We start from the raw sequence: 57,671 nt of genomic DNA, 5'->3' as shown, positions 1-57,671 counted from the left end.
TAGGTGTTCTGTTTGTGTCCTTTTCATTCTCCACCCTGTTTAATGACCCCCGCGGATTCACCGTTTCTTTCATTAAACAGGTACTATGTTTTCTGTTTCATCGAATGGAAAGATACGCCTAGTTCCTATTTTCCATAACCGGTTCAGCCCTTCCTTATCCTCTTAAGCGAATAAGTACTATGGCTTCTGCTGACGCCTGTCGTTCAACTTATCCTCACGGATAGGCTTACCGCATGAGTACGGCATATCGACAGGTTCTCCCCGGGTAAGAGTACAGACTTTCCTTCCATGTCTCCGCCTCATTTACTATGTGACACCTTTGGCAGTATGGACTTTGTCTTGTATTGCAGACTCACCCAATGTCATCTAGCCTCATATGAGATTCGTGTTCCTCAGAGCGGAAGTTTGCCGCCGACTTCCTTCAGATAGGAGGGTCACCCCGCATATCCTTGTCTTAAGCTACGGCTACTACTGCCTTCGCCGTTCGGGACTCGCACCCTAGAGCCTGCACCCATGCCGGGCACACAATAAAAAACTCCTGCATTGAACAGGAGTTTTCAATTTATTTATTCAGTTACTGGTACTACTGCACCCTTGTACTCTTCAAGAATAAAGTCTTGAATTTCCTTAGAACGAAGTACTTCTACAAGAGTCTTGATTGCTTCGCTGTCCTTATCTTCACTGCGAACAGTTATGATATTTGCATATGGTGATTCTTCACCTTCAATTGCAATAGAATCATTAATTGGATCCAAACCTGCGTCAATAGCATAGTTGGAGTTAATCACTACCGCATCACCTTCACCGTTGTTATAGATTTGCGGAAGTAATGATGGTTCATAATCTGTGTCCAACTTTATGTTTTTGCTGTTTTCTACGATATCTTCAATTTGTGCATTTGTTTTATCGATGCCTTCTTTTAACTTAATGACACCTTCTTTTTCTAATAAAGAAAGAATACGTCCATGCTCAGCAACAGAGTTACTCATAATAATTGTTGCACCATCAGGAAGTTCATCTAAGCTTTTATATTCTTGAGAATAAATACCCATAGGTTCAATGTGAATAGCGCCAGCATTCACGAAGTCATATCCATTTTCTTCGATTTGCAAATCCAAGTAAGGGATATGCTGGAAGTAGTTTGCGTCAATCTCTCCAGATTCTAATGTTTTGTTAGGCATAATGTAATCTTGGAATGGTGTAATATCAAGTTCAATTCCTTTTTCTTCTAATAACGGTTTAGCTTCTTCTAGGATCTCCGCATGAGGTACATTAGAAGCACCTACTTTAAGTGTTGTAGTTTCAGCTTCGTCTCCGCCACCTGCGTTTTCGCCTTCACTGCCTTCATCCGAAGTACCACAAGCAGAAATTACAAATGCTACTGTTAATGCTGCTAAAAATGTTAACCATTTTTTCATCTTTTTTCTCTCCTATCGTTTGTCTAATTTAGATGTTATAAAATCACCAATAAATTGGATAATAAACACAATAATTAAAATGATAATCGTTGCAACTAATGTAACATCAGGACGAGTACGCTGAAAGCCTTCCAAATACGCAAGATTACCTAGACCGCCCGCACCGATTACACCCGCCATCGCCGTGTAACCTACTAAAGCAATTGCGGTTACGGTAATACCTGAAACAAGTGCTGGCATTGATTCTGGAAGCAAAACCTTCCAAATAATCGTACTCGTTTTTGCCCCCATTGACTTAGCCGCTTCAATTACACCTTTATCTATTTCCCTCAAGCCTATTTCAACCATTCTGGCATAGAATGGTGCTGCTCCAATAATAAGCGCCGGCAACGCTGCATTTTGACCAATCATTGTACCTACTAAAAACGTAGTAAATGGAATTAGCAGTACAATTAAGATAATGAACGGAATAGACCTAAAGATATTCACGAACGCACTAATGACTTTATTCACAGGAGCATTCGCCCATATATTCCCTTTAGATGTTAAGAAGAGAAGCAAGCCTAGAATAGCTCCTAAAATAAACGTCGCCACAACTGAAATAGCTGTCATATATAATGTTTCAGTCGTAGCTTCCCACATTGATTCCCAATTGACATTTGGCAGTATAGAACTAAGCATTAGAAATCACCTCCACTCCAACATTTTGGGAATGGATATAGTCGATTGCCTTAGCAATTTCCGCCTGTTCCCCATCAAGATGAATAAATAATGTTCCATAAGAACCATTTTGGGTTTGGGATATTTTCCCCTGCAAAATATTAACTGTAACAGAATAATTGCGAATTAAATTCGTTATAAGCGGCTGTTCTGCTGCTTCTCCGACAAAGCCAAGCTGAATTACCTGCCCTTGTGGATATAAGTCGAGCAAATGCTGAACAGTCTCCTTTGTTTCTTCCGGTTCTGTCACTTGCTGAACAAATCGTTTTGTAATAGAAGCCTGTGGATTTTTAAACACTTCCAAAACTGGTCCTTCTTCAACAATCTGTCCATTCTCCATCACGGCTACACGATGGCATATTTTCCGGATCACATGCATTTCATGTGTGATCAGCACAATGGTTAAGCCAAGTCGTTCATTAATATCGACAAGCAGTTCAAGAATTGAGTCTGTTGTCTGTGGATCTAAAGCTGAGGTAGCTTCATCGCATAGAAGCACTTTTGGATTATTTGCCAATGCTCTGGCGATCCCCACTCTTTGTTTTTGTCCTCCGCTCAGCTGAGATGGATAAGCATCCTCTCTTCCTTCTAAACCAACAAGCCGGATGAGCTCATCAACTCTTTTCAACCTTTCCTGCTTTGAAACTCCCGCAATTTCAAGCGGAAATGCAATATTTTCTCTTACGGTTCTTGACCAAAGCAGATTAAAATGCTGAAATATCATGCTAATCTCTTGTCTTGCCTTTCTTAAGTTATTCCCTTTTATGCGGGAAACCTCATTGCCAGCAACAACCACACTGCCCTCAGTCGGAATTTCAAGACCGTTTAGCATTCGTATTAATGTACTTTTACCTGCACCGCTGTAGCCAATCACTCCAAAAATTTCGCCCTCTTTGATTTCAAGGTTCACTTGGTCAACCGCGTTGACCTTCCCTTTTTTCGTTGCAAATATTTTCTTTGCATTTTTTATAGAAATCATATGTTGTTTCACCCTCTCATTCCTGACATTGCCTATACAATAGTTTTTGATTGGACGATGCCTTTCATTCTCCTCAATTTCAGAAAACACATTAAAATATCTTTTAACCAGTCTAATTTTCCAATTCTTGAAAACTAGCAAAAAATAAAAATGCCTTTCTGTTATGAGCAGAAAGGCATTAAAAAAAGTCCTTTCTCTCATCTATCAAAGCCATAAGCTTTGAGTGAATTGGCACCATTTCATTTTCATGACGGTTGCCGGGCTTCATAGGGCACTTCCCTCCACCTCTCTTGATAAGAGCTAAACATCTATATTCAATTCGTTTACATTCGTTTATAAATTACGAATGCTATCGTATCACGGTCATGATAAGGGTGTCAACTAAAAAAGTGAATTCCAAAATATTCTATATCTACACTGATAAGACTTTGTTTAAGCTTTAGCGGCAAGTGTTGTGATTCCTGTTGCCGCCTCAATTGCCTGCTCTAGATCCTCAATTAAATCTTCTGCATTTTCAATTCCGACAGATATACGGATTAAATCTTCAGCCACTCCCGCAATTTTTAAAGCCTCTTCATCCAGCTGCTGATGGGTTGTGCTTGCAGGGTGTATAATTAGACTCTTCGCATCGCCTACATTGGCAACGTGTGCCCAAAGATTAAGGTTATTGATTAAAGCAGCACCAGCTTCTCTTCCGCCTTTAATGCCAAAAACAACAACAGACCCTGCACCTTTTGGCAGATATTTATCTGCTAAAGCTTTGTCTGGATGTTCTTCATCTCCAGGGTATAACAGCCAACTTATAGCAGGATGGCTTTTGAGATAGCTGATAATTTTCTTTGTATTTGCCACATGTTCCTTCATTCGCACGTGTAAAGTTTCAATTCCTAAAGTGAATTGGAATGCATTTTGCGGACTTAAAGCTGGACCCAGATCACGCAAAAGCTGAACACGTGCCTTTGTGATATATGCAGCCTCACCAAGCGCCTCACTGTAAACTAAGTTATGATAGCTTGGATCGGGTTCAGTAAAGCCTGGGAATTTCGGTGAATTCCAGTCAAACTTGCCGCCATCTACTATAATCCCTCCCATCGTTGTTCCATTGCCGAGAAGCCATTTGGTGGCAGAGTGGATCACAATATCTGCACCGTATTCAATTGGCCTGCACAGATAAGGAGTAGGGAAAGTATTATCAATAATTAACGGTATGCCATTTTCATGAGCAATAGTCGCTACTGCTTCAATATCCAGCACTTTTAAGCTGGGGTTACCAATTGTTTCTGCAAATACCGCTTTCGTTTTATTCGTAATTGCCTCTCTAAAAGCTTCCGGATCTTGCGGATCAACAAACTTTACATTTATCCCATACTTAGGCAATGTGACTGCGAACAAATTATAGGTGCCTCCGTATAAGTTAGATGCGGCGACAATTTCGTCTCCGGCACCAGCAATATTTAGTATTGATAAAGTAATTGCAGCCTGACCACTTGAAACAGCCAGTGCGCCGATGCCACCTTCAAGCAGTGCCACTCTTTCTTCGAACACACTTACAGTCGGATTATGTATCCGTGTATAAATATAACCTGGTTCCTTTAGTCCAAAAAGGTTTGCAGCATGTTCAGTATTTTTGAATTGATAAGCATTATTTTGATAAATTGGAACTGCCCGAGCACCGGTTACTGGATCCGGTTCTAATCCTCCGTGAATACCCAATGTTTCGAAACGATAATTTTTTTTCCTTTCAGTCATGTCGATCTCTCCTTTTAATTGGTTTTCGTTTGAGTATCATCATGCTGCATTCGCTCCATACGATAATTCGTAACAGCGAAAGACCCTCTTCAAGAAGAAGAGGGTCTGGAATTCACAACTCTTCTTATCTTTCAGAGCATCTGCTCTGCTGGATTTAGCACCGTGTAATTAACCGGTTGCCGGGTTTCGTAGGGCCAGTCCCTCCACCTCTCTTGATAAGAATATTAAATTTTCATATTTGTTTGAAATTTTAACATATAGGATATACCCAGTCAACAAGAAACCATTAATTTTTTCCAAGATATAAAATTGTTTCTAATAAAAGAATACTGCGAAAAGGGCCTTTTATTTGGATTGGCTGTTCTTTCATCAGTTGGCGCAGCTTTATTTTTTGCTGAAAAAGATGAGTCAGAGTTGTTTTAGGGCCATAAATCTCCATCTCACATTCCATTTGAGAAGTAACATCAGCCCTCCCGTCTTCAATCCGTAAATATAGGTGTTCAGCCTCGCTATGAAAATGCACCGTCAGCCTGCGATTCTGCAATACTTGAAAGACATGCTGTTTTTGCCCTAATTCTTGAATAAAGGATTTAGCCAGCTGTTCCATTGGAGTACACCTCAAAATTCTTAGTCTATATAAGCTTTATTCCGTGGAACTGCATCTTTATCCTGCATATTTTATTCAACAAATTAACCAAAAAAAAGACAATGACCGCTGCTATTACGGTATTGTCTGGGATTATTTCCTGAGAAATATGTCAGTTGAGAGCAGGCTACGCTGTCATTTGTGCGATTTTTTTAGGATTAAAGCGTTTAAAGACAATGAGGAAATAAAGTGAACCTATTAAATACAGGATCGCCGTAATCGTGAAAACAGTAGCGTATCCCCAATAAGAACCATACATCATCACAATACCCGTTGAAACAGGTCCCATAACTGCCCAGCCTAAATTAAAGACCATCTGGTTCACAGAGCTGGCAAATCCTTTCATAGAATCGTCAACTTTTGACATCATCAGTGACATTTGTATAGGATTTCCCGCATTCATTAAAGCCTGCCGGAAAAGAAAGCCGATTGCTGCAAGCCAAAGCTGTTCTGTATAAGCGGTTAAGAGTAAAAATGGCAGTGATGATAGCTGTAAAATAACGACCGCTTTCACTTCACCAAATCTTTGTACTACTTTAGGTCCGATAATCATGGCTACTGCAGTCATTGCCTGCCCAAGTGAGATAATCATCCCGACTGCTGAGTTTGAAGCGGCAAAACGATCTGAAAAATATAGATTTAAGTAAGGTATAACTAATCCTGCGCCGACACCAATAATTAATTGTGCGACTGCAAATAGAACGACAATCTTTAAACTATCTTTTCTTGCCGACAAGGCAGCCTTTACGGAATCAGACTTAGATTTATCAATAGAATTCGTTACCTTGCGGCTTTCTTGGAACTTTATAATCGGGAAGATTCCAATTAGGAAGATAATACCTCCCAGCATCAGTGTAACTCTTATGCCGTTCAGTTGTGACATAAACAATGAGAAGAAATCAGTTAATAATCCGCCGCTGAGGTTGCCAATGACATTTGCCCCAGTCATAATGGCAAAGTGAATGCTGAATAAGTGCACCCTTTGTTCTGCTCGAGAGTTTTCAGCGAGCCAAGGAATACTTGAGACTTGTAAAAAAGCAGATGTTAGCCCAGTTGCAAAAGCAGCCGATAATAACATTGCCGGCCCTTCAGCCAGGCTGCGGATCATCAAGACGGCTCCGGTTGCGATTGCACCATAAAGCATAATGTTTTTTCTGCCAAACCGATCGCTTAATAAGCCTGCTGGAATAAGGATGATTGCCGTTGCCAGAGATGTCAATGAAATCACTTGCCCATTCATCCCATCCGAATAGCCTAATTCACGAATATAAAAGTTGTAAATAACCATAAAAATACCTAAACCAATTTGTGTAAAAATATTGGCTAGAAAGGCACGCCGGATATTTTGATTATATCCTTTAATTTGGTGAACCCACTCTTTATAGAACATGCTCTTATCGCCTCAAGACTTCTTTAGAAATTTTGTTAATATTTCGCATCCCTAAATATAATATTCTTAATAAAGGCAATTGTAAATATATTTCGATGACAAAACGATACATTTACTAAAAAACAACATTCGCTTCAAACTGTTTTTATGATTGTGAAGATATTCTGCCTAACTGGCAGCATTCTTTTTGCATTGCTAAAATGCACTCTTAACAGCATGCCTAATTAAACCAACAACCTTATACTAAGAAACATTGAAAACAAAGAAAAGGCTAGGAATTAGCTCCCAGCCTTTCTCTTATACACCAGACATTTTTTCCAATAAATAAGGAACTGAATGAAAGGCATATATTTTTTCAGTAACTTCACCATTATGAACGATCAACAGACATGGAACACTTTCGACATTCCACTTCTCTGCAAGTGTCGGCATATAGTTTAGATCTGCCTTCCTTATTGCGGATTCTGTTAATAACTCATTTACCACAGTAAGCATCTTGCCGGCCATTTGACATGTGCCGCACATAGGTGTGTACAAATAAATAAATCCTGAAAAATCATTCTTCAACGCACTTTCAATTTCTTGCTGTGACCATTCAAGCATAATACTCAACCTCTATCTAAATACTCTGTGTAAACATCAATATTAGCACCTAAAAGAACTGTCGCCAAGTGATGCACTGGTGCTGTGGCAACCTCTCTGTACATTTTATCAATATACAGATGAGCCGCCTCTGGCATCTCCCGCTTAAACTGTTTTCTAAGTTTTTCACCCGCGTCATCGGCATCTACCAATATATATACATCCTTATCAAATAACTCATCAATCAATTCATCCAGCTTTGTGACGCTTATGGTGCCATTGGTGCAGATAATCTCAACGGGTTCTCGAATAATGTCCTTCACTTTCCTTTTGTCAGAAGTGCCTTCCACAATAATAACCTTTTCAGAATTGTAATCAAACATATTCATCACCTTGGAGTAGTAGGATTATATTGCCGCCCTAATTTGTATATTTTATGTACTATATTCACTATTCTATACAAATGTGTAATTTTCCTTTTAGAAGGTACGGAGAAACTTTGGTTGTGTTCAAAGGTTTCCTATTAGAACCATATAATAAAAGCCAGCCCTTTAAAAAGGCTGGCTTCACATATATTAGTCTTCTTTTACCATTTCATCATATTGCTCAGAATCCATAAGGCTGTCAACTTCACTAGCATCTGACAACTCTACTACTACCATCCAAGCATTTTCATATGGAGATTCGTTTACGAATTCTGGATTGTCGCTTAATTCTTCGTTAACTTCGACAACTTTACCGCTTACTGGTGCATATAGTTCTGAAACTGTTTTTACAGATTCCACACTGCCGAAAGGTTCGTTGACTTTTAATTCATCGCCAACTTCTGGAAGCTCAACAAATACGATGTCACCAAGCTCAGATTGTGCAAAGTCTGTTATTCCAATACGGACTTTCTCTCCCTCTGTTTTAACCCATTCATGCTCTTTTGAATATCGTAATTCTTTTGGTGCACTCATTTACTATCCCTCCATTTATATGTGTATCTATGATCTAAAGAAAAGTGCAAGCGCCTCGCTCAGCCCCGACAAGCTTAAGGCGAGATGACATAAAGGTCGTTCTTTGACCTTTAGGGCAGATCGACTTAAGACCTCGAGGGGCTAGGCGCTGGAACTAGACACTTAGAAAAGTGTAAGCGCCTTGCTCAGCCCCGACAAGCTTAAGGCGAGCCAGACAGAAGGTCGTTCTTTGACCTTTTGGCTGGATTGACTTAAGACCTAGAGGGGCTAGGCGCTGGAACTAGACACTCAGGAAAGTGTAAGCGCCTTGCTCAGCCCCGACAAGCTTAAGGCGAGATGACATAAAGGTCGTTCTTTGACCTTTAGGGCAGATCGACTTAAGACCTCGAGGGGCTAGGCGCTGAAACTAGACACTCAGAAAAGTGTAAGCGCCTTGCTCAGCTGCTAGACACTATTCAAAATTGATCTCGTTCTGAAATTAAGCCAGTATAAGCTTTTATAGCTCTCTCGTTACGTAAATCTTCGGTTAAGCGAGCCACGTTTTTGCATACTCATCTTCTTTAAAACCAACCGTCACCTTTGAACCGTCGGTTAGAATTGGCCTTTTTATGAGCATTCCGTCTGAAGCCAAGATATCTAAAAGCTCATCCTCAGATGCGGTTTTTACTTTATCCTTTAAGCCAAGTTCACGGTATTTCATTCCGCTTGTATTAAAGAATTTTTTTAGCTCTAATCCGCTTTTTTTATAAAGCTCTGCAAGCTCATCGCGAGAAGGCGGATTGTCGGCAATATGTATTGCTTCGTAAGAAATTTGATGCTTATCAAGCCATTTTTTCGCATTACGGCATGTACCGCATTTAGGGTACCAATAAAATGTATGCGCCATAGTTTTCACCATCCAATCTTAACATATCCTTGCTAGTGTTAAAACTATTATCTTCAAAAGAATAGTATCATATATGGCCTATTTTTCATAACAAATTTGGTATCTGACTAAGTAACAGCCGGTGTATTCCTACAGCAGAATTTAATTGATTATATACCTACAAACTGGGAAATACAGCGGAATAGATTGGTTGTATGTGAGTGTTCTACAAAAAGTACTTCATATAAAAAGCTCCCTCCGTATTGAAGGGAGCAATCTTCTTAAAGTACGTAGCGTTCAGCATCGATGATTTTTTCAGATGCTTCGCGTTTCTTAGCGATCACGTTAATAGGCGTATGACGAGTAAATTTTCGCAATGCTGACAGCATCATGCGCAGGCCATCACCTGTTTCAACTGCTACAAGTGTCTCTTTTGCAATTTGCTCTATTTCATTAAACGCTTCCTGACAGAAAATTTGCGTATAAAGGAGTTTTTGGTTGTTTTTCTCTGCCCCTGTTGCCGCAATGGCTTTTTCGGTGCGCAGAACAGCTGATTCCATTGCATAAGCATTCGATACGATATCAGCAACATTTACTAGAATCTCTTGCTCTTTTTCTAATGCTTTGCCATATTTCTGTGCTGCTAAGCCAGCTGCCAAAAGGCCAATTTTCTTTGCATTTTTCACGAGATATTTTTCCTGTGCAAGAGGTTCGTCACCTGGTTCTTCTGGCATCAGCATCATTAATTCTTCTTGAAGCGCCTGTGCTTTCTCGAATAATGGCAACTCGCCTTTGAAGGCTTTACGCAAATAAGTGCCAGGAACTAACAAGCGGTTAATCTCATTTGTTCCTTCGAAGATGCGGTTGATTCTTGAATCACGATAAATTCTTTCAATTTCATATTCTGCCATAAATCCATAGCCGCCATGAAGCTGAACACCTTCATCAGCTACATAATCGAGTACTTCAGTTGCGAAAAACTTATTTAAAGAGCATTCAATTGCATATTCAGCAATCGATTTCGCCACTTCTTTGCCATCCTTTACTTCTTCTTCTGACAATCTGCTCATGCGGTCTTCAAACAAACCTACTGTTCGATAAACAGAGCTTTCTGCTGCATACAATTTGGAAGCCATTGTGCCAAGCTTCTCTTTTGTTAAGTTAAATTGGGAAATAGGCGTTTTAAACTGCTGGCGCTGGTTTGTATATTCTACCGTAACCTCAAATGCCCGCTTAGATGCTCCAACTGCTCCTACACCTAATTTATAACGGCCAATATTTAAAATATTGAATGCAATAATATGACCTTTTCCATATTCACCGAGCAGGTTTTCTTTCGGTACAAGCGCATCCTCCAGGATTAATGTTCGTGTCGATGAGCTCTTAATCCCCATTTTCTTTTCCTCTGGTCCAACAGATACACCTTCATATTCTCTCTCGACTATAAAGGCAGAAAAGTGCTCTCCATCAATTTTGGCATATACAACAAACACATCTGCAAAACCAGCGTTTGTGATCCACTGTTTTTCACCATTTAACACATAATGAGTGCCTGCTTCGTTCAGTTTAGCCGTTGTTCTTGCTCCCAATGCGTCTGATCCAGAGCCTGGCTCCGTTAAAGCATAGGCAGCAAGCTTTTCTCCAGTTGCGAGTGGAGGAAGATATTTTTGTTTTTGCTCTTCATTTCCAAATAGCACGATTGGCAATGAGCCAATTCCAACATGTGCTCCGTGAGAAATGGAGAATCCTCCGGCACGGGACATCTTTTCAGCAATTAAAGCAGAGCTGATTTTATCAAGGCCTAGGCCGCCGTATTCTTCAGGCACATCAGCTCCTAGCAGGCCAAGTTCTCCCGCTTGTTTTAATAGTTTGACAGAGCGATCGAATTCATGATTTTCAAGATGCTCGACCTCTGGAAGCACCTCATTGATCACGTACTCCTCTGTGGTTTTGGCAATCATAATTTGTTCGTCTGTATAGTCCTCTGGTGTAAACACATTTTCATATGAGACATCTTCAATTAAAAAGCTTCCGCCTTTAATTGCTTTTTCGGTTTGGTTTGACATTGTTATCCTCCGTTCAGCTTCTGTTTTTTAAAAATATATTAAACAAAAAATGTATATATACTGCTAAATCATTTGTCCTTAAATTAATTCAAACACGCCCGCTGCGCCCATTCCTCCGCCAATACACATGGTGACAACACCAAATTGCTGATTACGCCGTTTCATCTCATGTATTAAGGAGAGTGTTAGTTTGGTTCCTGTGCAGCCTAGCGGATGGCCAAGCGCAATGGCGCCTCCATTGACGTTAACCTTCTCCTCATCCAATCCAAGCTCACGAATGATCTGAATTGACTGTGAAGCAAATGCCTCGTTCAGTTCAAACAGGCCGATATCACTTAATTCTAATCCAGCGAGCTTTAAAGCTTTTGGAATCGCTACAATTGGACCTATCCCCATAACTTCTGGAGGAACCCCGCCAACCGCAAAGCTTTTAAATTTTACCATTGGCGCCAACCCTAGTCCCTCTGCCTTTTCCCGGTCCATAACCATCACAGCTGCCGCTCCATCACTTGTTTGAGACGAGTTTCCGGCTGTAACTGTTCCTTTCACCGAAAAGGCTGGCCGAAGTTTTGCCAGAGTTGAAACCGTAGACTCAGCTCGAACACCCTCATCTTCAGTAAATTGAAACTGCTTTTCTATTAACTTATGATCATCGCCAACAGTCCGGCGAGTGACACCTACTGGAACAATCTCGTCATTAAATTTCCCCTCTTGAAGGGCTTTTGCTGCTCTTTGGTGACTGCGGACAGCAAAGGCATCCTGGTCTTCCCGGGAAATACCGTATTTATTCGCTACTTCTTCTGCTGTATGTCCCATGCTCATATAATATTCAGGTGCATTTTCTGCCAATTTCACATTTGGGCGAACCACATGTCCCATCATCGGCACTAAGCTCATCGATTCAGCACCGCCTGCAATAATAGCATCTGCATTTCCAAGCATAATTTTTTCGGCTGCATATGCAATTGATTGGAGCCCTGATGAACAATAACGATTAATCGTAATAGCTGGAACCGTATGCGGCAATCCCGCTAATGCTCCTATATTTCTTGCCATATTCATTCCTTGTTCTGCTTCCGGCATCGCACAGCCAAGGATCAGGTCGTCAATGTTTCCTTCGTAATTGCCGGCACGTTTAAGTGTTTCTTTTACAACCAGTGCACCGAGATCATCCGGTCTTACGGCAGCAAGGCTTCCTTTTTTCGCCTTTCCAACCGGTGTCCTTGCACCAGCGACAATAACAGCTTCTCTCATGCTATTCCCTCACTTTCGTCTGTTTTGAATCTATGAAACTCCTCATTAATTACGAAGCGGTTTGCCTTTTAAAAGCATATGCTGCATGCGCTGCTGAGATTTTGGTTCAGCTACAAGGCTTAAAAAAGCTTCTCGTTCTAAATCCAGCAAGTATTGCTCATCAACCTCTGTTCCGTATGGCACCTTGCCGCCAGCAAGTACAAAAGCCAGCTTTTTGGCAATCTTCAAATCATGCTCTGAAATATATCCTGAACGAACCATTGATTGAGCACCTAAAAGGAGAGTGGCGTAGCCTGTTTCTCCTACGACTGGGACTTTTCGGCGAACTGGAGCTGTATATCCTTTGGCATGAAGGGAAATGACAGCCTGTTTGGCATCATAAAGCAAATGATCTCCATTTACACTGATGCCGTCAGCACTATTTAAGAAGTTATTTTCTCTAGCTTCCTCACCAGAGGTAGAAACTTTAGCCATGGCAATCGTCTCGAACACTCGATTGGCAACCTGCTGAAGATCAAAGTCTACTCCTTTAGGCATGCTGCTTAAGTGTTTTATATAAAGCTCTTTATTGCCCCCTCCTCCAGGGATCAGGCCTACACCCGCTTCAACAAGTCCCATGTAAGTCTCACTAGAAGCCTGAATATGTGCAGCAGGCAGACAAACCTCTGCTCCTCCTCCTAATGTCATCGCAAACGGAGCTGCAACGACTGGTTTTGAACTATATTTAATTTTCATCATGGCATTTTGAAAGTGTCTTACAACCATATCCAATTCGTAAATATTGTCATCTTGTGCTTCCATTAAAATCATGCCGAGATTAGCACCAACACAGAAATTCATTCCTTGGTTGCCGATTACAAGTCCTTTGTAATTCTTTTCAACCTCATCTACAGCAAAGTTGATCATCTGCAGAATATCAAGTCCAATGGCATTGCTTTGCGAATGGAATTCCAGCAAGGCAACTCCATCTCCAAGATCAATCAGGCTGGCACCAGTATTCTTTTTAATAACGCCATTTTTCTTTTTCAAGCGTTTTAAGCTGATAACCTTTTCGTTCTCTTCCATAGGTTTATATTCGCCATGATGATAAAAGTAAAGATCTCCATCTTCCTCTTTATAGAAGGAAGTAAATCCTTTTGCGAGCATGTCCGTTACCCAAGCTGGAACGTCTATGTTTGAATCTTTCATTTTCTGTACAGCTTTCTCAACTCCAAGGGCATCCCATGCTTCAAACGGACCTAACTCCCAGCCAAATCCCCATTTCATGGCAGAATCAATTGCTTGTATGTCATCAGCAATCTCACCATACAATTGGGCAGAATATGAGAAAACGGGGCTTAATATATTCCAGAGAAGCTGACCGGCACGATCATCTGCGTATACAAGCGCTTTCATTTTATTCGCTGTTCCTTTTTGCTGCTTGCTCATTTCGACTGCTTCAGTTTTTAATTTTTGACGCGGGATGTATTCCAATGTTTCAGGGTTCAATTCGAGTATGTCTTTTCCTTGTTTCACATAAAAACCTTGACCAGACTTACTTCCGTACCAGCCGTTGTCCAGCATTTTTTGTATAAAACCTGGTATTTCAAATACTTTTTTCTCCGCACCTTCTACTTGATCGTATACATTTTTGGCAACATGAGCGAATGTATCTAAACCGACGACATCAAGTGTTCTGAACGTGGCACTTTTGGGCCTGCCAATGAGCGGACCTGTGACAGAGTCCACTTCCCCTACGCTATACCCGCCTTCTAACATCTGCTGAACCGTTACAAGCAAACCGTACGTACCAATACGATTGGCAATAAAGTTAGGCGTATCTTTCGCTTCAACTACCCCTTTTCCTAATACATCCTCGCCAAATTTCTTCATAAAGGATAGAACTTCTAAATCTGTTTCAGACGTCGGTATCACTTCAAGAAGCTTTAAATAACGTGGAGGATTGAAAAAATGTGTACCAAGAAAATGCTTTCTAAAATCTTCTGAACGTCCCTCTGCCATTTTCTCAACAGAAATACCAGAAGTATTGGAGCTTATAATGCTGCCTTGTTTTCGATGTGTGTCGACTAAATCAAAAACTTGCTTTTTAATGGCCAAATTTTCTACAACTACCTCAATAATCCAATCAACTTCTTTTAAGCGTTCCATATCGTCTTCAAAGTTACCTGCTTCAATCAAAGCGATATTGGCTTTAGAGGTAAAAGGTGCAGGTTTTTGTTTCAACAGCTTTTGTCTTCCTGTTTCACTAATACGGTTGCGGACTACACGGTCTTCTAGCTTCAGCCCTTTAGCACTCTCTTCTTCTGTTAATTCTTTTGGTGCAATATCAAGTAATAAAGTCGGAATCCCGATATTTGCAAGATGAGCTGCAATACCAGATCCCATTACTCCTGAGCCAAGTACAGCTGCTTTTTTAATGTGCTGAATCAACTTTACGTCCCCCTTGCTTTTTTGAATGAACAATCATTCATTTTTACTCTAAAAAAAAGATCACTGAATGTGTCCTGTTAATTATTATAATAAAATATTTGCAATATTTAAGCAATCATTAATGGCTGAAAAATGAAAATATTTATAAACAAGTATATTCATTTTAAAAATGAAGCACTTTAGAACGGAAGAAGTTAGAGCACCCCCTGCTCTAATATGGAGGTGAGGAAACATGGCAAAAAGAAAGAAGAATCCTTCAAAGGCTGGTGTCAGCGCTGCTAGTGTTAAAGGAGATGCAGGTCCTACTGTCGAAGCGGACGGCGGCGGCAAAGTCAATAGCCAAAATAATCAATTCAAAAAATAAGATAAAATAAGGTTCCCTGTTACTCATAATGACCAAAAAGTCTCTGCTTGCATATCTAATGCAATCTTACCGCTTTTCTGGCAGATGATTTTTTATCATGTCAGGCTGTTTAAACGCTTGCCCTTAAAAGAAAGAGCACCGAGGAAAATCGAATCTGTATAGAGACCGATGAAGCGAGCGTTATAGGCAGCCTGTAACAGCAGAATTTATTTTTACTCCTTTTGAAGCAGGTGAATTCCTGTCTTTTTTCCAGTGAATTTATTTTTATGTAAAAATGGGTTCGCCGGATACTCAGCCATCCTTCTCATATAATAACCAAACCAATCCTCTCCAAATGGAACATAAAGGCGAACTTTATACCCTTCACGGCGAAGCTCAAGCTGCCGATCTACTTTCACACCATAAAGCAGCTGAAACTCAAACTGGCTATATGGAATCTGATATTTGGTCACAAGCTGCTTAGTATATTCAATAATGTCATCATCATGAGTGGCAATAGCAGTATAATGTCCATTCCGCAAATGCATTTCTATAATTTTTTTAAAGTTGTCATCAATTGCCTGTTTTGCTGAAAATGCGACTTCTGGCGATTCTTTATATGCCCCTTTCACTAATCTCAGACTAGGCGAATATGGGTTTAATACATGCATGTCTTCCATTGTTCTATATAAATATGCTTGGATGACTGTGCCAATATCTTTATAGCTTAATTTAAGTAATGTAAAGATCTCCAATGTCTGGCCGCAGCGTAATGAATCTTCCATATCAATGGTAACAAAGATATTTTGCTGTTCTGCTGCATCTAGAATTCGTTTCATATTTCTAAGCGCAAGATCGTTTGAAATATCCAGACCCAAGGATGTTAACTTGACGGAAATCTCAGCATCTAGAGATTCTTGTCCCAATGTTTCAATTAATTTCACCAAATGATTGGCAGTTGCGTTTGCTTCAGCTTCGTTGTCAACAAATTCCCCAAGGCAATCAACGGTAACAGATAATCCTTTTCGATCCAAACTTTTTATTACTTCAACTGCTTCTGTTATATTCTTGCCTGCTATGTATCGCGAGGCTCCGAAACGAAAACCGTATTTTTTAGCAACCATCGTTAATCTTTTATTTTTCGATAAAAATAGAAAAATATTTCTTAAAGCCGTCATCCTCACTCCTCCTCAAATGTCATAGATTTGATTAGACATCTTTTTAAAAAACATATAGGAAAGTTATATATAGTTGAAAACTCCTTATAGTTTGATAAAAACATTGGTCTGTCAAAGCTGAAGCATTCGGAGGAATTTGTCTATGAATTCGCTGCTCAAGGCAATCAGCGAAAAGGACGTGTGCAGGCAGCCTGACCATTTCTATTTTAACATCTTTTAAATATTCTGAAAATAAGTAAGTGAAAAATATGTCGAATTGTTATTCCTGCATAATTATAACCCTATGTGGAATGATAAACACGAACAAAACTTCTTTCGTGTTGGAGGGATTATTTATGCAGCAGCAAAATATGGGAACTGAGTATGGGCAAGGAATCATGCAGCAGCCTCCTCAAATCATATCTTCAAAGGATTCTTTATATTTAACTGATATGCTTTCATGGAACTTACTGGCTATGAAAAAAGCCCATTTCTATGCTACACAATGCCAGGATCAAGAAATAAAGGCAGCTATGGAACGGTGCGGACAAATGCATCAGCAGCATTATGAGCGAATCCTTGGTCATTTGAATCAGCAAAATCAACAATCTACTGGCATGCAGCAGTAATTGGGAGGAATTATGATGAATCAGAATCAGCAAAAAGTACAAAATCCAGAGACACAAATTCCTAAAACTCCGCAAATGAATGATCGTGATTTCACAAGTGACTTACTTACAATGGAAAAATACATGACAGATTCTTATAGCACTTTCTTAAATGAAGCAAGCCACCAAGCTCTTTATCAGGATGTATTAAACATTTTTACTGACACACAGAATGAACAGCGTAATCTCTATAACTTAATGTTTCAAAAAGGATGGTACAAGCTTGAAGCTGCAGAACCTCAAAAGCTGCAGCAATCTTACCAGCAATTCCAAGGATACTCCAGCCAATTTCCTTATGGAAATGGCGGAAACACATTACAGTAAATCCCTTTCAGCCGTATCATTGGTGGTACGGCTTTTTTTATTGGCTGGAATTATGGTCTGTATGATCAGACAGATTCTGAGTGCTGAATATTATTCTGACCTGTAGATATATTTTTTTAGTTTGTTCTCTGGGACTTCTCCTTTACCTTATTCCTTGCTTCCCTTATGTTCCTCGTTTAGCTGTTTTATTTCTTCAATGACATTTTTAATCGATTCCTTGCCATCCGGGTAAGTTGCATTCCAATGTTTAACAAGAGGCGGCATTGATTTTGCTATAAAGGAATACAGGATCCAGGCTTTCACTTTGTTCTGATTTTCTATACTTGTATCGCCAATTAACAGTTCTGTATATTTCTCTAGCAACCCATCTAATTGTTCTTTCAACTGATCTTCCAATTATATACCCCCTAAATGACTTTGATAATCATTTTCATTTATCGGTTGACACCTGGATATGTTTGTATTATGATTAACCCATAAATGAAAATGATTTTCATTTACAGTGTAATTGAAGCTGTATGACTCGTCAACTGCTTCAATAGACAGACAACAATTACACCATGTTTGCAACTCCCTTACCCCCCTCTTTCGTAAAGGAGTTTCATATCAAGAAGAAATCCGTTGGATAGCGGATTTCTTTTTTCTGTTTATATGCTCCCTTCTCGCATCGATCCCTTCCTTTTTCATTTCATTCCTATCTGAACTATTTTAAAAATCATTCATAAGTTTTCCAGTTTCGGTAAGAATAAACCTATGCCAAAACATATGGTGATCAATGATGAAAGATTGGTTCAGAAAACGTTTCTCTAAAAATCAGGATAAGAAAAACTGGGAAACTTCGCTGTGCAAGTCTGCCGATTTTAAAAAAATTTACTACATTAATCAAAAGAATGGAACGAAGTTTTGTTTTGTTTTCATGACTTCATTAGTAGATGAGCAGATCATTCAGAAGGATGCCCTCCCTTCATTATTAGAAGATAACTTTAATACGGTTCAGGATGTAAAAGAAATTGTTCCGGTAGCAGATATCGAGATCAGTGATGACTTCTCACAAATTGAACAAAAGCTATTTAATGGCTATGTCATGGTTATGACGGAAAGACAGCCAGATTGCTTTGCCTTCATAGCAGCTCAAAAAGAGATTGTCCGGAGCCTCACTCAACCTGAAATTGAATTCTCCGTTATCGGTCCAAAAGAAGCATTTGTTGAGTCATTGGGGCAAAACTTAAACTTAATTCGCAAACGGCTTCCCATAAAAGAATTAATATGTGAAGAGGTTACACTTGGAAGTATGTCGAAAACACGTGTTGCCATTTTGTATGTGGACGGTCTTACAAATGTCGATAACGTTAATACGGTAAAGCAGCGGCTTCAAGACGTGGAAATGGATGTTATCGTTGATAGCTCCTATATCGTTCAACTAATTGCTGATAATTCCAATTCTCCTTTTCCTCAAATGCTTGATACAGAAAGACCCGACCGAGTTGCTGCTAATTTAGGAGAGGGAAAAATCGCCATCATTGTAGACGGCTCTCCGAACGTGCTGATCACGCCTACTACTTTAGTCGAATTCTTTTCTGCTTTTGAAGATTATTTTCTTAATTGGATACTGGCATCATTCTTCCGGTTAGTAAGGGTTTTTGCTGTCCTTTTCTCTATTTTAGCGACACCTGTTTATGTAGCAGCACTTACATATCATCATGAATTAATTCCGAAAGATTTACTGGCAACGCTGGTTACATCAAGGCGTGAAATTCCGCTGCCGCCTGTTCTTGAAGCACTTTTTCTAGAGCTGACCATTGAATTACTCAGAGAAGCAGGGGCCAGACTGCCGACAAAGGTTGGCCAGACAATCGGGATCGTAGGCGGGATCGTTATTGGAACAGCGTCCGTAGAAGCGGGAATAACAAGTAATGTACTGCTCATTATTGTCGCTTTAGCTGCTCTTGCTTCGTTTACAACACCCGTTTATAAAATAGGCAATACGATCAGAGTTTTGCGCTTTCCATTTATATTACTAGCGAGTATATGGGGATTAGTTGGCGTCGTATTTACATTTTGTTTCTTATTAACACACTTGCTTCGCCTTACATCTCTAGGCAGACCATTTTTAGAGCCGCTCTTCCCGCCAAGATCCAGGGATTTCAAAGATGCTGTCATCAGACTTCACTTCAACAAGCTGACAACAAGACCAGGATTCCTAATGACCGAAAAACCCATCCGATTCAGCAAAAACAAAGCAAAACAAATAAAAGATATAGATGAATAGAAAAGCGGAAGCGGCTCGCCCAGCCCCGACAAGCTTAAGGCGAAACAGCCTAAAGGTCGTTCTTTGACCTTTTGGATGGGTCGACTTAAGACCTCGAGGGGCTAGCCGCTGGAGCTGGACAAGTAGAAAAGCGGAGGGCGCTTGCTCATTAAGGAACGCTGACTAAAAGCGCCACGTCCTGTGGCAACGTCTGCACTACCCACATCCTGTGGGTCCCAAGCTTAAGGCGAAACAGCCTAAAGGTCGTTCTTTGACCTTTTGGATGGGTCGACTTAAGACCTCGAGGGGCTAGCCGCTGGAGCTGGACAAATAGAAAAGCGGAGGGCGCTTGCTCAGGGGCGACAAGCTAAGGCGAAACAGACTAAACACTACAACCTATGCGACAATTTCAACAAAGAGGTGAAAACAGATGGCAAGTCAGCCAGTTCCAGAAAGGTTGCAAATATCTCCATTTCTTGTTTTTTATTTGGTCATGTCCATGCAGGTTGGAATTGGTGTGCTTGGTTTTCAGAGAATTCTTGCTAATTATGCTGGTTATGATGGATGGATATCAATTATTATCGCCGGGTTTGTCATTCATGGAGTAATGTGGGCCATTTATAAAATTGCTGAGACTGTTGATGGTGATATTGTAACTGCTCATGAATACTTTGCCGGCAGATTTCTGGGACGAATTTTAAGCAGTGTTTTTATCCTTTATTTTATGCTATATATGCTGACGGTGCTAAGAACCTATATCGAAGTCATTCAAACCTGGATTTTCCCCGAGATGGGAACATTTTGGTTTGCCTTAGGTTTTATAACTCTTTGCATCTATATTGTTGCAGGCGGGTTTCGGACAGTTGCAGGGATAGCTTTTTTCGGACTCGTCCTGCCAACTTATCTTGTACTGACACTTGGCTTTACTTTTAAGTTCTCGGATTTTACGTCATTGCTGCCTGTGTGGGACCACTCCATTAAAGATATTGTCATGGGGTCCTACGCTATGACCTTAACTTATATTGGATTTGAGATTGTATTATTTATCTACCCCTTTATAAAGAATCCGAGACAGTCAAAAAAATGGGCACATTTAGCTATATTATCGACAACCCTTCTGTACGTAGTTTTAGCTATTATCACGTTCGGCTATTTTTCAGAAGGACAGCTTCAAAAGAACATATGGGCAACTCTTTCTATTTGGCAAATTACACGATTTCCATTTGTTGAGCGTTTTGAATACATCGGAATTGCCAACTGGAACTTAATCATCCTGCCAAATATATGCATCTCATTATGGGCTGCCTCCCGAATTCTGAAGAGGCTCTTTCATGTTCAGCAGAGAAAAGGAATTTTATTTATAGCTGGAATCATTGTTATACTCTGCTCCCTTTTTCAGACACGCGCTTCCATCAATATACTCAATGACTATACTGGAAAAATAGGTTTTTTTATCAATTTTATTTATTTACCTATGTTACTTGTTGCCGTAAAGATTGCAAAGAAGGTGAAAAAGCAATGAAAATAGTAAGAGTGTTCCTCTTTTGTGCTCCTCTGCTCCTTTTAGCAGGCTGTGTCGAGTCTGAAATTATCGATGATGTAAACATTATTGTGGGAGCAGGCTTTGACAAGATAGAAGAGGATCGTTTTATTGGCACTTATCTGGTTCAAGATTACCTGCCTGATCAATCCATTAAAGATATTACCTATATATCAGAATCTACGTTAAGAAGAAGTGTATTGTCAGATGCTCAAAAGCAATCCTCTGAACCGCTCGTAACAGGCGGCATCCGGATCGTTGTTTTTGAAGAAAAGTTCGCGGAAAATGGCATTATTGATTTCATTGATGCCTTTCAGAGAGATGCCACTGTTGGCTCGAGAATCTTTCTGACAACATCAAGGGGCAGCGCTCAAGAACTGTTAAAAGGAGAATATGGCTCAAGAGGCAACAGCAATTACTTATATAATTTATTGTCGCATAATATTAATGACCGTGATATTCCAGAATCAAACCTGCATCTTTTTCTACATGATTTTTATCAAGAAGGAAAAGATGTTTATTTGCCGCAGCTCCACAAAAAAAGCCCAAACCAAGTTGAAATCTCAGGAATGACCATCTTTAAGGATGATTCTGCAGTTGATTTTATTGAAAAGGATGATATGTTTTATTTCAAATTATTAGTAGACAAATACAGCAGCGGGTACTTCAATGTTGATTTATCAAAAGATAATGAAGCATCTGTTCATAGTATTAGATCTAAACATCATTTCAAGATAAATGATAGCGATCGGGATAAATTGACCATACATATTAATGTAAAAGGTATTGTTAAAGAATTCACTGGTGATAAACTCACTGAACAAATTGTGAAGGAAATTGAAAACGCAGTACAAAGAAAAATTGAAGATGAATGCAGCCAGCTTGTTCAAAGATTTCAGGAAAAAGGCTCGGATCCGATTGGTATCGGGAAATACTATCGTACGCAGACGAGAGGTTTTGACCTGAAAAAGTTTAAAGATAATTATGCTAATCTCGATATCCGCATAGAAGCAGATGTGACAATTGAAGAAACAGGCGTAATAGATTAAAAAAGAGCGGCGTATATGCCGCTCTTTTTAATCTGTATTAGAAAACATATATTTTTTATAATGGTAACGGATCGAGAATATAAGACCCATTGCAAGCATATTGCCCATTAGAGAACTTCCGCCATAGCTAATAAATGGAAGCGGAATACCTGTGATCGGCAGCACTCCAATAGTCATGCCGATATTTTGAAAAACATGAAAGGTGATCATACTAATGACACCCACGCAGATGTATGTATAAAACTTATTCTTGGTTTCCATGCCGATTTTTGTCAGATGATAAATAAGCAGGAAGAATAAGCTTATAACAACACTTGCTCCAATAAACCCAAATTCTTCTCCAATAATACTAAAAATAAAATCGGTATGACTCTCAGGCAAATAGACTTCTCTCGTACCATAGCCTTTTCCAGTTGTTTCACCTGAACCGATGGCGAGAAGAGAACGTGTCAGCTGGAAGCCTGTCGAACTTTGATAATTATAAGGATCAATCCAGGAATAGATCCTGCCAAATTGATATTCTTTCACACCTAAGTACTTTTCTAATATTTCTGGATGCCAAAGTACAAAGTAAAAGATTGTCCCTACAAGAGTTATACCTATTCCAAATATAGGAAGCAACAGTTTCCACGTAATACCTGAGATAAATATTAAACCAAGCATTATAGCTATAAGAACCAGGGCTGTTCCCAGGTCAGGCTGCATCATGACAAGAAGAAGTGGTGCTGCAGTAATGCCTATAATCTTAATCAGCAGCCAAAGATCTGTTGATATGGTCTTGACGATGTTTTTTTGATGATGGTGCTCAATTATTTTTGCCAGCATTACGATTAGAAAGACTTTTACAAGCTCCGCCGGCTGAATAGAGCCTAAGCCTGGAAGTACATACCATGCCTTAGCACCATTAATAACAGGCGCAATGGAAGCCGGAGCAACTATTAAAAAGCCGAGCAGCGCTAGCCCCAGACCGTATGTATACCAAGAAATTTTTTGCAATTGATCAGAATCAAGTGTAATCACTGCCGCAATGATGCATGTACCAACGACGTACCAGACAATTTGCTTCAGCAGGAAATTTTCTAAATATTGACCTGTTGTCTGGGCGCTATAAATAGACACACAAGAAACAAGAAATAAAAGCATTAATATAAGAACAAGGCTAAAATCCAGCCTAGAGGGTGTATTTCTATTAGAAGTCATGTTGATTCTCCTTTAAACCAAATACAATCTGCACAATTTCATAATCTGTGATTTACAATATAAAATGAACATCAACATGCAATCAAATTTCGTTTGCACTCAATATTTCATTATATTTTTAAAGTGAACAAATCACAACTTCTAAATGTGAATGGTTATATTTTCAATTATGGAAGTGCTCTGTATTTGTAAAATAGTGCTTTTGTATATCCTCTTTCATCCATTCTAGATTATCCGGAATCTGCGGAATTGAAAATCCAACATATAATGGGCTTGTAACGAATCGCGGCACAATTTTGGCATATCTCTCTTGCCCTAGTTTATAGAAGAAAAGGTTATAGCTATTACAATGAAACGGAAAATTCGTAAGGATATAGTGTACTGCTGTTTGCACATAACGCGCAAATGGCTCAATCTCTTTTCGTTCATCAAGTTTTACATTAAATTCATAAAATCCAATTTTTGGTAATGTGGATAAAGTAAATTCTGCACCTTTATAGCTGTCTATTTCTAAACCAATAAAATCCTCAGCTTTTATATGTAATGTATAATCAACATCTTCAAGACCGATGATTTGCATATGCGGATGGGCAATGCTTCCTCCAGAAAGTGGGCCATGATTCTTGAATAACAAGACAGACTCATATTTCCCTGATTCCTCCATCTTTATCCAATGATTAATGGCAAAGCGAAATAGACGATATAAATGATCTTTTTGATAGATCGATAGCTCAGAATGGCAATCATCTGTTTCAATTAATACGGTTTGATAAGATTTTTGTAAAACAGGAAACTTATTTTTTAATAACATAATGGGACCGTCAGTATCAATAATATCGGTTAGAAGGTCTCTTGCACAGAACGGACACATTACATCTTTGTTACGAATGCTATTTGGTTTCTTTACCCCTACTGATGTAAGAAAATGCAGGTGTGTACAAGTCATCATAATCTCTCCCCAATTTCCCTCTGTTTCTTCTATTATAAATTGAAAACTCATTAAGCGGGGATTTGCGGATTGAACGCAGAATAAAAAGCACTAGGATTACCTATGTGCTTTTGTTTTTGCAGACATTGCTGCAGTTAGTTAAGTTCCTATTTGTTCGTATGAAACAGCACTTGTGACTGAGCATATTATTTATGAGCTCTTATGAATTGTCTTCTTCCTGTTCAGTTTGATCAGCATCAGCAGCATTTCCTACCGTAATCGTTTTCTTCGGCATTGTGTGCAAATCTCTTGCTGTTACATGTGATTGAACAGAATAAACGCCATCTTCAGCAAATGCTTTTTGGACTGTATATTTCCCATCGCCTTCTGAGACAGCTTCTATTTCTTCGCTCTGCTCTCTATCTTCTCCCTGCCAAATTTCAAAAACGACTTCATCGGCATCATCGACCGGTTCACTTCCTTGCATTACCGTAACCGTAAATGATACTTCCTCCCCTAACTCAGCACTTTCCGGAACATCTAAGCTTGCTTCAACAAATACCGGAACCTCTTCGTTATTATTTGAATCATCTCCGTTATTTCCACATCCAGCTAAGACAATTGAAATTAAACCTAAGCTTACTATCCACTTTTTCAACTCATTTCCCTCTTTCTGCTAGTCGGTATGGTTTGAAGATACATTCCAAATGTGAAAAATCCATGAAATTTCTCTAATATTCTTAATTAATTCAGGGATTTATTTATCTGTATTGAAAATTTAAAATCATACTGTCATTCATTTCTTTTCTCTCGATCTTTACTTCTTCAATGAATAAATCCCATAATTCCCTTTGCACCGAAAAGTATACATGTTCAACATGATTCCGTCATCTCGTTAGTTTTGAACGTTCTGTGACAAAATCTATATTTTCACAACATACCTTCACCAAACATAACAAAAGTCACATCTTTGCTTCATTATCCATAGTAATTTTGTTATGTAGTCCGAAAGAGGGGATGATGTTTGCATAATAAGATCTATACACCAGATGAAGTAGCTGCCTTATTAAAGATTTCAAAACATACGGTATATGAACTCATTAAAAGAGGTGAACTTGCTTCATTTAAAGTTGGCAAGAAAATGAGGATTGAAGAACGGGAACTGAATCGATTAAAAGCTGGGAAAATGTCAGCGCCAGTTAAACAATCGCAATCCAGTCAGCTTCGCTTAGCGGGCAGCCATGATTTTTTAGTAGAGTCACTTGTTCAATATGTTTCTAAAGAAGACTTAGATATCAGCATTCAGCCTTCCTATATTGGCAGTCTCGAAGGTTTAATGGAGTTATATAAATGCCGATGTGATATTGCTGCTGTTCACCTGCTTGATCCAATTTCTAAAATGTATAACCTCCCTTTTATTCATCAGTTATTCGTTCATGAAAAGATTACTGTTATGCGGCTGGCTGCCCGTGAGCAAGGACTTATTGCCGCAGCAGGAAATCCACAAAACATTGAAGGAATAAAAGACCTGGAGAGAAATGACCTTATATTCGTTAACCGTCAAAAAGGATCTGGCACTCGATTCTTATTTGATACGATTCTCTCAGAAAAAAAGATAAATCCGCTTGTGATCAATGGTTATGAACATGAGGAATGGACTCATTTATCTGCCGCATCTCATATCAGCAGCGGAAATGCCGATGCCACCTTTGGCATTAAAACAGCAGCAAGCAGACTGAACCTCGACTTCATTCCCGTGGCAGTAGAACAGTTTGATTTGGTTTTTAAGTGGACTCAAAAAAATGAAAACGCTCTGCAGCATATTATGGATGTGCTCGAACTGACCAGCTTTCGAGAACATATAGATGCTCTTGCAGGATATGATGGCAGTCAGTTTGGACGTATTACATATGACAGCAGATAATTGGAGGAATGAACTTGAAACATTCTCGTTTATTATTATTAACTATTCTGACAGCATTACTTTTATTCGCAGCAGGATGCCAAGGCTCACCAGCTGAATCAAATGGCAATGTTCAAAGTGCTGAAGAACCCAAAGACTTAATCTTAGCGACCACTACTAGCACACAAGATAGCGGCTTACTTGACGAATTAATCCCCATTTTTGAAGAAGAAGAAAACATCAATGTAAAAACAATTGCTGTTGGCACCGGCCAAGCACTTGAAATGGGAACACAAGGTGAAGCAGATGTCCTTTTAGTTCATGCACCTGCAGCCGAACAGGAGATTGCTGACAGCGGAGATGCCATTAATCGTAAACGAGTTATGTACAATGATTTTATAATGATCGGTCCAAAAGAAGACCCAGCTGGAGTTTCAGGACTTCCTGTTCAAGAAGCATTTGTGAAAATTTCTGAAGAAAACGCAGTGTTTATTTCTCGTGGAGATGATTCAGGCACACATAAGAAAGAACTTGGCATTTGGGAAGCCGCAGGTATTACGCCATCTGAAAACAGCGGATATACGGAGACAGGACAAGGAATGGGCGACACTCTGCAAATTGCTGCTGACAGAGGCGGCTATGTATTAACGGACCGTGCTACATTTTTAGCACACCAGGATACATTGGGCTTAAGTATCCTGGTTGAAGGCGATGAAGACCTATTAAATATTTACCACGTTATGCAAGTAAACCCTGAGAAGCACAACAAAGTATATGCAGAAGGCGCAGAAGCCTTTGGGGATTTTATGGTCAGTCATGAGACACAAAAAGTAATAGAAGAGTTTGGAAAAGACGAATATGGTGAAGCATTATTCTTCAAATATACAGAATAAAGATACAGGCTGGGGAGGATACAGATGGAACTGCTGATAGAGGGTCTAAAACAAGCGTTTAGCATGCTGGCAACAGGTGATATGCAATTAGTAGAAATTACACTGCTCACCCTCCGCGTGTCCTTATCAGCAGTCATCTTCAGCACGATTGTCGGCATTCCGCTCGGAGTAGCGCTTGGCCTCTCATCATTTCGAGGCAGGCGTCTTCTTCTATCCCTCATTAACATTGGGATGGGATTGCCGCCTGTGGTTGCTGGACTGTGGATTACGATGCTGCTGTGGCGAAATGGCCCGCTCGGCTCTTTTTCCTTATTATATAGCCCATTTGCGATAATACTCGCTCAAATACTCGTTTCACTGCCTATTGTTATTGGTTTAACGTCAAGCGCCTTTCAGCAAATAGACAAAAAACTTCTTCTGCAGATTAAAGCGCTTGGTGCTTCTAAAGTACAAATGATTTTTCTCTTAATGAAGGAAACCAAAATTGCCATTATGGCTGCTGTTATGGCGGGCTTTGGCCGTGTGATTGCAGAGGTGGGAGCAGCCATGATGGTAGGCGGCAACATTCTTGGCGAGACAAGAATCTTAACAACGTCCATAGTGATGGAAGTTTCAAAAGGAAATTTTGATGTGGCTCTTGCCCTCTCCTTCATCTTAATGGGACTAGCTTTTGCGATAACATTCCTGCTTACAATTCTCCAGCAAAGGAAGCAGATACAATGAAAAAAACGATCTTATCTGTTCACAATCTTCTTTACCAGAGAGCAGCTAAAACCTATCTAGAAGTACAGGATCTTTCCTTATATAAAAGTGAAATTCTCGGCATCATCGGCCCAAACGGTGCCGGAAAAAGTACACTCATTAAACTGATGTCCTTCCTTGAGTCACAGAGCAGCGGAACGATTCAATTTGAAGGAGCACCATATACAGCTGCATCTATACCACTTGCAATCAGAAGAGAACTTGCTGTGGTTATGCAGCAAAGCCTTCTCCTGGATACAACGGCAGCCAAGAACGTCTCCAGCGGCTTAAAATTAAGAAAGATTCCTAGATCTATTATAAAAGAGCGCACCGAGTATTGGCTTGAGCAGCTATCCATTTCTCATCTCGCCAACAGAAATGCCCGCTTTCTTTCAGGCGGCGAAGCACAGCGGGTTAACTTGGCCAGAGCACTTGTTTTACAGCCAAAAATTTTATTTATGGATGAACCCTTTTCTGCTATTGACTATCCTTCTAAGGTAAAACTACTAAAAGACTTGAAGCCATTACTGCAAGAAACAGAAACCACAGCCGTATTTGTCAGCCATGATTTAGAAGAGATTAAATTCCTGACAGACCGGCTCGCTGTTTTAATAGATGGCAAACTAGGTCAGATCGGATGCACGGAAGATGTCTTAAACTCCCCCGCAGAAAACACAAAACACTTTTTAAATGGTATGGTCTTAAATTAAGAAGAATGAGTGAAGAAGCATGGATTTTCCAATCTATGCTTTTTTGCTGTCCTGGCTATACATGCAGATTTATATAATCACACTAACAATAAACCTAAATCAAGCTGATTTACTTTCACATCATCTGCTTCTTTGTTTTAATGAAGTAGACTAATACTTGCAGATAAAAGAAAAGAACGGAGTGATTTCATGAAAAAGATTGCAATTGTAACAGGAGCTTCAAGGGGTCTCGGTGCAGCGATCTCTCAAAAACTTGCGGAAGAAGGGTATTCGATTATATCGATTTCCCGTTCAGAGAATAGCACACTACACAACATTGCTGCTGAAAATGGACAAAGCTATTATCACTTCCCTTGTAATCTCGCAGACGGATCGGAAGTGGAAGACACATTTACAAAGGTGTATGAAAAGGTGAACCAGCCTGACATGGAAGAAGTTTTTCTGATCCATAATGCCGGAACAGTTGCGCCCATACATACAGTTGGTCATTTACATCCTCAAACTGTTACTGATAGCACCCAAATCAATCTGATATCTCCTATCATCATGACGAATATGCTGCTTAAAATAACAGATAAAAAAGTGACTATAGCAAATATTACTTCTGGTGCCGCCCAGCGTCCGATTGAAGGCTGGAGTGTGTACTGCAGTACAAAAGCTGCTCTGAATATGTTTACACAAACGGTCGCGCTGGAACAAGAAACCGCTGGCACATCCCATAAGATTTTTGCCTTTAATCCAGGCATTATGGATACAGATATGCAAGGAGAGATCCGCACCTCCAGCGAAGAACAATTCACTGACATTGCTAAATTTCAAGGTTATAAGGAAGACGGTCTTCTCCGTGCACCGGAAACGGTCGCAAATATTTTTGTCTCCCTTCTTCTAGACACAGAAACCAAGAGTGGAGTCATCTATCAGATTAATGATTTTTTGAACTAAATCACGCTTAGTATTCTCCCTTTTAAAAATTTTCAAAAATTTATGTATAGAATGAAAAAGATTTGCTCATACTATTTGTACAAGTGTAAATCCCCCTTTTAATTGCTTCCATTTTGGGAGCATTTTTTTTTTAGTGATTTTGATATCACCCCCAGAATAATCGCTTTCCGGCGGGCTTTTCGTTTCAATTGAAAGGTATATTGCTAAATCCCCCTGCTTGTATATGGTGTTTTCGGTCAATCTTAAGACTTTTTCAATCAATCTAAAGACCATATCGATCATTTCCCGAAATTCCTTAATCATTTCCCAGACACTTTCGATCATTTCCCTCCTTTTTTCGATCATTCAATGTATCTTTTTATTACTTTCTCCCTTTCTATTAAAAAACAAAAAACCCCGTTTCCATCCACGGGGTCATGCTCATTGAATCATATTGAGAAATTGCTTTGTTCGTTCTTCTTTTGGATTCGTAAAGATTTGGCTTGGAGCTCCGCGTTCGATAATGTGGCCGCCGTCCATAAAGATCACTTCGTCAGCCGCTTCTTCGGCAAATCTCATTTCATGGGTAACCACAACCATCGTCATCCCTTCAGAAGCAAGGTTTTTCATGACCTTTAGCACTTCTCCGACAAGTTCCGGGTCAAGTGCAGAGGTAGGCTCATCAAAGAGCATTACCTTTGGTTCCATTGCCAGAGCACGTGCTATTCCCACACGCTGCTGCTGACCGCCGGATAATTGAAACGGATAGTAATCAAGTTTATCGCCAAGACCAACTTTTGATAATAATTCCTCTGCTCTTTTTCTGACAGCTTCTTTGTTTTCGCCTTTAACAGTTAATGGACCTTCCATTACGTTGCCGAGTGCTGTCATATGCGGAAATAAGTTGTAGCTTTGAAATACCATCCCTGTCAATCTTCTAAAAGAAGAAATGGCTTTTTTTGAAACAGAGTCAGTAAAATCTAATGTTTGATTATCAATTGAAATTTCACCTGCTGTAGGTGTTTCCAGCACGTTTATGCAGCGCAGCAATGTTGTTTTACCTGATCCTGAAGGACCAATAACCACAACAACCTTGCCTCGATCCACTTGCAGGTCAATCCCTTTGAGCACTTCCAATTCATCGAACTTCTTATGCAGTCCTTTTAGTGTAATCATTGATCTAAACTCCTTCTCCTATATACAGGAATGCTTATGACACATATCGATTAAGTCTCTTTTCCATAAATCCTTGTAAAACGGAAAGTACGAAGCAAATCACCCAATAGATTAAAGCAGCCATTGAATAAAGCAGTATGAATTCATAATTAGTTGCTGCTATTTCTTGTGCCCTTCTAAACATTTCTGTAACGAGAATCATGGAAGCCAATGATGTATCCTTTACCAGGCTTATGAATGTATTTGAAAGCGGAGGAATTGATACCCTTGACGCCTGGGGCAAAATGATTCTTTTTAACAGCTGCTGATAAGACATCCCCATAGAATAGCCAGCTTCCCATTGACCTTTTGGGATCGATAGAATAGCGGCCCGAATTACTTCCGATGCATACGCTCCTACATTTAAGGAAAATCCAATCACCGCCGAAGGAAATGGATCAATAATAATATTTAGCGCTGGCAGCAGGTAAAAAATAAGAAATAATTGCACTAATAGCGGTGTTCCTCGAATAGCTGAAACGTAAACTCTAGCAATAATCTGCAGTACTCTTATCGTTGAAATTCGAGCTAATGCTGTTAAAACAGCCAATGTAAGTCCGATTACAAAAGAAATCAGAGCCAATGGAATTGTATAGGAAATGGCTCCCTCCAGCAAAGGCAGAAGGGAGCTTTTAGCGATACTAATCAGACGGTCAATCCGTTCTGGATCTGTAAAAATATTAGTTAAGTACATCTTCACCAAACCATTTCTCAGAGATTTCTAAATATGTTCCGTCTTCAATCATTTCTTCTAATGCTTTGTTTACTTCCTCGATAAATGGCTCGTTTCCTTTACGGAACATAAATCCGCTTTGAGACGCATCATCCATTGTTGCTACCATTTTCACTGGAGCATCTGGTTTTTGCTTTTTAAAATCAAGGAAAGATAAATTATCGTTTATTGTGACATCAGCGCGCTGAGAGTTGATTAGTTCAATTGCCTGGTTAAACCCTTCCACCCCCACGATTTCTGCACCATATTCACGGGCAATATCAGCATAGTTGCTTGTCATGGATTGTGCCGCTTTTAATCCTTCAATATGCTCAAAATCTTTAATTGTATCGTTATCATTATGGGTAATTAATACACCAGAAGAAGTAATATAATGCTCTGAGAAGTCATATTTCTCCTGACGATCTGGTCTAATCCCAACTTGGTTGGCAATCATATCAAAACGTTTTGAGTCTAATCCGGCAAACATAGCATCCCATTGTGTTTCCATAAATACAGGTTCAACACCAAGACGTTCTGCAACCTCTTTCGCAACTTCAACATCAAAACCTGTTAATTCTCCGCTATCGTCATGGAATGTGAATGGAGGATAAGTTCCCTCTGTTCCAATCAGCAATTCTCCCTCTTCCTTAACTTTAGCCAGTAAATCTTCTTCATTTGTATTTTCATCTGCTCCGCCCGTATTTTCCGGCTCTGCTTCATTGTTATTTCCGCAGGCTGCAAGAAGCAAGGCAAAGCTTAACATTACGATCAATAGAATAGAATTCTTTTTCATGTTACAAACCCCCTAATCCCGATTAGTTTTGTCAGCATTAGCTATCATATTACATGCCCACCTTGCTGTAAAGAGAATTGCTCTTTCTTTCTTATAATCCAAAAGCAACTCCTGCAACAATGAGCATTTTATATAGCTTTGCCAATTGTAATGATGAGTATTTTCCCTGTTCTTATCTTTACCAAACGGAACATTTTTACACGGATTTCCACTCATGATCTTTTCCTTAACTGGGAAAACCATGAATGTACAAATTTAATGTCTTCAACAAAGACAGGAGGAAATTTTCATGACTAGAACACCTAACAAAGGCAGCAAAAATCAAAACTCACCAAGCAATGATACGGCTCATATCGTTAGCGGCGATAACAGTAAAGGAAACAAGCGGAATAAAGATCAAAAGGATAAAACAGATTTAGATTCTTAACCATTTTAATCACAGAAAAAGCCGATGGTAAATGAGAGTACCATCGGCCTACTAAATGTTACTGTTACTTTACTTTTACTTTTGCTCCTCCCCTAACCCATTCTGGGTAAAAGGAAAGTTCTAATGTTAAGGGATTGGCAACCTTAGCGGATTCCAAATGAACACCCATTCTTTGCTTTCCATTTTCAACAGTTCCCTCAACCATATTGCCATGATAGTAATCATTCCCGTTTGCGTCCTTCGCAGAACTGAATAAAGAGTAATTAAACTCTTTCTCTGTTTTCAACTTAAACCACACATCATTTCCGATAACCTCCAAATCTGAAAGAAGGTCTCCTTTAGGCTGTTTTACAATTTCCTCTGTGCTTGTGTCAACAACTACCGTATCATCCTCACGATCAATGGCCTGCAAGCGATTTAGAACAATATATAACTCTTCTGGTTCTTTAAAATAATTACTTTGCAAATATAAAATTTGTTCATGCTCATTTATATAATTAGCGGTAACACCATTGGATATTTTTGTCCAGGCTTCCCCATGTTCGTCAACAAGTCTTAAATCATCAAATGAAAGTATTTTTTTACTATTGCTTTCATCCATTTCTAAGGTAACTGCTACCCTAAGCGGATAGATTTCCACTTGTTTTATAGTAATGTTCTGCTGCTCAATTGATACAGTCTTATTGACTTCGTAAGTTTTCTTTTGTTCCAGCGATTTATTTAAAGAAAAAGGAATCTCGAATTGCTCTTTTTGCGTGCCTGTTCCTACTTCTAAATCTAATATAAAATCAGTTGTTTCTAATGGTTCACTGAAAAACAGCTCTGCAGTCGTATCTACTTTATTTCTTGGAGTATCACTTGGAAAATCAACACCATATCCGCTCGTAGCCATCACTGGGTCTTTCCCTTTAGCACTTTTCAGCTCTAAGTCATGGATCTGATAGTTCGTTTGGTTTTCATTTGACTCGATGGAATAAAAAAGAACCATTCCATATTCATCTGCAATGACATGATCTATATTTACCTTCAAGCCATTCCTTTCCTGAGAAACGCCAACCTCCTGCACATAGTCATTCTCCACGGCAGCCAATAGCCCTTTATCATAGCGGATCTTCTCGACGACCTTTTCCATGCCTGGAATAACCGCTATATAATTTGCCAATACATTTGAGTAGCGGATGCTGACAAAGAAGGTGATGAAGAATACCGCAGCAGCCGCAGAACTATATAGCCATCTTTTTCGCATAACCTTCTTCTTTTGCTGCCTGCCTTTCTGAAAACCTGCTTGAATTGCAGCATCTATATCTTCTGCAGGATATAGTAATTCATCATACGCCTTTTTCCATCCGATTAAATTTTTTTCTTCTTTCTCAAACATGTGACATTCCGCCTTTCTCATCCAGCAGTTTCCGCAATGATTTTAAGGCTTTGTTCAGCCAGGTTTTTACTGTTCCTTCCGGGCATTCCAAAGTAATGGCGATATCTTTGAGTTTCATATCATGAAAATATTTCAGTGTCAGAATTTCTCGAGAACGCTGATCTAACTGGTTCATGGCATCTTCTATCTCTAACAATGTATAGCTATCCGCTTTACCGCTCACATGCACAAGTTCATCATTCAGCACTGTGTGCTTTCTTTTTCGCAGCACGTCATTGCAATAATTGATCATAATTTTGATTGCCCAAGTTTTAAAGAAAGCCTCTTTCCGTAATTTTTTTATCTCTTGATAAATTCGGACTGTGACTTCCTGGACAGCTTCAAGGGCATCCTCCCGATTGTGCAGATAAGCATATGCTGTTTTATATAAATCTAATTTAATGGTGTTAATGATGAAAAGGAATGCCTCATCATTTCCTCGCCGAGCTTTTCGGACGACAGCCTTTTCGAGCTCCACACCGTTCCCCCCTGCCCTAATTTCTATATGTATTAGACCGCTGAATAAGCAAAAGGTTTTCACTTTTTTAGAAAGATACCTATTTATACTCAAATTTTTGAAAGGCGCAGAGAAAAGACCTGCTTTTAAATATACTCAGTACTTATACTCCTCAAGTCTTATATCAGAATCCTGCTATGGCTCAATACCGCTTTCCTTATTTTATAGTAAAATAAGGAAAACAGAGTACAACAAGGAGGATTTATGAAAAGAATTTTTATCATATTTTTAGTATTAGTGAGCTTATATGTTATTGCTACTACTGCCTACCAATGGCTGCCGCTTGGAAGCAGTGCATCTAATGGCAAAGTTGGTTCCAATATTGAAGAAATCGCAATTGAATTAGAAGGTGCAAATGCGACAATTCAAAGAACGAGCGGTGATGATTTAGAAACAGAGCTTGAAGGAAAAGGGGAAGTTAATGTCACAGAGGAAGGCGACACATTGAAAATAAAGTATGAACGTAAGTTTTGGTTCAGCAGCCCCTTTAATAGAACAGCAACGATTGTCATTCATGTTCCTGAGACATTTGACCGCACTTTATCCATTAGAGGCGGATCTGGCACGATTGACGTAAATGGTGAAAATGATTGGCAGCTTGACGAGATGGATGTTAAATTAGGTTCAGGAAAAATAAATGTCCAAAACATCCTAGCAGAAACGGTTTCACTTGAGGCTACTTCTGGCGTGATGAGCGTTGATGGTATTGAAGCCAAAGTAAGTGATTTTTCCATAAGTTCCGGAAAAGCTGATATTAACAATGTTACTGCAGAATCTGTATCTCTTAAAGCATCTTCCGGAAGAATTGATGGGGACAGCATAACAGCGGATGATATTAAGGCAAATCTAAGTTCAGGAGATTTCTCACTAGATAACATGACTGGCGGATTAACAGGAGAGTTATCCTCCGGCCGATTAACAGCTTCCTTTAAAGAAGTTACAGATGATATTGATCTTCGTGCAAGCTCTGGACGACTTCAGCTTGATTTACCAGATGATGGAGACTATACCATAAAAGGCGAATATAATAGCGGGCATATATCTGCGAACCTTCCATTAGAAAACAAATCCGAAAGCGATGATGGCTTTACTGGTAAAAGCGGAGCTGGGACACATGAAGTCAATGTTCGAGTAACAAGCGGTTCAGCTGAGATTAATTAATATTTTTAAAAAGGAGCACCTTTTTCATCATAAAATGGTGCTTTTTTTATTTGACCATGTACAAAAATATAAAAGGCAGCAACTCCATAACAGGAAATCGCTGCCTTTCAAATTATTTATCGTTTAAACGGCCACCAGTTGGCAGCACCAAAGTTTTTCACCATGACCGGGATAAACAATGGCAGAATGACAAGTGCATAGAGGAATAATCCTACAATGACGATCGCTGCAATTTGCAGAAGCGACAGCATTCCAGAAGGCATCATCGCCGCAAAAGTCCCGCCTAGGATGACAGCAGCCGAAATGATTACTGTACCCATCTTTTTCATCGATAACAGCATTGCTTCAGATACAGACAAGTCCCGATACTCATTGAAACGATCCATCAGGAAGATACTGTAATCCACACCAAGTGCAACAAGAATAACGAAAGCAAAGAATGGAACAGCCCAGCTAATGCCTGAGTAGCCAAGAATGTTGACAAAAATTACTTCATTGATCGCCATAGAAGTATAATATGTCAGAATCAGTGAGCCGATTAAATACAGCGGCATGATAAGTGATCGGAACAAGAAAACAAGAATAATCGCTATACCAGCAAGCATTAAAATAACTGTGCGGGTGTAATCCTGATCACTCATTGTTCCTAAATCAGCATTCATGCTTGTTGGTCCGCCAACAGCAACAACTGCATTTTCAAGCTTTGTTCCTTTAGTTGCTTTTTCAACAGTGTCCTTAATTTCAGGAATTTGGCTGATTGCATCATTTGAATACGGATTTGCTTCGAAAATAACATCCAGTGTCATTACTTTGCGATCCTCAGATAAATAGACATCTAGGACTTGAGCAAAATCGTCACTGCCAAGCACATCCTCAGGTAAATAAAACGCGTCTGAGCTATTTGCTAAACCCGTTAAATAGTCTTGCGCAGACCCAAGTCCGTCAGACACTTCTGTTAAGCCATCAACACTTTGGCCGAGTCCATCTGTTAATTCGCCGATCTGTCCATCAAGATCTCCAAAGCCTGCAAGCAATTGTTCCTGCCCAGTCGCAATACCAGCTAAACCATCGGTTAATTCAGGCATCCTGCCGACAATCTGCCCTTGGCCATTTGCCATTTGCTCTAAGCCAGCCTGCTGCTTTTCAAGTCCTGCAAGCAGTTGGTCGAATCCTGCAACTATATTGTTTTGCTCTTTATTTGCATTTTGGAATGCATTGTTTCCTTGATTAATTCCATTTACAATATCCGGCAGACTTCCCTGTAATGCATTAATTTGATTCTTCAGCTGATTGTAAACAGCATCTTCACTTAAATCTGTATACTTTCCTTCTAAGTGACTAAACAAAGCTGAATTTGCTTTTGATAGTCCATCCGATACTTGAGCTAAATTTTCAGCAGCATCTTGATAACCGATGCCCAACTGTTCATATACACCTGCCAGCTGCTGAACGCCAGCTTTCGCTCTTTCTAATCCTGCAATAATCTCAGTTGAGCCCATTGAAGTTTCCCGTAACCCCTGCTCAATCGTTGATAGGTTTGTCTGAATTATTTCAAGGCCTGTTTTCGCCTGATTTGTTCCATCTATTAATTGGTTAATTCCAGCTGTTGATTGTTCCAGCTGTGGAGCTTGATCTGTAAGCATTGTGTTTGCTTCATTCAAGCCGTCCCGAATTTGTTCAACTCCGTCACGGCCATCTCCAATTCCATCTCCGAGTGTTTCCGCCTGAGATCCGACATATAAATCATCCATCACTTCTCCCGTTGGCCTTGAAACCGAGCGGACACTTTGAACTAAGTCAATGTGTGATAGCTCATCGCTGATTTTCTCTGCCAGACTGATATATTCAGTTGAATCCATTTCTTCGTCATTTCGGATAACAACCTGTGTTGGCATGGATTCACCAGGACTAAAGCTGTCAGAAATCGCATTAAATGCTTTGATGGAATTCACATCTCCGCTAATTTCTTCAAGCGAGTTAAATGAAAGCTCTCCATCATATGTGGCTAAGAAAGGTACACATACGGCAGCAACAATCAGCAAGGCAATAAACGGCCTTGCTAAAGAGAACTTGCCAACCGTTCCCCATAGCTTGCTGTCTGCATGCTCTGCCGATCCTTTTGATGGCCAAAACAGCTTTTTGCCCAGGACTGCCATAAAGAATGGAACGATGGTAAAAAGGGCAATAAGCAAAATCGCTACCCCAATCGCCACAGCGGCCGCGGACTGATAAAGAATAAATTGCGAGAAACCAATCGCTGCAAATCCAATCATCACTGCTACACCACTAAAAAATACCGTTCTTCCAGCATTTTTATAAGTAGCTATGATGGCGTCGGTGATACTCTCTGAATGACTCAACTCTTCCTTATAACGACTTAAAAGCAAAATACAATAATCTGTCCCTATACCAAAAAGAACGGCAACAAGGAAAATCTGTGTATAGCTTGAAATCGGAAAGTCGAAATGATCAACAAGAAAACCGACAATTGACTGCGATGCCAAATAGGTAAGTCCAACTGTGACAAGCGGGATTAACGGTGCTATGACCGATCTGAAAACAAGCAATAAAACAGCTATTATAAATACTACTGTAATGCCCTCTGTTTTCTTCAGTCCTTCCTGTGAGCTCGTCATCACGTCCTCACTGATCATCCATTCACTTGTGTAATAATGGTCAACCTTTACATCTTCAACCGCTGTATATAAAGCATCACTTAGCTCCTTTGCTTCACGGTCGTTCCAGTTCACGGTAACTTGAGCCAGTATTGCTTTTCCGTCTTCTGATACAAGCTGATCTCTTAGTGATTCTTCATTAAAATGAGTTAGAATCTCTGTAATTCCAAGCTCTTCTTGCTGGTCCTCCAGTAACCGAATCGCTCTTTCAGCCTCTTGAATATCTTCTTCATTCAGCTTATTTTCATTGTGAAATACCAAAGCGACTCCTGTATCATTGCCGCCGCCTTCATCTTCTTGCACCTCAGACATAATTTCACCTGCAAGTGCTGAAGAGTATTCATCTGGCACGGTAATTTGACCTTTTTCACGAACAAGGTCTCCCATGCTCGGAGCGGCAAGAAAAAGTCCAGCAACAATAGCAATCCATGCAATGATGACAAGCCATTTTCGTTTGATGATTGTACTCACTTTGTCTCCTCCGTCTGAATATTTTCTTTGCTTTGCAGCATAAAGTTCTTAAGCTTCTCAAATGAATCCATAAATTGATTGATTTCATCTTCTTCAAAGTTATTAATCAGTGACTCTACTAACTTCTGAATACGTTCTTCTGTATCTTCGAATAACGCCTTTGCTTTGTCTGTCAGCGTCAAATAGACCACCCTGCGATCACTCTCATCCCGTGTCCGCAGTATAAGTCCTTTTTCCCACAGCCTTGTAATAATGGCTGTAATTGCGCTTTTTTTCACATCAAACACTTCTGCAAGCTCTGACGATGTACATGAACCGGATTTATAAATATGACGCAACGTATAATGCTGATCATACGTTAAGTCACTGCCAACCTGACTTTTCACCAGGCTCTGTCCACAGCGGTTTACAATAAATGAAATTTCAATATAACGATCAATAAGATCTTTTATCGAATGTTCCCCCATGTATATATTCACCTCTTTATAAAATTATTCTCTACTTTAATTATTCAACACATGAACTATTAATATAGTTAACTTTATGAAAAATGATATCTCTTGTCAATAAAAATTTTCCATAGTGCACTTTCATTTTCAGGCAAAAAAACATCGCATATATTTATGCGATGCAAGTAGAATGTGTAATTAGTTAAAAGAGATTCTTATTTCATTCTTCCCTCTAACAGTTCTTTAAAAATAGCATTCAATTCTTTTTTGGTTTTCTGCTGCAGCCATTCAGCCTGATCTATAGGCAAGGTCAATTTTAAGGCAACCTTTTCATATGGCATCTCTACTTTACGAATTTCTTCTAACGTAATGCCTTGTTCTATATCTGGAAAATTAAGATCGTTTTCGTGAACTGCCGGCAGTTCACTATATTCATCAGCATCCTCCACTTCACTGACAAAATTTAAGTGAGGAATCCTTCCAGGCAATATATTCACGGTCATAAATGAAGTAACCAGACTGCCATTCTCCAATTCCACTTCTATAATATGACTTTCTCTATCAGTATACTTTTTAATGGTAATTTCACTGACAATTATATCTAATTGCAGGGTACAGCCGGAATTAGCATGGAACAAATAGATGGCACTATTAAAATAAACTATATTTTCCCCGTCGATCTGTATAGATTTTATTTTAGCCATGCTATATCCTCCAAATCTAATATAAACTCTTATTTTTTTATTATAAGACAACCTTACACTTGTTCATAGCTGCGATATTTTCTCAGAAAAAGTGTAATTGTTTTCAGCGTGTATTGCAAAGAATATTTTATAATCCCAACAAAATTTTTCCATATAAAGTTAATTTCATTTTTCGTTTAGTATGAGCCGGCAAAATACCCTATAATAAGGAATGAGGTGAGTTTTTTATGGCACGGGAACGCAAATTTTCACTTGAGGAATTATACAAACAGGTGAAGCCTTTACTATTAAATAATGGGTATGAAGGATTTACATTCAGTCATCTGGCAGACGCCTTAAATGTGGCCAGAGGCACCATATATAAATACTTTGAAAATAAAGATGAATTAATTACTGCTTATATGATCTTTGAAATGGAACAGTCCCATAAAGAGCTGCAGCAAATCAGTCATATCAGTGACTTTAACGGACAATTTGATTTTCTGATTACGTTTATGTTTCAGAATTCCAACTTGCACCGATTAATAGAGATCGGCAAACAAGTGCAATCCTCTACTGAGGTTGTGAAAAAAAATAAGCAAAGATTGATGGAAATGCAAATTGATATGTATAAGCATTTGCAGGATTTTATTAGCCTCGGCAAGCAGGAAAACATGTTAAAACCCCATTTGCCTGATACGCTCATTTTGGGCTATATTTTTCAATCCATCGCTATTCCAAACCATTTTGGCATCCCCCAATCAGTCTGGGTAAGCTCAATTAAAGAAATGCTTCAATCCGGAATGTTTGCACATAATAATTGACAGAAGTGTCATTTATAAAGATAATGATTACAGCAGGTCTATTACAGACCTCTATATAGTTAAAATGACACAACTGTCACTTTGAGAGGAGAAGAAGAAATGAAAGGTTTTCTGCGAGCAGTCACAGACTGGGTTTCCACGAAAAAAGGAATGTGGATTACATTATCCGCATGGCTCGCTGTCACTGTCTTATTTACGATTTTCGGGCCTAATCATAAGGATTATGAGGTTTCAAATATCGCTTCCTTGCCTGATGATGCACAATCAGTTATTGCAGAAAGTAAGCAAAACCAATATTTCGAAGGCGAAAACGGAATTCCAGCTATACTCGTGTTTCATAGAGATAGCGGGGATCTAAGTACTGAAGAACTCGTTTCTGCCTTTCAAGCTATAGAAAATGAACAAATAGATGGAATCAAGGAACTAATTCCTCTCGCCGCGCTTCCTCCAGCTGCAGTTGAATCCTTTGTTTCTGAAGATCAAACAACTGCATCTCTTCCATTAATTTATCAGGATTCAATGGAAACGAAGGAAATCCAGGATGCAAACCATCAGATCAGTGACATTATTGCTGAAGAATCCGATCTTGAATTATTTATTACTGGACCTGCAGGCATTTCATCTGATTCTGTAGATTTATTCTCAAGGGCCGATTTAGTATTGCTGTTCTCTACAGTTGGCTTAATCTTAATTCTTTTAATTGTCATCTACCGCTCACCATTGCTTGCACTTATTCCATTACTCGCAGCTGGTTTTGTATACCAGGTTGTAATGAAATCACTCGGATTCCTTGGAGCCTCGGGATTAGATCTCAGCCAGCAAACCATATCCATCATGTCGATCTTATTGTTTGCAGCTGTTATTGATTATTCACTTTTCGTCTTTTCTCGCTATCGTGAAGAATTAAAGAGATATGAAGACCGCTTCGATTCCATGAAATCAGCCATGCGCGAAACGGGCTTGCCTGTCTTTTTCTCAGGGGGAACCGTGCTCGCAGCCATGCTTGTCTTATTTTTCGCTCAGTCAGGCGATTATCGTAATTTTGCCCCAACCTTTGCAACCGCAATGGTGATTATTATGCTTGCTTCAGTCACATTAGTGCCAGCATTGTTCACCCTTTTTGGACGCAAAGCATTCTGGCCGAAGGTGCCTAAGGTGGGCGATGAACAACTTAATAAGAACTCATTTTGGAGTAAAGTCGCTCGAATCGTTGTGAAGAAACCAGGCACGGCAGTATCGATCATTGCTGTTTTCTTAATTGTATCATCCTTAAATCTATTCAACCTTCATTATGAGTTTGATACCATTAAGTCTTTTCCAGAGGATATGCCTTCAAGACAAGGCTATGAACTGCTATCTGAGAAGTTTGCCAAAGGGGATATAGCTCCTGCAACGGTTCTCTATGAAGCAGAAGAAGCGATCACACCAGATGATGCTGAAAATCTAAGATTAGCCCTGGAAGATCAATTATTAGTAAGAAGTGTTTCAATCTCAGAAACAACCGATGATTCTAAGGTGATCTCCTATTCAGTCACATATGATGAAAATCCCTATTCAGAAGAAGTCATTGATGCTATGGAACAGACAATTGAAGAATCGGATAATATAATCGAAACAACAAATCTAGAAGGCAATTTATACTTTGCAGGCGAAACGGCAAGTCTAGTGGATGACCGCAATGTGAACAATCGCGATATTATTGTAATAGTCGCACTTGAGACGATTCTTATTTTTGTGATGCTGATCTTCTTAACAAGATCGATTAAAATGCCAATCTATATGATTGGAACCATTTTAGTATCACTGCTGTCTGCTTTAGGATTAGGGTTATTTTTATCCGACCTATTCTTTGATATTAGTGCCATCAGCAATCGCGTGCCCTTATATGCCTTTGTTTTTCTTGTGGCACTCGGCATTGATTACAATATCATTCTTGTGTCCCGCTTTCAGGAAGAACGCAAAAAATATCCTGTTAAAAAAGCTATTGAACTGGCTGTCTCTAGTACAGGCGGAGTCATTTCCTCTGCGGGGATTATTCTTGCCGCAACCTTTGCTGTCTTAATGACACAGCCGATTCAGCTGCTCTTCGTCTTTGGCTTCATTGTTGCCGTTGGGATTTTACTAGATACCTTCCTGATCCGCGGCGTGCTCCTGCCTGGACTGATTGTCATGCTGGAGAAGGATGAGCATGCAGAGAAGGAAAAGCAGGAATAAAATTATTGATTTGCTGTTGAAAAGAACCTGATCATTTCAGGTTCTTTTTTGTTATGTAATTTATATTTTACATTTTCAATATGGAGGGCTGCTATGAAAAACAATGTGAAATTGGCTCGAATAAAAGCAAATCTAACTCAGCAGCAGCTGGCGGACGGTGTGGGCATTACAAGGCAAACGATCAGTTTGATTGAAAAAGGAAAATATAACCCTTCCCTGAAATTGTGCCTGCAAATTTGCTACAGAGTAAACGCTCAATTGGATGAAATTTTTTGGATTAGCGAGGAGGAATTTAACAGTGAAGAAAATAACTGATGAACGTCTAATCATGAAGAATTTAAAAAACATTAGAATTGCCTTTGCTGTCCAGTCACTAGGCATTTTCGCCATTCTTTTCTATGAATTTTTACAAGGCGGAATAGATCAAATGCGTAATAACCCGATTTGGCTAGTGTTTATGGTGACCACGGTCGTGCTTGCCTACTTATCGATGAACATTAGTGTTGACAGTGAGCGCACTTTAACTCAGTCCAATCGGTCACTTCAGATTAGTGCGATAGTTACTTTAATGATTAGTCTGATTGTAGGCATCCTTACAGCCAATACACCTGGCTATGGAATATGGGATGGTGCGATCATCGGCGGCATTATTTTTATCTGTGGCCTAGTTCCTTCTTATTATATATACCGCTTGAGAAAACGGAAGGAAGAAGTGTTTGAAGAAGATGAGGATGAATAGACAAAACGGCAGCTTGAATCAGTGGGAGGCTTTCCTTTCTCACTGATTTTTTGATGGAACAGCTGGAAAAGTACTGTGAAGGGGTTGTTGGTTTGTTAGTTTTTTTGAGTTTCTTATCAAAATTCCGGTTTTTGACTCTTAGATGAACTAATTAACAGAAGAAAACGGCTTAATAATGGATTGGTTTTTGCTTTTTAGAGAAAAAATGGTTTATAGAACTAGCTTATTTTTGGATTGCTGATAAGATATTTGGGGTTTCTATCAAACTGTTTGGGGTTTCTATCAAAAGTTCTGGGGTTCCTATCAAATTTTTGTTTTATCCTATCAAACTTATCAAGTTTCCTATCAAAAATTCGCTTTTTCCTATCAATTTTTCCGGTTTTCCTATCAAAAATCCGTTTTTTCCTATCAAACCACTTTTTTGAGCCTAAAATTAACGATTAACCACGCAATTATTCTCTTTTCACGAAAACCCTAACCATGTTCCTGCCCGCCAAAATAGATTTACCTGCTAATTATGAGTTTCCTAAGAGATTTTTTGGGGTTCCTATCAAAATTTCTGCGTTTCCTATCAAAATGTTTGGGTTTCCTATCAAATTTCCGCTCTTTCCTATCAATTTTTTCAGTTTTTCTATCAAAAATTCGGTTTTTCCTATCAAACCGCTTTTTTGATCCTAAAAATAACGATTAATCACGCAATTATTCTCTTTTCACGAAAACCCTAACCATGTTCCTGCCCGCCAAAATAGATTTACCTGCTAATTCTGAGTTTCCTAAGAGATTTTTTGGGGTTCCTATCAAAATTTCTGTGTTTCCTATCAAAATGTTTGGGTTTCCTATCAAAATTCCGCTCTTTCCTATCAATTTTTTCAGTTTTCCTATCAAAAAACCGCTTTTTCCTATCAAACCGCTTTTTTGATCCTAAAAATAACGATTAATCACGCAATTACTCTCTTTTCACGAAAACCCTAACCATGTTCCTGCCCGCCAAAGTTGATTTACCCTGCTAATTATGAGTTTCCTAAAAGATTTTTTGGGGTTCCTATCAAAATTTCTGGGTTTCCTATCAAAATGTTTGAGTTTCCTATCAAATTTCCGCTCTTTCCTATCAATTTTCACGACTTTCCCATCAAACATCCGCTCTTTCCTATCAAACCCCCATTCTCCCCACATATCCAATCTGCCGACCCACATAAAAAAGCGGCTTGCCATATGACAAACCACTTCCCCCAATCCTATAAACCAAGCTCGGCGCGAATCTCTTCGTTATGTTCTCCTAATCTTGGAGCAGGTTTTGATAGTTTGGCAGGAGTTTGTGAGTATTTTGCGGGAAAACCCAATGTTTTCAAAGTCCCAAATTGATGGTGTTCGTATTCGAGGATCATTTCACGTTCCTGGATATGCTGATCATTCATCGTTTGATCATAGGAATAAATTGGTCCAGAAGGAATGCCGTTGTCTTCAAGTAATGCAAGCCAATGAGCGGATGAATGTGTTCGCAGCACATTCTCGATATCCACTTCAAGCTGCAGGGCATGCTCATTTCTTAAAGAATTGGTTGCATAGCGCTCATCTTCAAGCCATTGGGGTTGATCCACTACATACAGACAAAACTTTTCCCAAAGTTTTTGATTGGCAGCACCGATTAAAATAAAGCCATCTCCAGTTGCATAACCTTGATACGGAGCCGCGGCACGGTGAGCTGTTCCATTTCGTTTCGGAAGCTGTCCTTCTCCAAAATAGGCTGCCGCCTCCCATACGGTCCATGCTAAAGCTGAATCGACAAGAGAGACATCAATATATTGTCCTTCACCTGATTTCAGCTTATGGATATAGGCTGTCAGCACCGACTGAATAGCCGTTTGTGCTGCTGCGATATCATGAATGGCAATGCCGACCTTAACAGGCTTTCCATCCTTTTCTCCTGTCATATCCATGATGCCAGACAAGCCTTGTGCCATAATATCGAAGCCGCCTTTATTTCTGTATGGACCTGTTTGCCCATAACCAGAAATTGAACAATAAATGATGCCGGGGTTAAGCTCTTTTAATGTCTCATAATCGATCTTCAGTTTTGCTGCCACACCAGGGCGAAAGTTTTCAATAAACACATCTGCTGTTTTCACAAGTTCATAGAGGACTTGTTTGTCTTCCTCTTCCTTCAAGTTAAGGCAAATTCCTCTTTTGTTGCGGTTGACCATCATAAACATATGGCTCTCTCCGTCAATGTAAGGGCCCATTCGTCTTGTATCGTCGCCGCCAGGAGATTTTTCCACTTTGATCACTTCTGCCCCCATGTCACCTAGAACCATAGTACAGTAAGGGCCTGCTAAGATTTGGGTTGCATCAATCACTCTCATTCCGCTTAGTGCCTGTGTCATCATCTGCACCTCCCTTTAAGTTGTTTGAACCAATTTCACAGAGGAAAGCCCGGCAATACTGGAGGCACCAGCTAATGAGATGGACACCTTTGTTTCCTGAATAAAATTCTCGAGCAGCTTTTCTACTCCTTTTTGTCCCCCAGCTGCCAGCGCATATACAAAAGGTCTGCCGATGCACACCGCGTCTGCTCCAAGCGCAATTGCTTTCACTACGTCTGCTCCACGGCGGATGCCGCTGTCAAACAGCACGGGAATTTGTTTATTAACTATCTCGGCGATCGCTGGCAATGCTGAAATTGCAGAAATGATACCATCCAGCTGCCTGCCGCCATGATTTGAGACAATGATGCCATCAATTCCATTCTCAACCGCTAATTTGGCATCTTCGGGATGCAGAATTCCCTTCAAAAGAATCGGCAGCTTCGTTCGTTTTTTAAGCTCAGCCACATCTTCCCAATTTAAAGACGGATGATGGATATTATTTAGTATACCTTGAATGATGCTTTCTTCACTTTCATCAGGAAGAGATTGGAGAAATACCTGGTCACTTTCATAATTAGCTTTGCCATAGCCAAGCTTAAGAGGGGAAAATCGGTTCCGCAAGTCCTCTTCTCTCCAGCCAAGCATCACGGTATCTACTGTTAAAACGATTGCTTCAAAGCCTGCCTTTTCAGCTCGTTCAGCCATATGGAAGGAAACACTGCGATTATTTGACCAATAAAGCTGAAACCATTTTGGACTTAGGGAGGAAACTTCTGCTACTTCCTCAATGGAATAACTTGAAACCGTACTTTGCACAAATGGAATTCCATAGCGTGCAGCTGCCTGAGCGACAGCTAAATCAGCACCCTCATGAGCAAGCTTTAGCATGCCAACTGGTGCAAGCAGGAAGGGATGGTCATATTGTTTTCCAAAAAGTGTGATGCTTGTATTAATACTAGATACATCTGTTAATACTCTTGGCACAATGGAATGTTTTTGAAAATCTGTCCGATTGCTTCTTAATGTTTCTTCACCACCGGCTCCAGAGCGTACATATCCAAAAGCACCTGCTGACATCACCGTCTGTGCACGCTCTTCCAGCTCTTCGTATGAAATGGGAAAATAATCGCCTGCATTCATATTTTGCAATAAGGCATCCTTACTATTTACAGGAACAGCCATTTACGTCACCATCCTTACTTAAAATTTGGTTTTCGCTTTTCTAGAAACGCTTGAATGCCTTCCTGGTAATCTTCACTTTCAAAAGAGGCCAGGATGAGCTGCTCGATTTTTTCATCTTCTTCAATGGCACCGTTTAAAACGGCATGAATGACTTTCTTTGTTCCGATTAACGCCAGTGAAGACTTCTCAGAAAGCTCTTTAGCGTAATCATATGCTGTTGTTAAAAGTTCATCTTTCGGGAGTATATGGTGCACAAGTCCAATCTCTTTTCCTTCCGGCGCTTTCACAAGCTTTCCTGTATAAAGCATGTCTTTAGCAATTGATGTTCCAACAGCATCAATAAGCCTTTTCGTGCTTGCCAGATTATAGATAATCGCTAATTTTGCAGCCGTTATGCCAAGGAGGCTTTCTTGTGAGGCAAATCTGAAATCACAAGAAAGTGCCAATTCTAATCCGCCGCCAATCGCTAAACCTCGTATGGCTGCAATAGTGGGTTTTGGGAAATGGTAAAGCTTTTCAACCGTCTCCAGAGCAATGTTATTATACTGTTTCGCTTTCTCTGCCGAAGTCCGATTCTGTAAAAATTCACTGATATCCGCACCGGCACTAAAAGCAGACTCATCTGCACCGCACAGTACGAGTACTTTTACTTCATCATCATTTTCAATCTCATCCAGCAGAACGGAAAGCTTCTGAAACATGTGTAAATTGAATGCATTTTTTTTATGAGAGCGGTTGATAATGATGCTCGCAATCCGCCCTTCCTTCTTCCAATAGAGTTCTTCCAATGTTCATCCTCCTTTCTATGATTCTTATCTCGCAAAATACACTAGTCCTTTTTCAAACGGGCGGCCAATCTGTTGCCAATGGTTTGAATGGTTTGCACTAAGATGATTAAAATTAGAACCGTTGCATACATCACGTCAACTTCATAACGTAGATGCCCGAACCTATAAGCCAAGTCCCCTAAACCACCTGCTCCAACAAGTCCAGCCATTGCGGTTGCTCCAATTAAGCCGACCGTAGCAATCGTTAACCCTAAGATAAGAGAAGGGCGTGCTTCACGCAGCATCACATTCCAAATAATTTGACGTGTCTTGATGCCCATTGCTTTATAGGCCTCCAGCACCCCATTATCCACTTCCAATAAAGCTGTTTCTATGAGCCTGGAAATATACGGTGCTGTATAAATAACAAGCGGAACAATAACTCCTTGGACTCCGATCGTTGTCCCGACGATAAATTTGGTAAAAGGCAGAATAAAGAATAGTAAAATAATAAAGGGCACAGAACGAATAATGTTAATGATTAAATTTAAGCCGCCATACACCCATTTGTTATGCAGCGATTGGCCAGGCCTTGTTAGAACAACGAGAATGCCGAGGGGCACACCAATTAAAATGGAAAATAAAAGTGAAACACCGACCATTTGGAAAGTCTCTACGACTGCCTTGCCGATAATCGGCAGCCACTGATCTGTAAATTGCTGAAATCGATCCATTTTGTTATCCCTCCAATTCCTCTACATTTACTCCATGCTCTTCTAAATAGCTGAGAGCAGCGGCAATATCCTGCTTTTCACCGAGCAAGTGGATACTTATATTCCCGACAATTCCGTTTTTCAATTCAATGATATTAGCGGTTAGTATATTGGGTTTTACATTAAATTTTTGACTCACGAGCGCCAGCAGCGGCTGTCCCGTCGATTCGCCTAAAAAAGTAAGTCTGAGCACATTTCCTGATAACTTTAACTGCTGAATAAGCGAGGATGAAAGCTTGCGCTGTGCGATCGTGTTTAAAAACTTTTTGGTCGTTGGATATTGCGGATTGGAAAACAATTCAATGGCTGTTCCCTGCTCGATAATACTGCCTTGTTCCATCACATATACATAATCACATATTTTTTGAATGACGTTCATTTCATGTGTAATGAGCAGAATGGTAATGCCCAGCTCTTTATTGATTTTTAAAAGCAGCTCGAGAATCGAATCTGTTGTTTCCGGATCAAGCGCACTTGTTGCTTCATCGCTTAGCAGCAGCTCAGGTTCTTGGGCCAGGGCTCTGGCTATGGCGACCCGCTGCTTTTGTCCTCCTGATAACTGACTTGGATAAGCATTCACTTTATCTGCTAAACCCACAATCTCTAAATATTTTTTTACTCGATCGCCGACTTCTTTCTTCTGGATGCCAATTAATCTTAAAGGAATGGCAATATTATCATAGACAGTTGCCGTTTTTAATAAATTGAACCCTTGAAAAATCATGCCGATTTTCTTTCTTTTTTCACGTAGATTCTGCTCTGATAAGGAAGTGAGATCTTCTCCTCCAATAATCACCCTGCCCGAGGTTGGGTTTTCGAGCAGATTTACACAGCGGATTAATGTACTTTTACCAGCACCGCTATAGCCGATGACTCCATGGATTTCTCCTGTCTTCACTTCAATATTGGCATTCCGAACTGCTTCAATATCTCCTTTTTTTCCTGAAAAAGTTTTCGATATATTTTCCAATACAATCATGCTGTACCTCCTTCAAGTCTGATCAGCCATTCAATAGAAATAATGTGTGACCGAATATGATAGCAGAATGGTGCTCGCGTCCCTTGCAGCTGGAGCGAGCATTCTTCTTTCATCGGAATCTAGATTAAAAGATTATTCATCCCAGCTCGGAATGACAGATCCTTTGAATTCATCTTCAATAAATTTCTTCACTTCTTCAGACTGATACGCATTTCTGAGCTTTTCAAGCACAGGATCATTTTCATTCTCTGCCCGGACAACGATGTAGTTAACATATGGAGAATTCGTTGACTCAAGGAGAATTGAATCTTCTTTTGGATTAAGTCCGGCTTCTAAAGCAAAATTCGTGTTAATGGCAGCAGCATCCAGCTCACTTAATTGCTTTGGAATTTGCGCTGCATCCAGTTCAATAAACTCAAATTCTTTTGGATTCTCTTCTAAATCATAAATAGAGGCCGTTTCTCTCTTCTCGTCAATCAGTTTAATAAGTCCAGCTTCTTCTAAGATAAACAATGCACGTGAACCGTTTGTCGGATCATTTGGCAAACCAATTTTAGCTCCATTTGGCAGATCTTCAATACTTCCAAATTCATCTGAATAAACGGCCATTGGATTCAGAATCGTTTTTCCTACAGGCACTAGATCTGTATTATGATCCTCATTAAATTGATCTAAAAACGGTTCGTGCTGATAGCTGTTTACATCCAAATCACCTTCTGCAAGCGATGTATTAGGCAGCACATAATCCGTGAATACTTTTAATTCAAGCTCTAAGCCATCCTTCGCAGCAACCTCTTTAACCTTTTCAACAATTTGTTCATGCGGCCCAGCGGTAACGCCAATCAGAAGCTTTTCTTCACTTAGCGGCTCAGCCTCATCTCCAGAGGCACTGTCACTCCCACAGCCTGCTAAAAATCCAGTTAATAAAATTGATGATAAGATGATTGCCCATTTTTTCATGTTCGTTCCTCCTAAAGAAATTTTTTTAAATAAAAATGCCTCTCTTTCAAAAGAAAGAGAGGCATAAGCATACAAAGATACGCTTCCTCTCTTATCTTCCAAAACACAAACGTGTTTTGCAGGATTTAGCACCAATTCATTCTGTTAAATGAACGGTTGCCGAGCTTCACAGGGCCAGTCCCTCAGCTACTCTTGATAAGAGAACAATCAAGTATATTTAATTTTTGGTAACCTTATTGGTAAAATCTACATGAACCATTAATGAATGTCAATATCTTTTTTTCAAAAAATTAAAACTTAATATATACTAGTTAGAAATATATGCGAGAGGGAGAAAAGTATGACTCATACTGTACGTGCACATTTTGCTGAAGGTTTTGAGGGAAAAACGGTTGTTGCCCGGCTGCTGCCTGGTACAGATTTACTTTCTGGAATTGAAGAGGTCTGCAGAGCAAATCAGATGAAATATGCTACAATCAGCAGCTGTTTTGGCAGTCTTAAAAAAGCTGGTTATGTATACTTGGTGGAAAAGCCCGAGACAAATATCGGTGCTGGCTACGGAGAGCTTATCAGCCGGAATGGTCCAATTGAATTTCTGAATGGAACGGGAATTGTCTGTCAAAGAGATGATCAATTTGAAACCCATATACACGGAACCATGTGTGACCACAACGGTGCCGTCTTTGGCGGTCATTTAATCAAAGGCGAAAATAAAGTGTTAACCGTTGATCTCGTTTTAAAGGAAATCAAAAATATGACCGTTTTGAGGAGCTTTGATTCTGAAACAGGCGGATATCAATTATATCCGTTAGAAAAAGGAAAGACAGAGCCAGCCTTTCTGGAGCTTAATAGTGAAAAATGAATCTTATAAATTTGGTTACTAATAGAACAAAAAGCTGCCTTGACGGCAGCTTTTTTCTTAGCTTATGACTCCTGTGGTGCCGGCAAGCTACCCTTATCATCATCTGGCTCACTTGCATACAGCTTTCTGCTTGGTAACGCAATAGACACATCTTCATTTTCAAGAATCTCAATCAATCTAAAATTAATCTCTTCTTTCACTCGTAAATGCTCATCCCAAGCCGTTGATTTTGTAAAGAAATAGATGAAAACTTCATAGCCATTTTCCTGATATTTGTCAAAGCGGACAAGGATTGAGTCAGGGTGCACTTCGCTATGACCTTTAATTTCCTCTTCCATTTGCCGCACGACTTTTAATAGTTTGGCTTTCGGTGTTTCATAAGAAATTTTAATATTAAAGCTTACTTGGCGTTTCCCCATTTTACTCCAATTGGTGATCGACTCATTTGCTAACGTATTATTCGGAACAGTTACGATCGCATCTGCAAATGTACGGACCTTGGTACTCCGGAAAGTAATATCCTCTACGGTTCCTTCCACACTTGGCGTCATGATCCAGTCACCGATCGTAAACGGCTTTTCAGTAATTATAATAAAACCGCCGAACAGGTTTCCGATTGCATCCTTTGCAGCAAACGCAATTGCCACACCACCCAGGCCAAGCCCAGCGATAAATCCTGTTACATTATAACCAAACTCTTGTGCAATGATCGTAAAACTAATGGCAACTATGATTAAGCGAATAGCCTTGGACATAAACGGGATTAAAATATCATCAATTTCTAATTTAAAGCGACTCTTTACCTGAGCAAAGAAAATGGATGACGCCGAAGCTAAGTTGTATAATCCCCATGTGATCAATACGATTACTGATGCACGTATAATACGATCAAATAGAATCCCTGGTTCTGCGTAAGGGAAATAACCCGCCGCAAGCTCAATTCCAATAATAATAAATAACCATTGCAGCGGCTTCTCAAACGACACAAAAATATGTGTCAGGATGTCCGTTGGAGCTTTTCTGCTCAACCGAAGAATTAACGAGTAAACATATTTAGAAAATAACTTCCTAAACACTAAAAATAACAGGAAAATCCCTATAGATATTCCTATTTGCGTCCACATTTCAACATCATAAAATAAAGCCCAATTCATCAAATACCTCCTAAAACTGTTTTCCTAAAATAGTAATCTATTTGTATACTATTCGTTATTAGCAGCAATTTTTAATAGCAATTACTAACTTCACCCTAGGAAACTAGTTCTTATGATAACATAGATTACTGTATCTTTTTAAGAGGTTGCTTTTTACAAAAGGGTTCCTGAATTGGCACTTTCCGTTAGATGTGAAAAGATTTTTTGACTGAATCTAGACTTTGAATAACTATAATCTCAAAGTGTTAAAATTCAAAAATTAATTGATACTTTTGTAAAAGCAAGAGTTTATATACCTTGTTCTTCTTGAGCATCTAATCTTCACGAGAATAAATGTTTTTATTCTTTAATCCAATCTACATCCTTTTTCAGCAAACTCAAGGTTCTCGCTTCCATACTGTCAGGCTGTACTTGATAATTGTAGAGCCATTTCGCTTGAGGGGGCAGGCTCATAAAGATCGATTCTATTCTGCCATTCGTGTCGAGACCAAATTTTGTTCCGCGGTCGTATACGAGGTTGAATTCTGCATACCTGCTTCTGCGCACATACTGCCATTCTTTTTCCGCTTCACCATATGTTTTATGTTTATTTTCTTCTACAAGCTGACTGTAAATGGGCACAAACGAGTCACCGACATCTTTTACAAAATCAAAAAGCTTTTCAATCGTTGTGTTCTCATCTACTCTTAATCGATCAAAGAAAATACCGCCGATTCCTCGCGTTTCCTGGCGATGCTTTATATAGAAATAACGGTCTGCCCACTCTTTGAATGCCGGGTAATAATTTGGATCATGTTGATCACATAGACGCTTTATGCTGCGATGAAAATAATTCGCTTGCTGTTCGTCAATATATATAGGTGTTAGGTCAATTCCGCCACCAAACCACTTATCTCCATTCGACATTTCAAAATAACGGACATTCATGTGAATGATCGGTACATAGGGATTGACAGGATGCATAATAATAGAAACACCAGTAGCTAAAAATTCATGCCCGCTAGGCAATTTAAGTCCTGCAGACATGGTTTCAGGTAGTGCTCCATAAACATGAGAAAAGTTAACGCCTCCCTTTTCAAAGACCTGTCCATTTTCAATGACTCTAGCTCTTCCGCCGCCACCGCCTGGGCGATCCCACTGATCCTCATGAAAACGTGCACTTCCATCTAGCAATTCTATCTTTTGGCATATATCATCCTGAAGATTCTTAAAGGTTTGCAGAATGATGTCCTTATCAACTTTTACAGCAGCTTGAATTAGATGATTCATTTCTTTTCCCTCCCCGTTATTTTTTCACTATTCTTACAAATAATAGTATAATTTTTGTCACTTATTGTAAACTTGCAAATAAGTGGCTATTTACTCTAAACCCTATATATAGTAAAGTTATTCTAAATTTTATCTGCAGATTAAGCGGCATTCCCGCACAAAATAAATTTAAGGAGAATGAAATGATCATCAGGGAAATAGAAAAAAAGGATAATAAAGTGATAGAAGCAATTATAAAAGAGTCACTAGAGTCCGTTCAGTTAAACATACAAGGAACGGCTTACTTTGATCCGCAGTTAGGAACGTTATTTGAGCATTACCAGTCACTGAAGAATTCTAAGTATTGGGTGGCGGAGCTTGATCATGAAGTGGTTGGCGGGATTGGAATCGGTGTTTTTGATGAGGATAAAGGAATATGTGAACTGCAAAAGCTTTATTTAAAGGATAAAGTGCAGGGAAAAGGATATGCCAATCTGTTAATGAAAACCGCCTTAGCATACGCATCTCAGCACTATAACTCTTGCTATCTTGAGACGCGCCATGAACTAAAGGCGGCGGGTGGTTTGTATCAGAAATATGGTTTTAAGCTGTTATCTGAACCGATACTGGGATCGGAACATTCGGCAATGGATGCCTGGTATTTAAAAGAACTGAACTAACGCATTTCTCTGTTTGATCATGTTCTATCAGATTTCCAGCACACTAGCCGGAAATATCACGTTTATTATAAAAGAATGTACCTGTAACCATAATCAATGCAGCGATTATGGTCATCATGATCGCTGCCGGATAATCCATGCTTTCTACAGGAATTTGCGGAATATATCCGTATGGCGAGAGTTTGCTCATCCAGTCAGGAAACTGCAGTAAGTTTCCTAAATAAACAACAATAAAAGAATAAAGCAAGTAAATCCAAGTTAAAGCTCCATACTTTGCTGAAATCCCCACCAATAAAACTGAAATACTGATCATCAGTAATAAAGCAGGAAGAAAAGCAAATGCTCCTCTAAAGATTGTACTCAATTGAAATGGCTCTTCCATTACAGCGGCTGCAGCGAACCACAATCCAATTGCCATCGCTAATAGCATAAATAACGCTGAAATAAGGGCCAAAAAAATATGGCTCCACAAATATCGGTTTCGAGAGATTGCTAGACTGTATATATTTTCTGCCCTGCCCTTTTTTTCTTCCCCAGCCAGCTTCAAAACGGACATCAAGACAGGAATTGTTCCCATCATCGCCATAACGGATAGCAGCATTGGCAGAAATTGCTCTGTCAATGTATAGCCTTCAACAGGAACCAGCATATTCTTCATTAGGTCAACATCTTGAAAAAAGGACTCTAAATCTCCTAGAACTGCACCATATGAAATCCCCAGGATGAACATCCCTGCTGTCCAGCAGATGAAACCTGTTCGCTGCAGTCTAAAAGTTAATCCAATGGGACTCAGTAACGTTTTATTTGCCTTTTCACGCCCTTTTCCAGCAGGTAAAAAACCAGTATCCAAGTCTCTAATGGACTGTAAATAAAAAGCAGCTGCAGCAAAGAATAGTCCAATTCCTGCTGCGGCAAAAATCGGCAGCCAATCATTCTCCACATAAACCTTTGTGCCTGTCACATACCCAAAAGGGGAGAACCAGGATAGACCAGATTGATCAATATCTCCAAGAGCACGAAGCAAATAGAACCCGCCAAGTGCAGAAAAAGAAAGCCCCAAAGCACTTCTTGCATTCTGTGTGAGCTGATTAAAAATAGCAGTAAGCCCCGTAAATATGAATCCTCCTGCACCAATAGCAGCGCCATATAGCAAGGAGCCTTCTAAATCCATACTCTCAATCTTCATAACCGCCAACCCAAACCCAATGATCAGAGCCAGCGCTACATTTACAAAAGTAAGAACAATAAAGGAAGCAGAAATGTTTGCTAATCTGCCTACTGGAAATGAACGGATTAGCTCTATTCTTCCTTCTTCCTCATCTGCTCGTAAATGTCTTGTCACAAGCAAAATCGACATAATGGCAGCAGCGATAGCAGTAAATAACAGCATTTGGTGGGCCATCATGGCTCCAGGAGTATAGTTATCCAGTCCATAGCCAGGTCCCACCATTGCAATAATAGCTGGATTATTCATGGTCGCTGCAATACTTTGCCTCTCTTCCGCTGTTTGATACAAATCAGGAAAAACAGCAGCAACCGAATAGGTGAAAAATAAAATTCCCATGATCCAAATCGGAATGACAAAACGGTCTCGCTTTAAAAGGAATAAAACAAGCTGCCCGGTATGCTGAAACAGTCGATTTTTCACCTTATTTCCCCCTTGGCTGAGAAGGCTGAGTCTCATAATGCCGCATAAACAAATCCTCTAAAGTCGGAGGGGCACTTTCAATTCTGATCACACCAAACCTGCTGACATATTCCATAATGCTTCCGATCTCTTCGGAATCTGCCTGAAACTGCACAATGTTTCCTTTCCATTCACTGCCATGCACACCTTTTAACATTTCAAGGTCACCCATTTTTTCAGCCGTTTCAACCAGCAGACTTGTTCGAGTTAAATGCCGAAGCTCTTTTAAGGTTCCCGTTTCAATCATCGTGCCCTCGCGAATAATTCCGACTCGGTCACAAAGCTTTTCTACCTCGGATAAAATATGACTGGACAGGATGACACTTCCCCCAGCTTCTTTCACATCCATAACACACTCCTGAAAGACCTTTTCCATCAGAGGATCTAATCCTGATGTAGGTTCATCAAGAATATATAGATCAGCTTGGGCTGAAAAGGCTGAAACAAGTGCTACCTTTTGCCGGTTTCCTTTTGAGTATGTCCGGCACTTTTTAGTGGGATCTAATTGAAATCTTTCAATCATTTCATCTCTTTTACTGTTCTTTTCGCTTCCTCGAAGCTTTAAAAATAAGTCAATTACTTCTCCGCCTGTTAGATTGGGCCAGAGGTTCACATCTCCCGGAACATATGCTAATCGCTTGTGGATTTCTACGGCATCTCTCCATGCATCCATTCCAAAAATCGCAGCATCTCCAGAACTGGCTTTTAACAAACCTAACAAAATGCGGATGGTCGTGGATTTCCCCGCACCATTTGGTCCGATAAAGCCATAGACCTCTCCTTTATCCACAGATAGATCTACACCAGATAATGCCGAAAACGTCCCAAATTTTTTTGTCAGATTCCTTGTTTCTACAACTGCCATGTTTCTCCACCTCACCTATTCCAAGTTAAAGTTTTGAAATATTTTAATCTATATATTTCATAATATATAAAATTGTAATATTTTACAACAAGTTATGAACTATTACATTTGTTTTATTTCAAAATTTTTATTACACTAAAACAGAGGTGAAAGAAATGGACGGGTTTA

Annotated in this window: 57 protein-coding genes and 3 riboswitches (1 of these 60 running past the window's edge); of the genes, 20 read left to right on the top strand and 37 right to left on the bottom strand. The window is 39.6% G+C overall.

Annotated elements, in window-relative coordinates; all coding sequences use genetic code 11:
* Positions 1-566 precede the first annotated feature (566 nt).
* From A6754_RS04775 to A6754_RS04715, 13 genes are all read right to left on the bottom strand, one after another.
* Positions 567-1,418 carry a MetQ/NlpA family ABC transporter substrate-binding protein gene (locus tag A6754_RS04775; protein WP_066442763.1) on the bottom strand — a complete coding sequence of 284 codons (852 nt, stop codon included), beginning with the start codon at positions 1,416-1,418 and terminating at the stop codon, positions 567-569.
* Positions 1,419-1,430: 12 nt separating this feature from the next.
* On the bottom strand, positions 1,431-2,099 hold the full coding sequence (locus A6754_RS04770; protein ID WP_066442762.1) for a methionine ABC transporter permease: 669 nt from the start codon (positions 2,097-2,099) through the stop codon (positions 1,431-1,433).
* Entirely contained in the window at positions 2,092-3,117 is a 1,026-nt protein-coding gene (locus tag A6754_RS04765; RefSeq protein WP_066451373.1) for a methionine ABC transporter ATP-binding protein, read from the bottom strand. The genes A6754_RS04770 and A6754_RS04765 overlap by 8 nt, the downstream gene beginning before the upstream one ends.
* Positions 3,118-3,311: 194 nt before the next feature.
* Positions 3,312-3,417, bottom strand: a riboswitch (SAM riboswitch).
* Positions 3,418-3,549: 132 nt separating this feature from the next.
* Complete coding sequence (locus A6754_RS04760; RefSeq protein ID WP_066442761.1) at positions 3,550-4,866, bottom strand: O-acetylhomoserine aminocarboxypropyltransferase/cysteine synthase family protein; 1,317 nt, start codon at positions 4,864-4,866, stop codon at positions 3,550-3,552.
* A gap of 121 nt (positions 4,867-4,987) precedes the next feature.
* Positions 4,988-5,088, bottom strand: a riboswitch (SAM riboswitch).
* A gap of 64 nt (positions 5,089-5,152) precedes the next feature.
* A complete protein-coding gene (locus A6754_RS04755) occupies positions 5,153-5,473 on the bottom strand; it encodes an SCP2 sterol-binding domain-containing protein (protein ID WP_066442760.1) in 321 nt (106 codons plus the stop codon).
* 166 nt (positions 5,474-5,639) lie between these two features.
* On the bottom strand, positions 5,640-6,902 hold the full coding sequence (locus tag A6754_RS04750) for an MFS transporter (RefSeq protein WP_066442759.1): 1,263 nt from the start codon (positions 6,900-6,902) through the stop codon (positions 5,640-5,642).
* Positions 6,903-7,199: 297 nt separating this feature from the next.
* A complete protein-coding gene (locus A6754_RS04745; protein WP_066442758.1) occupies positions 7,200-7,505 on the bottom strand; it encodes a thioredoxin family protein in 306 nt (101 codons plus the stop codon).
* 5 nt (positions 7,506-7,510) lie between these two features.
* Positions 7,511-7,867, bottom strand: coding sequence for a toprim domain-containing protein (locus tag A6754_RS04740; RefSeq protein WP_151574259.1), 357 nt, complete (start codon positions 7,865-7,867; stop codon positions 7,511-7,513).
* A gap of 192 nt (positions 7,868-8,059) precedes the next feature.
* The gene (gcvH, locus tag A6754_RS04735; protein WP_066442756.1) at positions 8,060-8,443 is read right to left on the bottom strand and encodes a glycine cleavage system protein GcvH; all 384 of its coding nucleotides are present in this window, start codon (positions 8,441-8,443) and stop codon (positions 8,060-8,062) included.
* Positions 8,444-8,969: 526 nt separating this feature from the next.
* Positions 8,970-9,329 (bottom strand): arsenate reductase family protein, encoded by a 360-nt coding sequence (locus A6754_RS04730; protein ID WP_066442755.1) that lies wholly within the window; start codon positions 9,327-9,329, stop codon positions 8,970-8,972.
* Positions 9,330-9,589: 260 nt separating this feature from the next.
* Positions 9,590-11,374 carry an acyl-CoA dehydrogenase FadE gene (locus tag A6754_RS04725; protein ID WP_066442754.1) on the bottom strand — a complete coding sequence of 595 codons (1,785 nt, stop codon included), beginning with the start codon at positions 11,372-11,374 and terminating at the stop codon, positions 9,590-9,592.
* A 78-nt stretch (positions 11,375-11,452) separates the two neighbouring features.
* Positions 11,453-12,628: an acetyl-CoA C-acetyltransferase gene (locus A6754_RS04720; protein ID WP_066442753.1), complete on the bottom strand. Its 1,176-nt coding sequence runs from the start codon at positions 12,626-12,628 to the stop codon at positions 11,453-11,455.
* A 45-nt stretch (positions 12,629-12,673) separates the two neighbouring features.
* Entirely contained in the window at positions 12,674-15,055 is a 2,382-nt protein-coding gene (locus tag A6754_RS04715) for a 3-hydroxyacyl-CoA dehydrogenase/enoyl-CoA hydratase family protein (RefSeq protein WP_180320272.1), read from the bottom strand.
* A 235-nt stretch (positions 15,056-15,290) separates the two neighbouring features.
* Between A6754_RS04715 and A6754_RS22275 the strand changes: the two genes are divergently transcribed.
* Positions 15,291-15,422 carry a YuzL family protein gene (locus tag A6754_RS22275; protein WP_082851609.1) on the top strand — a complete coding sequence of 44 codons (132 nt, stop codon included), beginning with the start codon at positions 15,291-15,293 and terminating at the stop codon, positions 15,420-15,422.
* Positions 15,423-15,634: 212 nt separating this feature from the next.
* On the opposite strand, the gene A6754_RS04710 is transcribed toward A6754_RS22275, so the two are convergent.
* Positions 15,635-16,579, bottom strand: a complete 945-nt coding sequence (locus A6754_RS04710; RefSeq protein ID WP_066442751.1) for a proline dehydrogenase family protein — start codon at positions 16,577-16,579, stop codon at positions 15,635-15,637.
* A 335-nt stretch (positions 16,580-16,914) separates the two neighbouring features.
* On the opposite strand from A6754_RS04710, the gene A6754_RS04705 reads away from it, so the two are divergent.
* The gene (locus tag A6754_RS04705) at positions 16,915-17,187 is read left to right on the top strand and encodes a hypothetical protein (RefSeq protein WP_066442750.1); all 273 of its coding nucleotides are present in this window, start codon (positions 16,915-16,917) and stop codon (positions 17,185-17,187) included.
* A gap of 15 nt (positions 17,188-17,202) precedes the next feature.
* Entirely contained in the window at positions 17,203-17,550 is a 348-nt protein-coding gene (locus A6754_RS04700; protein ID WP_066442749.1) for a spore coat protein, read from the top strand.
* A gap of 147 nt (positions 17,551-17,697) precedes the next feature.
* Here A6754_RS04700 and A6754_RS04695 read toward each other — a convergent pair whose 3' ends face one another.
* Positions 17,698-17,946, bottom strand: coding sequence for a YusU family protein (locus A6754_RS04695; RefSeq protein WP_066442748.1), 249 nt, complete (start codon positions 17,944-17,946; stop codon positions 17,698-17,700).
* 382 nt (positions 17,947-18,328) lie between these two features.
* Here A6754_RS04695 and A6754_RS04690 point away from each other — a divergent pair, with 382 nt between their 5' ends.
* The 3 genes from A6754_RS04690 (at position 18,329) to A6754_RS04680 (ending at position 22,387) form a co-directional block, all read left to right on the top strand.
* On the top strand, positions 18,329-19,819 hold the full coding sequence (locus A6754_RS04690; protein WP_066442747.1) for a spore germination protein: 1,491 nt from the start codon (positions 18,329-18,331) through the stop codon (positions 19,817-19,819).
* Positions 19,820-20,228: 409 nt separating this feature from the next.
* Positions 20,229-21,320, top strand: coding sequence for a GerAB/ArcD/ProY family transporter (locus A6754_RS04685; RefSeq protein WP_066442746.1), 1,092 nt, complete (start codon positions 20,229-20,231; stop codon positions 21,318-21,320).
* Positions 21,317-22,387 carry a Ger(x)C family spore germination protein gene (locus A6754_RS04680; RefSeq protein ID WP_082851608.1) on the top strand — a complete coding sequence of 357 codons (1,071 nt, stop codon included), beginning with the start codon at positions 21,317-21,319 and terminating at the stop codon, positions 22,385-22,387. Before A6754_RS04685 ends, A6754_RS04680 begins: the two co-directional genes overlap by 4 nt.
* Positions 22,388-22,414: 27 nt before the next feature.
* Here A6754_RS04680 and A6754_RS04675 read toward each other — a convergent pair whose 3' ends face one another.
* The 3 genes from A6754_RS04675 to A6754_RS04665 all read right to left on the bottom strand — a co-directional run bounded on the left by A6754_RS04675 (position 22,415) and on the right by A6754_RS04665 (position 25,173).
* A complete protein-coding gene (locus tag A6754_RS04675) occupies positions 22,415-23,587 on the bottom strand; it encodes an FtsW/RodA/SpoVE family cell cycle protein (RefSeq protein ID WP_066442745.1) in 1,173 nt (390 codons plus the stop codon).
* A gap of 163 nt (positions 23,588-23,750) precedes the next feature.
* Positions 23,751-24,533: a DUF4931 domain-containing protein gene (locus A6754_RS04670; protein WP_066442744.1), complete on the bottom strand. Its 783-nt coding sequence runs from the start codon at positions 24,531-24,533 to the stop codon at positions 23,751-23,753.
* 202 nt (positions 24,534-24,735) lie between these two features.
* Positions 24,736-25,173 (bottom strand): FixH family protein, encoded by a 438-nt coding sequence (locus A6754_RS04665; protein ID WP_066442743.1) that lies wholly within the window; start codon positions 25,171-25,173, stop codon positions 24,736-24,738.
* Between the two features lie 366 nt (positions 25,174-25,539).
* On the opposite strand from A6754_RS04665, the gene A6754_RS04660 reads away from it, so the two are divergent.
* The 5 genes from A6754_RS04660 to A6754_RS04640 all read left to right on the top strand — a co-directional run bounded on the left by A6754_RS04660 (position 25,540) and on the right by A6754_RS04640 (position 29,704).
* On the top strand, positions 25,540-26,439 hold the full coding sequence (locus A6754_RS04660; protein WP_066442742.1) for a substrate-binding domain-containing protein: 900 nt from the start codon (positions 25,540-25,542) through the stop codon (positions 26,437-26,439).
* An 8-nt stretch (positions 26,440-26,447) separates the two neighbouring features.
* Positions 26,448-27,311 (top strand): ABC transporter substrate-binding protein, encoded by an 864-nt coding sequence (locus A6754_RS04655; protein ID WP_066442741.1) that lies wholly within the window; start codon positions 26,448-26,450, stop codon positions 27,309-27,311.
* A 24-nt stretch (positions 27,312-27,335) separates the two neighbouring features.
* Positions 27,336-28,034, top strand: a complete 699-nt coding sequence (locus A6754_RS04650) for an ABC transporter permease (RefSeq protein ID WP_066442740.1) — start codon at positions 27,336-27,338, stop codon at positions 28,032-28,034.
* Positions 28,031-28,762 carry an ATP-binding cassette domain-containing protein gene (locus A6754_RS04645; protein WP_066442739.1) on the top strand — a complete coding sequence of 244 codons (732 nt, stop codon included), beginning with the start codon at positions 28,031-28,033 and terminating at the stop codon, positions 28,760-28,762. The genes A6754_RS04650 and A6754_RS04645 overlap by 4 nt, the downstream gene beginning before the upstream one ends.
* Positions 28,763-28,951: 189 nt before the next feature.
* Positions 28,952-29,704, top strand: a complete 753-nt coding sequence (locus A6754_RS04640) for a (S)-benzoin forming benzil reductase (RefSeq protein WP_066442738.1) — start codon at positions 28,952-28,954, stop codon at positions 29,702-29,704.
* A gap of 66 nt (positions 29,705-29,770) precedes the next feature.
* On the opposite strand, the gene A6754_RS04635 is transcribed toward A6754_RS04640, so the two are convergent.
* The 4 genes from A6754_RS04635 to A6754_RS04620 form a co-directional block, all read right to left on the bottom strand.
* On the bottom strand, positions 29,771-30,007 hold the full coding sequence (locus tag A6754_RS04635; RefSeq protein ID WP_156495696.1) for a hypothetical protein: 237 nt from the start codon (positions 30,005-30,007) through the stop codon (positions 29,771-29,773).
* A gap of 117 nt (positions 30,008-30,124) precedes the next feature.
* Positions 30,125-30,859 carry an amino acid ABC transporter ATP-binding protein gene (locus tag A6754_RS04630; RefSeq protein WP_066442736.1) on the bottom strand — a complete coding sequence of 245 codons (735 nt, stop codon included), beginning with the start codon at positions 30,857-30,859 and terminating at the stop codon, positions 30,125-30,127.
* 34 nt (positions 30,860-30,893) lie between these two features.
* Positions 30,894-31,592, bottom strand: a complete 699-nt coding sequence (locus tag A6754_RS04625; RefSeq protein ID WP_066442735.1) for an amino acid ABC transporter permease — start codon at positions 31,590-31,592, stop codon at positions 30,894-30,896.
* Entirely contained in the window at positions 31,579-32,406 is an 828-nt protein-coding gene (locus A6754_RS04620; RefSeq protein WP_066442734.1) for an amino acid ABC transporter substrate-binding protein, read from the bottom strand. Before A6754_RS04620 ends, A6754_RS04625 begins: the two co-directional genes overlap by 14 nt.
* 289 nt (positions 32,407-32,695) lie before the next feature.
* Here A6754_RS04620 and A6754_RS22890 point away from each other — a divergent pair, with 289 nt between their 5' ends.
* On the top strand, positions 32,696-32,833 hold the full coding sequence (locus A6754_RS22890; RefSeq protein WP_180320191.1) for a hypothetical protein: 138 nt from the start codon (positions 32,696-32,698) through the stop codon (positions 32,831-32,833).
* Positions 32,834-32,897: 64 nt separating this feature from the next.
* Here A6754_RS22890 and A6754_RS04610 read toward each other — a convergent pair whose 3' ends face one another.
* Both A6754_RS04610 and A6754_RS04605 read right to left on the bottom strand, forming a co-directional pair.
* Entirely contained in the window at positions 32,898-34,211 is a 1,314-nt protein-coding gene (locus A6754_RS04610; protein ID WP_066442732.1) for a DUF4179 domain-containing protein, read from the bottom strand.
* Entirely contained in the window at positions 34,204-34,728 is a 525-nt protein-coding gene (locus A6754_RS04605) for a sigma-70 family RNA polymerase sigma factor (protein WP_066442731.1), read from the bottom strand. Before A6754_RS04605 ends, A6754_RS04610 begins: the two co-directional genes overlap by 8 nt.
* A 243-nt stretch (positions 34,729-34,971) precedes the next feature.
* Between A6754_RS04605 and A6754_RS04600 the strand changes: the two genes are divergently transcribed.
* A complete protein-coding gene (locus tag A6754_RS04600; RefSeq protein ID WP_066442730.1) occupies positions 34,972-35,928 on the top strand; it encodes a DUF4097 family beta strand repeat-containing protein in 957 nt (318 codons plus the stop codon).
* 116 nt (positions 35,929-36,044) lie between these two features.
* Here the strand turns inward: A6754_RS04600 and A6754_RS04595 are convergent, their stop codons facing one another.
* The 3 genes from A6754_RS04595 to A6754_RS04585 all read right to left on the bottom strand — a co-directional run bounded on the left by A6754_RS04595 (position 36,045) and on the right by A6754_RS04585 (position 40,227).
* A complete protein-coding gene (locus A6754_RS04595; protein WP_066442729.1) occupies positions 36,045-39,074 on the bottom strand; it encodes an MMPL family transporter in 3,030 nt (1,009 codons plus the stop codon).
* Complete coding sequence (locus tag A6754_RS04590) at positions 39,071-39,541, bottom strand: MarR family winged helix-turn-helix transcriptional regulator (protein ID WP_066442728.1); 471 nt, start codon at positions 39,539-39,541, stop codon at positions 39,071-39,073. Before A6754_RS04590 ends, A6754_RS04595 begins: the two co-directional genes overlap by 4 nt.
* A gap of 197 nt (positions 39,542-39,738) precedes the next feature.
* A complete protein-coding gene (locus A6754_RS04585; RefSeq protein WP_066442727.1) occupies positions 39,739-40,227 on the bottom strand; it encodes a hypothetical protein in 489 nt (162 codons plus the stop codon).
* A 227-nt stretch (positions 40,228-40,454) separates the two neighbouring features.
* On the opposite strand from A6754_RS04585, the gene A6754_RS04580 reads away from it, so the two are divergent.
* The 4 genes from A6754_RS04580 to A6754_RS04565 all read left to right on the top strand — a co-directional run bounded on the left by A6754_RS04580 (position 40,455) and on the right by A6754_RS04565 (position 43,983).
* The gene (locus tag A6754_RS04580; RefSeq protein ID WP_066442726.1) at positions 40,455-41,030 is read left to right on the top strand and encodes a TetR/AcrR family transcriptional regulator; all 576 of its coding nucleotides are present in this window, start codon (positions 40,455-40,457) and stop codon (positions 41,028-41,030) included.
* A 99-nt stretch (positions 41,031-41,129) separates the two neighbouring features.
* Complete coding sequence (locus A6754_RS04575) at positions 41,130-43,244, top strand: MMPL family transporter (protein ID WP_066442725.1); 2,115 nt, start codon at positions 41,130-41,132, stop codon at positions 43,242-43,244.
* A 93-nt stretch (positions 43,245-43,337) separates the two neighbouring features.
* The gene (locus tag A6754_RS04570; RefSeq protein ID WP_066442724.1) at positions 43,338-43,559 is read left to right on the top strand and encodes a helix-turn-helix transcriptional regulator; all 222 of its coding nucleotides are present in this window, start codon (positions 43,338-43,340) and stop codon (positions 43,557-43,559) included.
* Positions 43,543-43,983, top strand: coding sequence for a hypothetical protein (locus A6754_RS04565; RefSeq protein WP_066442723.1), 441 nt, complete (start codon positions 43,543-43,545; stop codon positions 43,981-43,983). The genes A6754_RS04570 and A6754_RS04565 overlap by 17 nt, the downstream gene beginning before the upstream one ends.
* A gap of 1,235 nt (positions 43,984-45,218) precedes the next feature.
* On the opposite strand, the gene A6754_RS04550 is transcribed toward A6754_RS04565, so the two are convergent.
* From A6754_RS04550 to A6754_RS04525, 6 genes are all read right to left on the bottom strand, one after another.
* Positions 45,219-46,367: a CaiB/BaiF CoA transferase family protein gene (locus A6754_RS04550; RefSeq protein WP_257297411.1), complete on the bottom strand. Its 1,149-nt coding sequence runs from the start codon at positions 46,365-46,367 to the stop codon at positions 45,219-45,221.
* Positions 46,368-46,379: 12 nt separating this feature from the next.
* On the bottom strand, positions 46,380-47,528 hold the full coding sequence (locus A6754_RS04545; protein WP_066442720.1) for an alpha-hydroxy acid oxidase: 1,149 nt from the start codon (positions 47,526-47,528) through the stop codon (positions 46,380-46,382).
* Between the two features lie 14 nt (positions 47,529-47,542).
* On the bottom strand, positions 47,543-48,316 hold the full coding sequence (locus A6754_RS04540; protein WP_066442719.1) for an enoyl-CoA hydratase/isomerase family protein: 774 nt from the start codon (positions 48,314-48,316) through the stop codon (positions 47,543-47,545).
* 41 nt (positions 48,317-48,357) lie between these two features.
* On the bottom strand, positions 48,358-49,029 hold the full coding sequence (locus A6754_RS04535; RefSeq protein WP_066442718.1) for a methionine ABC transporter permease: 672 nt from the start codon (positions 49,027-49,029) through the stop codon (positions 48,358-48,360).
* Positions 49,030-49,033: 4 nt separating this feature from the next.
* Positions 49,034-50,047 carry a methionine ABC transporter ATP-binding protein gene (locus tag A6754_RS04530; RefSeq protein ID WP_066442717.1) on the bottom strand — a complete coding sequence of 338 codons (1,014 nt, stop codon included), beginning with the start codon at positions 50,045-50,047 and terminating at the stop codon, positions 49,034-49,036.
* Between the two features lie 132 nt (positions 50,048-50,179).
* Positions 50,180-51,007: a MetQ/NlpA family ABC transporter substrate-binding protein gene (locus A6754_RS04525; RefSeq protein WP_066451365.1), complete on the bottom strand. Its 828-nt coding sequence runs from the start codon at positions 51,005-51,007 to the stop codon at positions 50,180-50,182.
* An 88-nt stretch (positions 51,008-51,095) separates the two neighbouring features.
* A riboswitch (SAM riboswitch) is annotated at positions 51,096-51,209 on the bottom strand.
* A gap of 138 nt (positions 51,210-51,347) precedes the next feature.
* Between A6754_RS04525 and A6754_RS04520 the strand changes: the two genes are divergently transcribed.
* Positions 51,348-51,869, top strand: a complete 522-nt coding sequence (locus A6754_RS04520; RefSeq protein ID WP_066442716.1) for a PPC domain-containing DNA-binding protein — start codon at positions 51,348-51,350, stop codon at positions 51,867-51,869.
* A gap of 62 nt (positions 51,870-51,931) precedes the next feature.
* Here the strand turns inward: A6754_RS04520 and A6754_RS04515 are convergent, their stop codons facing one another.
* Positions 51,932-53,023 (bottom strand): mechanosensitive ion channel family protein, encoded by a 1,092-nt coding sequence (locus tag A6754_RS04515; protein ID WP_066442715.1) that lies wholly within the window; start codon positions 53,021-53,023, stop codon positions 51,932-51,934.
* Positions 53,024-53,362: 339 nt separating this feature from the next.
* On the bottom strand, positions 53,363-54,292 hold the full coding sequence (gene hemF, locus A6754_RS04510) for an oxygen-dependent coproporphyrinogen oxidase (protein ID WP_066442714.1): 930 nt from the start codon (positions 54,290-54,292) through the stop codon (positions 53,363-53,365).
* A 182-nt stretch (positions 54,293-54,474) separates the two neighbouring features.
* On the opposite strand from hemF, the gene A6754_RS04505 reads away from it, so the two are divergent.
* Positions 54,475-54,951 (top strand): GNAT family N-acetyltransferase, encoded by a 477-nt coding sequence (locus tag A6754_RS04505; protein ID WP_066442713.1) that lies wholly within the window; start codon positions 54,475-54,477, stop codon positions 54,949-54,951.
* Between the two features lie 43 nt (positions 54,952-54,994).
* Here A6754_RS04505 and A6754_RS04500 read toward each other — a convergent pair whose 3' ends face one another.
* Together A6754_RS04500 and A6754_RS04495 are read right to left on the bottom strand one after the other, a co-directional pair.
* Positions 54,995-56,599 (bottom strand): ABC transporter permease, encoded by a 1,605-nt coding sequence (locus A6754_RS04500; RefSeq protein WP_156495694.1) that lies wholly within the window; start codon positions 56,597-56,599, stop codon positions 54,995-54,997.
* Position 56,600: 1 nt separating this feature from the next.
* A complete protein-coding gene (locus A6754_RS04495) occupies positions 56,601-57,503 on the bottom strand; it encodes an ABC transporter ATP-binding protein (RefSeq protein ID WP_066442711.1) in 903 nt (300 codons plus the stop codon).
* A gap of 155 nt (positions 57,504-57,658) precedes the next feature.
* Here A6754_RS04495 and A6754_RS04490 point away from each other — a divergent pair, with 155 nt between their 5' ends.
* Positions 57,659-57,671: the start of a TetR/AcrR family transcriptional regulator gene (locus A6754_RS04490; RefSeq protein ID WP_066442710.1), read on the top strand. 587 nt of this gene lie beyond the right edge of the window; the window shows 13 of its 600 coding nt (coding positions 1-13); the start codon lies at positions 57,659-57,661; its stop codon lies beyond the right edge, outside the window.

Source organism: Cytobacillus gottheilii, assembly GCF_001636345.1.
GTDB classification, from domain to species: domain Bacteria; phylum Bacillota; class Bacilli; order Bacillales; family Cytobacillaceae; genus Cytobacillus; species Cytobacillus gottheilii.
This window is presented reverse-complemented; position numbering and strand designations above follow the sequence as displayed.

Excerpts from the sequence above, each read along its gene's own strand:
- A6754_RS04775 (WP_066442763.1), bottom strand. The coding sequence starts at position 1,418 with ATGAAAAAATGGTTAACATTTTTAGCAGCATTAACAGTAGCATTTGTA.
- A6754_RS04770 (WP_066442762.1), bottom strand. The coding sequence starts at position 2,099 with ATGCTTAGTTCTATACTGCCAAATGTCAATTGGGAATCAATGTGGGAA.
- A6754_RS04765 (WP_066451373.1), bottom strand. The coding sequence starts at position 3,117 with ATGATTTCTATAAAAAATGCAAAGAAAATATTTGCAACGAAAAAAGGG.
- A6754_RS04760 (WP_066442761.1), bottom strand. The coding sequence starts at position 4,866 with ATGACTGAAAGGAAAAAAAATTATCGTTTCGAAACATTGGGTATTCAC.
- A6754_RS04755 (WP_066442760.1), bottom strand. The coding sequence starts at position 5,473 with ATGGAACAGCTGGCTAAATCCTTTATTCAAGAATTAGGGCAAAAACAG.
- A6754_RS04750 (WP_066442759.1), bottom strand. The coding sequence starts at position 6,902 with ATGTTCTATAAAGAGTGGGTTCACCAAATTAAAGGATATAATCAAAAT.
- A6754_RS04745 (WP_066442758.1), bottom strand. The coding sequence starts at position 7,505 with ATGCTTGAATGGTCACAGCAAGAAATTGAAAGTGCGTTGAAGAATGAT.
- A6754_RS04740 (WP_151574259.1), bottom strand. The coding sequence starts at position 7,867 with ATGTTTGATTACAATTCTGAAAAGGTTATTATTGTGGAAGGCACTTCT.
- gcvH (WP_066442756.1), bottom strand. The coding sequence starts at position 8,443 with ATGAGTGCACCAAAAGAATTACGATATTCAAAAGAGCATGAATGGGTT.
- A6754_RS04730 (WP_066442755.1), bottom strand. The coding sequence starts at position 9,329 with ATGGCGCATACATTTTATTGGTACCCTAAATGCGGTACATGCCGTAAT.
- A6754_RS04725 (WP_066442754.1), bottom strand. The coding sequence starts at position 11,374 with ATGTCAAACCAAACCGAAAAAGCAATTAAAGGCGGAAGCTTTTTAATT.
- A6754_RS04720 (WP_066442753.1), bottom strand. The coding sequence starts at position 12,628 with ATGAGAGAAGCTGTTATTGTCGCTGGTGCAAGGACACCGGTTGGAAAG.
- A6754_RS22275 (WP_082851609.1), top strand. The coding sequence starts at position 15,291 with ATGGCAAAAAGAAAGAAGAATCCTTCAAAGGCTGGTGTCAGCGCTGCT.
- A6754_RS04710 (WP_066442751.1), bottom strand. The coding sequence starts at position 16,579 with ATGACGGCTTTAAGAAATATTTTTCTATTTTTATCGAAAAATAAAAGA.
- A6754_RS04705 (WP_066442750.1), top strand. The coding sequence starts at position 16,915 with ATGCAGCAGCAAAATATGGGAACTGAGTATGGGCAAGGAATCATGCAG.
- A6754_RS04700 (WP_066442749.1), top strand. The coding sequence starts at position 17,203 with ATGAATCAGAATCAGCAAAAAGTACAAAATCCAGAGACACAAATTCCT.
- A6754_RS04690 (WP_066442747.1), top strand. The coding sequence starts at position 18,329 with ATGAAAGATTGGTTCAGAAAACGTTTCTCTAAAAATCAGGATAAGAAA.
- A6754_RS04685 (WP_066442746.1), top strand. The coding sequence starts at position 20,229 with ATGGCAAGTCAGCCAGTTCCAGAAAGGTTGCAAATATCTCCATTTCTT.
- A6754_RS04680 (WP_082851608.1), top strand. The coding sequence starts at position 21,317 with ATGAAAATAGTAAGAGTGTTCCTCTTTTGTGCTCCTCTGCTCCTTTTA.
- A6754_RS04675 (WP_066442745.1), bottom strand. The coding sequence starts at position 23,587 with ATGACTTCTAATAGAAATACACCCTCTAGGCTGGATTTTAGCCTTGTT.
- A6754_RS04670 (WP_066442744.1), bottom strand. The coding sequence starts at position 24,533 with ATGACTTGTACACACCTGCATTTTCTTACATCAGTAGGGGTAAAGAAA.
- A6754_RS04655 (WP_066442741.1), top strand. The coding sequence starts at position 26,448 with ATGAACTTGAAACATTCTCGTTTATTATTATTAACTATTCTGACAGCA.
- A6754_RS04650 (WP_066442740.1), top strand. The coding sequence starts at position 27,336 with ATGGAACTGCTGATAGAGGGTCTAAAACAAGCGTTTAGCATGCTGGCA.
- A6754_RS04645 (WP_066442739.1), top strand. The coding sequence starts at position 28,031 with ATGAAAAAAACGATCTTATCTGTTCACAATCTTCTTTACCAGAGAGCA.
- A6754_RS04640 (WP_066442738.1), top strand. The coding sequence starts at position 28,952 with ATGAAAAAGATTGCAATTGTAACAGGAGCTTCAAGGGGTCTCGGTGCA.
- A6754_RS04635 (WP_156495696.1), bottom strand. The coding sequence starts at position 30,007 with ATGATTAAGGAATTTCGGGAAATGATCGATATGGTCTTTAGATTGATT.
- A6754_RS04630 (WP_066442736.1), bottom strand. The coding sequence starts at position 30,859 with ATGATTACACTAAAAGGACTGCATAAGAAGTTCGATGAATTGGAAGTG.
- A6754_RS04625 (WP_066442735.1), bottom strand. The coding sequence starts at position 31,592 with ATGTACTTAACTAATATTTTTACAGATCCAGAACGGATTGACCGTCTG.
- A6754_RS04620 (WP_066442734.1), bottom strand. The coding sequence starts at position 32,406 with ATGAAAAAGAATTCTATTCTATTGATCGTAATGTTAAGCTTTGCCTTG.
- A6754_RS22890 (WP_180320191.1), top strand. The coding sequence starts at position 32,696 with ATGACTAGAACACCTAACAAAGGCAGCAAAAATCAAAACTCACCAAGC.
- A6754_RS04610 (WP_066442732.1), bottom strand. The coding sequence starts at position 34,211 with ATGTTTGAGAAAGAAGAAAAAAATTTAATCGGATGGAAAAAGGCGTAT.
- A6754_RS04600 (WP_066442730.1), top strand. The coding sequence starts at position 34,972 with ATGAAAAGAATTTTTATCATATTTTTAGTATTAGTGAGCTTATATGTT.
- A6754_RS04590 (WP_066442728.1), bottom strand. The coding sequence starts at position 39,541 with ATGGGGGAACATTCGATAAAAGATCTTATTGATCGTTATATTGAAATT.
- A6754_RS04585 (WP_066442727.1), bottom strand. The coding sequence starts at position 40,227 with ATGGCTAAAATAAAATCTATACAGATCGACGGGGAAAATATAGTTTAT.
- A6754_RS04580 (WP_066442726.1), top strand. The coding sequence starts at position 40,455 with ATGGCACGGGAACGCAAATTTTCACTTGAGGAATTATACAAACAGGTG.
- A6754_RS04575 (WP_066442725.1), top strand. The coding sequence starts at position 41,130 with ATGAAAGGTTTTCTGCGAGCAGTCACAGACTGGGTTTCCACGAAAAAA.
- A6754_RS04570 (WP_066442724.1), top strand. The coding sequence starts at position 43,338 with ATGAAAAACAATGTGAAATTGGCTCGAATAAAAGCAAATCTAACTCAG.
- A6754_RS04550 (WP_257297411.1), bottom strand. The coding sequence starts at position 46,367 with ATGATGACACAGGCACTAAGCGGAATGAGAGTGATTGATGCAACCCAA.
- A6754_RS04545 (WP_066442720.1), bottom strand. The coding sequence starts at position 47,528 with ATGGCTGTTCCTGTAAATAGTAAGGATGCCTTATTGCAAAATATGAAT.
- A6754_RS04535 (WP_066442718.1), bottom strand. The coding sequence starts at position 49,029 with ATGGATCGATTTCAGCAATTTACAGATCAGTGGCTGCCGATTATCGGC.
- A6754_RS04530 (WP_066442717.1), bottom strand. The coding sequence starts at position 50,047 with ATGATTGTATTGGAAAATATATCGAAAACTTTTTCAGGAAAAAAAGGA.
- A6754_RS04525 (WP_066451365.1), bottom strand. The coding sequence starts at position 51,007 with ATGAAAAAATGGGCAATCATCTTATCATCAATTTTATTAACTGGATTT.
- A6754_RS04520 (WP_066442716.1), top strand. The coding sequence starts at position 51,348 with ATGACTCATACTGTACGTGCACATTTTGCTGAAGGTTTTGAGGGAAAA.
- A6754_RS04515 (WP_066442715.1), bottom strand. The coding sequence starts at position 53,023 with ATGAATTGGGCTTTATTTTATGATGTTGAAATGTGGACGCAAATAGGA.
- hemF (WP_066442714.1), bottom strand. The coding sequence starts at position 54,292 with ATGAATCATCTAATTCAAGCTGCTGTAAAAGTTGATAAGGACATCATT.
- A6754_RS04505 (WP_066442713.1), top strand. The coding sequence starts at position 54,475 with ATGATCATCAGGGAAATAGAAAAAAAGGATAATAAAGTGATAGAAGCA.
- A6754_RS04495 (WP_066442711.1), bottom strand. The coding sequence starts at position 57,503 with ATGGCAGTTGTAGAAACAAGGAATCTGACAAAAAAATTTGGGACGTTT.